This window comes from Nostoc sp., assembly GCF_036916735.1.
GTDB lineage: Bacteria > Cyanobacteriota > Cyanobacteriia > Cyanobacteriales > Nostocaceae > Nostoc.
The window spans coordinates 1-40,723 of the sequence record NZ_JBALFV010000046.1 but is presented as its reverse complement, the minus strand read 5'-3'; the positions used below and the strand labels follow the sequence as shown (position 1 = coordinate 40,723).

Sequence of the window (40,723 nt, the reverse complement as noted above, 5' to 3'; positions counted from 1 at the left end):
GTTTTTGCCTGTAAAACTACTTTACAATGATTTACAAATTTTAATCAAGTTTAATTACTTCAGCAAACCTGATATACATTATTAGTTTTTCTTATAAGTTTATGCTGGTGTCAGTGCCCAAAAGATAGAATAGAAAGGAAGATTGTTTTTATCGACTCTGAATAGAGAGTTGATATCAACTATTACCAAAATTAGGAGGGGAGGTGTGACATGACAATTACTCTAAATCACACCATAGTGCCTGCATACGACAAGAAAGCATCGGCGAGGTTTTTTGCAAAAATTTTTGGTTTAGAAGTTGAGGTTCCTGTTGGTCACTTCGCTGCTGTTCATATAAATGATTCATTGACACTCGACTTCGCCGACGCTGAAGCGTTCGAGCAACATCATTATGCATTCCATGTCAGTGATAAAGAATTTGATGCAATTTTTGCCCGTGTGAAAGAGGCAGGTATAGAGTACAGTAGCGACCCCATGCATAAAAATAAAGGAGAAATTAATCACTGGAACCAGGGTCGTGGGTTCTATTTCTATGACTCTAATGGTCACAACTTAGAATTGTTGACCCGTAGATAGATTTTTGTACGTAAGAATTCAGGAGTCAGAATATTTAAGGAATCAGAAGAATATTTTATACATAGATTTACCGATCGTACTGCATTCCTATTAAATTCTGACTTCTGACTCCTAAGTGCTAAATTCTTACTTTTTCACATCAAGTCAATGCATTACTTCTTTACTAAAAAATATGCTGTGGCATACTCCGGCAATTGCGTGATATGCTGCCCAAATTCTTTTTTATTCTTAAATATACCTGCCAAAAAATCGAGTTGATAAAGATTGGGTAAAAATGCTCCGCCTGTATCGGCGATTACTCCCATTTGCAGATGTTTGCGACCACCTTTAGTATGCTCAATCACAACCACTTTACCCAAACCGATATTTAAAACATCCCCAGCAAAAGTAACTCCGGGTTTAATAGAAATTTTTGCATCTATCTTGTAGCCATAGCCTTTAATAGCATCAACTTCTCTAAAATACCAATAACGCTTTTGTGCTGTTGCTTTCAATCCTCGAATATAAGCCATTCCATTATTTCTATCTACATTAAAAAATGCTTTATAACCATCTGTAAAATTAATTAGTATCGTTCCTTCCATAATTGCTTCTTCTAAGCCATTTCTGGTTAGATAAGCGAGACTTGTAACTTTTCCAAATTCTCTACCACCTGGTTCATAAATACCTGATAAAACATCCTGTTTTGTATATTTAGTGTAAAATTTATCTTTATTATAGGTTTCTTTTAAACTATAAATGGGTGTGTTAAAAGTAGAAGTTTTTTTGCGAGAACCAGGGTGAGTAAACACAGCATATTTGGTAATTCGTAATTGCTTTTGTTGTTTATTATTTGGATTATAAGCAGCCCATTTGATAACTCGGAAATTGGAATTGATAAACTTGGAGTCTTGTAAACGAGTAGCTCGATTATTAGCAATATCCTCCTTTAAGACAGCAATCATGAAATTCAAAGTATTGAGAACATCTGGAACAGTAACGCCTTGAGTAGCAAGCATTCCTGTACGCAAAATATCTGGATCTTCTAAACTATAATTTTGAAAATATTTTCTAGTATTAACGAGAACGGTTAATAAATCTTCTTGATTGAAGTTGACCTTACTACTTGGTAGTTTGACTGGAGTAACGACTTGGCTGCCATTAATGCTAAATTTATATTTTTTGAACTCATCGACAACTGGATAGGGTGCAAATGCGGCTAACAAATTACGTTGAGATGAAAAAGCATTTTGCTTGTCTATAATTTCATCAGATATTTGTTTACTCATTAAAGGATTTTTAAGCTTAAAATCAAGTTTATGAACAACTTGATTTGATCTGAGAGAAATCTGGGATTTAAGTGGGGTAAAATTTTCTTGCTGAGTAAAAAACTGATCCTGTTTGGCTAGCTGTTTAGTTTTTAACTGAGTATATAAATGGCTACTGGCTAAACTGACAAGCAAAAAGACAGCACAACCTACTGTGATACGGAATTTTTGGTTAAATAAGATATTCATAACTTAGAGAATAAATTCCTATTATCTTTTAGTATCTTCCATTTTTAATTTTGAATTTTTTAAGTTTCTATCACTTCATGGACTAACTGCGCTAACTTATCGGCACTATCGGGAACTGCGATCGCATGAGCTTTTTGCCCCATCTTTGCTAGCTCATCTGGTGATTGCAACAAATTCAACACATGACTTTGCAATGTTTGTGCCGTTAACTCTGACTGCTTTAGTGTTAACGCCGCACCAGATGAAGAAAATACGTCTGCATTGTAAGATTGATGGTCTTCTGCGGCAAAGGGGTAAGGAATCAAAACTGCTGGTGTTCCACATACTGCCAATTCTGTCAAGCTACCAGCACCAGAACGACTAATAGCTAGAGTAGCTCGTTGCAACAACGCTGCCATATTGTTGTAAAAAGGTAAGGCTATGTACTGTGGATGTTTGAGGCTATCTGCTTCCTCGTCGCGATCGCCAGTTAAATGCACTACATAAGCACCAGCATCAAACCAAGCTTTTGCAGATTCGCGCACCAACTTATTAACCGCAACTGCACCTTGGCTACCACCAAATACGACAATTAAAGGAACACGATCAGGAATGGCTAAATCCAGGGGTGGATAAATTGCGCCATCAAGGAATTGCGCCCTTACAGGAGTACCAACATAGACATTTTTTGCACGGGGCAAATACTTAGCAGCTACTTCAAATCCCAAGGCTACCGCGCTACACCAAGGACCAAAAAAGCGAGTTACTTTACCAGGTATTGCATTAGATTCGTGAAAAACCACGGGTAAACCGAGGGAACGCGCCGCAATGACTGCTGGTCCAGCAATGTAACCCCCTGTGGTAAACACTCCTTGAAAATTTCCCTGCTTCAAAATTTGCCTGACTTCTATAATTGAAAGGGCAAGTTTACTTAAAATCCGAATCGAGGAGAGTCCAAACCCTTGCTGAAACCCCTCAACTGCAATAGTATTCAAGGGATACTCTTTAGGGACAAGTTGAGTTTCTAGCCGATTGGTTACTCCCAACCATTCGATTTGATAATCTGGCAGCTTTTGAGCCAGTGCGATCGCTGGAAACAAATGTCCACCAGTGCCACTGGCAGCTATTAATAATCGTATCGGTGCGTTTGCCATCAAACCTCTACCGTTTAGCATCTAGCTTAACTAAGATAAAACAATTTCCTTACTTTCTCTGATCAAATCAGTAAACTCTTACCAATGACAAACATTATTACCACTTTAGTGAAACGACAACTCAGATTTCCAACTAGTCTGTGGCTGGTTTCATTCCTGCTAACCCTTGGTTTAACAAGTGGTTGGCAACGCACTCAAGCGGCGACACCACAGCAATTAGTCCAAGCTGGTACAGCCCAAAATGTCCCAGCCAATGTGAAAAACCTGTTGACACAAGTTGATGCTGCGGCCAGTCGGGGCGATGTTAAAGGGGTTTTGCAATTCTACAGCCCCAACTTTACTCATGGCGATGGATTAAACCTGCAAACCCTAGAAAAGTCTTTGACTTCACTTTGGCAACGATATCCAAAATTGCAATACAGTACAAAACTGCTATCTTCAAAACCTGAAGGTAATGGGATTATTGCCGAAACAGAAACGAAGATAACTAGCTTACCCTCCGCTAGCAGTAATAATTCGGCTCTCAATGCCACAATCAAATCGCGTCAGCGCATTGTAGGCGGAAAAATAGTCCGTCAAGACATTTTGTCAGAACGCACCCAACTTACCTCTGGCAACAAGCCACCTCAACTTGATATTAAATTACCAGAGCAGGTGCTGGTTGGTCAAAAGTATAGTTTTGATGCGATCGTTCAAGAGCCACTTGGTGATGATTTTCTACTAGGAACGGCACTAGAGGAACCCATCCAAGCAGATAAGTTTCTCAATCCCACATCCGTGGATTTGGAATTACTGACATCTGGCGGACTGTTTAAAACCGCACAAGCACCATCTATCCCTGGTAGCCAATGGGTTTCTGCTGTCATCCTGAGGGGCAATGGAATGACGATGGTAACTCAGCGCCTGCAAGTGGTGAAGAAGTAGAGACGCGATTAATCGCGTCTGTACAGGAGTTAAAAGTAATTCTGTCAAGGTGAGATGTAGCTTTAGTTTCATATTTGTTCAACTCTAAACTTCATTTGTTCTTTGAGAATTCTGAAAATTCCAAGTTCAGAAGCTGAAGTGCCGAGTTTAGAAGCTGAAGTAGCAAGTTTTGAGCTAGTTAGGACTTACGCAAAATATCTCTCAAACTCTGATTTCTCCGTGTCGCGCCAGTTGCTAGCCTTCTCCTGACAAAGACGCTGCGCGTAGCTTGCTTCCCCGTAGGGGTACGGGAACGCTAAGAGCGAACAAGTCTTTTAACCGCAAGGGCGCACTGGCTTCTCTGCGCCTCTGCGGTTTATTATTCTGTAACTCGTGCGTAAGTCCTACTAGTAATGAATAGAAATTGTAGTCTCATCCAAACTCACTTTGACAGCACTAGAGTTAGGAGTTAGTGCGTTCTGCTACCACTAGCATACTAAAAAGCTCGATGGTGCGTTACCTTTAACGATTCAATGATCCAATCACAAGGGTTTGGCATCGCTGATTGGTGTCAACTTAAGAATAAATCTGCTTTGAGAGGACGTATTGCCCTTATCCCCTAACCCCTTCTGCCAACTTGGGAGAAGAAGAACTAAAAATTTGCTCGCCTCTCCCAATTTTGGGCTATCTATTACCCGGATCTTTCTCAACATTTGCGAGAGTATTCACTTATGTTCTTTATAACCTTCATTAGTTCGTGATTAATTCTTAATAAAAACCTACTTTTGGCGAGAAGATTAAGAGGTAACTTGTCTAGTATGCCTCACACCGAGCGTGTTTAAGATGCCTACAAAACAAGCGTTTCAAGATTGTGCGGCTCCGGCTTTGCGCTGTATTTCTTGCGCTGTGCTACTCGAAATACATTTTTCATTTTTCCATAAATAAATTTACTTGCTCTGTACCTTTTTCTTTCTGGTCAAAAATCTCCAGATTGCTGCAAAACTACAGAATACTTGGCCACGAGAGAGTCAGCAGCATGATTAAATTACTTGACCAAAACAAAAGCAGCAGCCATAAGACACTACTAATTATCCTAAAGTTAGCTCGAGAGAAATCAATGCTTTTGATGAATTGCTGTTCATGCCAAAGTTGCCAAACTCGAAATGCAGTGTAAAGTGTACCAATAAGCACCACTAAACTTGGAAACAAAACTCTACTGACTATGTGTTCAGTGACAATTTGGATAACAAGAACTAGCAAATAGAAGCCAAAGATTTTGCGAACTTCAAGATATTTAAACCAAATAACAAATGTAATCGTAGGAATAATAAGTCCAATTGCGATCGCTAACAATATCCAGACTCGAATAAATCTCAGTCCAGCATCGCTATAGTTAATTACTTGACTAATTGGTAATATTCTGATTAAGGTCAGCCAACCTATCAGTACTACTACTAAAGTTGCCAGTACGATAAAGATGAATGTCGTTCTCCAAGTCATTAATTATTTGCTCCACAAACCAATTAAGCCAAATCTTGCTAAACTTTACAGTATATTCTTAACGCGGTCTATCTGAGTTAAACTGTCATTTTCCTAATAGAAACACTCACCAGCTTCTCTTCTAGCCCAATTAAACAAGAACCAGAGAGCTTCCCCAACGATTTCAAAAACTTCTGCACTGATTCTTCCAACGAACTGAAATACACTTGTGTAATCTGTAGACGCTTTGACTTTTGACTAACAATGACTTCTCTAGAAAATCAAATCATTTTAATAACTGGTGCAAGTAGTGGTATTGGTACTGCTTGTGCGAGAATCTTCGCTGGTGCAGGTGCAAAACTGATCTTAGCAGCACGACGGTTAGAACGTTTGCAGCAGCTAGCAGATACTCTTAGTAAAGAATTTGGTATCGAAATTCATTTATTACAGCTAGATGTGCGCGACCGCAGCGCTGTAGAAGAAGCTATTTCTACTCTACCTTCTGCCTGGTCTGACATCGACATTCTTATCAACAATGCTGGTCTAAGTCGTGGTTTAGACAAGTTGCATGAAGGCAGCTTTCAAGATTGGGAAGACATGATTGATACTAACGTTAAGGGTTTACTTTACGTGTCCCGCTATGTCGTTCCAGGAATGGTGAGCCGCGATCGCGGTCATGTGGTAAATTTAGGTTCCATTGCTGGACATCAGACCTATCCTGGTGGTAATGTCTACTGTGCTACCAAAGCTGCTGTGACGGCGATTTCTGAAGGTTTAAAACAAGACCTATTAGGAACGCGGGTACGTGTAACTTCTGTTGACCCTGGTATGGTAGAAACCGAATTTAGCAATGTGCGCTTTCACGGAGATGCTGAACGTGCCAACAAAGTTTACCAGGGAGTTACACCCCTGACAGCAGATGATGTGGCTGATGTAATATTTTTCTGTGTGACGCGATCACCCCACGTCAATATTAATGAAGTTGTGCTGATGCCTGTTGACCAAGCTAGCGCTACCTTAGTTAATCGGCGAACATGAGAAATAATTAAGCGGTCTTAAAAAATCGAATAATTTCGCGGACATGATCGAGAAATTGCCCGTCGGTGGAAAGTTGTGCGATCGCATTTCTTGCTTCTCTTGCCAAACGCTCATGTTCAGCTTGATTTGTCGCCCGTAATTCTTCTAAATTAGCAGCAATTCGGGCTAAATCTCTGCGAGTTTCTTCGGCAAAGCGTTGTTGAGTTGCGGGTAATGAATAGGGTTGTTCTGGGTTAAGTTGCTCCTCGAATGACTGGATTTTTTGTTCCAATATAGAGAAGCGATCGCGCAGTTCAACAATATCTTCGCGGGGATACTTCCATTCTTGACGAATCATCGTTAACCGCGCATATAAATACTCATAAGCTCGAATCGCTGGACGGAGAATTGTTAATAACAAAGCTGCACCAGAACTTATATATCCAACTGTACTAATACCAGTGGCAGCAAGAGTATAAAGACCAACGGCTGAGAATAAATGTAAAGCAATGGCAACCCAGAGCGATCGCTTTGCCAATACTGTGACATAGTTTACTTGTTTTTCATCAACTGGAATTCCTTTCTCTTTGGATTGTGCTGCTTCTGCTAAGACTTCTTTGGCTTGGAAATGCACATTCCACGGTACAGTAACAATTACCAATAGCCACCAAAAACTTGCACCACCAATCACCCAATCAAGAAAGTTACCAGCAGGGATGTGTAACCATTGCAGTAAGCCAAAAGCTGTTAGCACCACAATCACAATTCCAGCAATGGAACTGATAAAAAAGTTAATATACATTTTGCCCTGTCTCCGGTGAAACTATCATTTCGATCATGACTATTCCCCAGCAGTTATACGGAAATGATTGTGATGGTTTTTCTAGTTGCACACACCAGCTTTTCGATGATATGTGGTTGAGTATCTTTGCTACCGTTTTCTGAAAAGTAGCAAAAGACATGATTGTGATGGTTTTTCTAGTTGCACATATATAATAATTAAAATGAACCGCTACTTATACCAAGTTGAAAAAATGCGACAGATGGATAGGGGCAGAACAATGTTGTGCCCTTACGAATAATTAATTTATGTGTTGCAAACATTATTTTAATTGGTATTAGAAACAAAGAAGGGAGAAATAATGAAATACTGCTTTGTAGAGTTTAAAGTAGATGATTCAACAAGATTCAATAACCTTTGTAAAGTTTTCAAAGAAATTAAAAAAGATAAAGACAAAAATTCTTGGCGTAATGAAGAAGATTGGCTAACTTTTTTTGATTGCAAAGCACTATCACATTTTTGGTGGTTTACTAAAGAGGAAAAGACTGATACCAATTCTGTATGAAGATGCGCTTATGGGGCAAGAAATAAAAAATGAACCGCCAAGAGCGCCAAGTACGTCAATAAATAATAAATTAAGAGATTTAGCGCAGCTTCACAAAGAAACGGTATGAACATTTCTGTCGCTGGTTTGCAACACCTGTAAAAGAGAGATGCACAGCTCCTAGCCTCAAAACTCCTTGGGACTTTGAGTCTATGTTTGATGCTTTTCAAAATGCTGAATATCAATTAATTGCTTGTAGTATGGTTTCTGCCGACAGAGCTAGACTTGAGTTTGAACCCTTTAGCTATCCCTATGGCAAAACTGGTGCAATACAGGCGTTAGTTGAATCTTTCGATTTTGTAATTATTGCAGAAGATGACGGTACAGGATACACAAAATTTAACCCGTAGTTTGGCAAAAGAGTGAAGTAGTTAAAACTTTTCCCCGTCGCTATTGAATGAGATAACTACGCCAAATTGGTTGAGTATTTTTATTACTCTTTTCTGGAATTAGCGATCGCCAGGTTTTGCCTTCTTGCTGAATTTGCAGGTAAACATCAAAAGGTTTTTTTGGTTGCGTCAAACGTCGTTTTGGTAACTTAACAATCAAATCGTAGGTTCCGCGAACCCGAAAAGCTGGTAAATTTTCAATCGTTAGGGGTTGTTCTTGGGTAATTGATAGCCGCTTGATTTCAAATCCTTGAAAATCTAGATCCAACTGCTGGCTAAGTTTTTGTTGAGTTTGCTCTAGCCCAAGTGCGATCGCTTTTTGTACTAACTCGCTAGTCGGTAGCAATCCAATACTGCCACAAGCTGTCACTAGCACCAGCAATATTGCTGTTAAAACTAACCGCATTACGTTATTCACTGCTTGATCTGCTATTTTCATCCTTATCAGTTTAACCGGACAGCCCACTGCTTTTTCTGCGTCGAGTAACTCCTTTGCTTTTCACCAATATCATTTTTTATAGATACTAGTAAAGGCACGGTAGAACCGTACCTTAATTACGCAAAAAATATTATTTTGACAGGTTTTTGCTTTACAGTAAATTTAATACTGGCGTAAAATTGCAGACAATGAACTATCTTTACGAAGATCCATCAAGTCTGCTAAAGATTCTGTGCGCGTATCCAAGTGGTGCTTGTGTTCTGCTGGCAGAACCGTCACCAGTTGTTTTGTTTTAAGTGGCATCTGCATAATTGGCATCAGTTGTTGCTGTGGCACAAAAACTGGTTGGTTCTTGGGAAGGCGTGGTTCCAATCTTTGGTAATTACTCTGTGCCAAACGTGCCTGATGACGGTTAGTCTGCTTTTGGACTTTTTGCGGTTGCTTTGTCCGGTTGAGCATTCGGAAAATTAACAAGCAACCACTACCACAACTGAGGACGATCGCAGCTACCATCCATAAAGGTGTAGGATTACTATTCTCAGAGGACGCATTGATTGGTTCTTCAATTATAACCGGGATTTTTTCTGGTTCTTCTTGTATTAACTGTCCAGCATTACCTAAGCTATACAGGGCAAAGGCACCTCCTCCTAAAAACATGGCTAAACACCCAGTTAATAATAGCCAAGGATGATGTGCAACCAGATATATCAGAACATTCGAGCTTTTTTTTAATCTCGATTTCCTGTTTGTCAGCTCTGGAGTAGCCCTTCTGAGTTGGGTTGGCTCGCGCTGTACACTCTGACTTTTTTCCATGATTACTTTCAGATTTGTACCCCTCTAGTCCATAAATTGTACTGGAGGAGTTAAGCATCAGGTATCCGTAACAAAAGTTCAGATTCAAGTAGCTTTTTTTGTAAAATAGATACTACTAAATCTGGCTAACTTTTGTCAAAATTCTGTATTTATTGTGACTTTTCGCCGTAATAATCTGAAATCAGTTCGGTTATTTTCTCTGTCAGCTAGGAGAATGCCTTTCAATAGCAAGTTGAATTAACCGATCAACTAATTCTGGAAAGGAAACTCCACTATGGTCCCAGAGTCGGGGATACATACTAGTCGCAGTAAAGCCTGGCAACGTATTTATTTCGTTAATCAAAACTTCTTGTGTCGCTTCCACATAGAAAAAATCTACCCTTGCCAACCCCGCAGCATCAACAGCTGCAAAAGCTTGCAAAGCCATGTCCTGAATTTGACGAGTGATCACATCTGGAAGCTGTGTCGGTATCAGTAAATCTGCTAACCCCTCTGTATATTTAGTTTCATAATCATAAAAATCGCTGTCATAAGTAATCTCTCCAACGACAGAGGCTTGGGGTTGATCATTACCTAAAACGGCACACTCAACTTCTCTCGCTACGACACCAGCCTCTACAACTAATCGGCGGTCATAACTAGCAGCATTATCTAAGGCAGCTTCTAATTCTGGGCGCGATCGCACTTTGGCAATACCTACCGATGAACCCAAATTAGCAGGCTTGACAAAAGCAGGATAACCTAATGCTGCCTCAATCTCATCACACAATTTTGGAAACACACAAGGATTAGACCAAACTTGCGTTCTAGTTATCGCTTTGTATTTTACCTGTGGTAGTCCCGCTTGTTCAAAGGCCATTTTCATGGCAATTTTATCCATCCCTATTGCCGAACCTAACACCCCAGAACCCACAAAGGGGACTTGCATCAAAGTTAGTAACCCTTGAATTGTTCCGTCTTCACCGTTAGGACCGTGGAGAATGGGAAACCAAACATCCACTTGAGCAACTTGAGAGGGAGATTGCCATTTGCTGAGGGTTTGGGCTTGAGGGTTGGATGTGAGATTTCCTTCAGAGGTTGATTGTTCAGATTCCAGAAGCGGAGTGCCGGTTGCTAAAACCTTTTCAGGTGCTTCTCCAGCAAGCCAGCGTCCATCTTTTTGGATGTAAAAAGGCAGTATTTCGTACTTATTAGCATTTTGCTCTGCACTTAGGGCTTTAGCGATCGCCCGTGCTGAGTTGATCGAAACTTCATGTTCTCCCGAACGACCGCCAAACAATAACCCCACGCGCAGCTTAGTCATTTTTGGTTCCTCGACACTTCTCAAGCAGATAGCGTATCATAACCTACAAAACTTGCCATCTTTTTCTTTTATTTCTTTTACCGTTAAGACTAGTCCTTTCAAGGTGACTCATCAAACATCTTTTTTTCTCTGATATCTCTATGCCTCTGCGGTTTAAAAGTAATTGATTTAACCACAAAGGCACAGAGAACCAGAGTAAGATTTCGAGCAAATTCCCAGTTATGCTATGAGTGCGATCACAGCCGCAACAGTTTATTCTTAGAAGTTGTAAAAAACTATGAAGTTGTTGGCATTCAAAGAGACGCTCACTTTCTCGGGGATTTAAATCAGTTATCAGTAAAAAATGAACAGTTATCACGCTCCCAGTTGAGTTGCATTTTTTAACTGATAACTGGTTAAAAGTGGGAGACTCTGACTCTTAATTGACCTACATTTTTTAACTGATAACTGATAATTGTTAAGGAGTTAGTCAGCGATCGCCCATCTGACATAAGGACGAGAAGTTACTACACTTTTGTAAGTAATTAGACGACCAGGTGGATTAGATTTCCGTAAATCCACACGGAAATAAGCTTTTTTATTCTTAAATTCTACATTGTAGAAAGTATCATCCTGCCCACGAGTTTGACCTACGCAAGAAGCATAATTACTGCGTAAAGGTGAAACAAATTCCACAAATTGCTTATTTTTAGATGAAACTAACTTAGTTTCATCTGCAAATTCTTTAGTATCTACCACTACCGTATGTTCAGCACCGCCTTCATAAGGTAGAACAAACCACCACAGTCCAATTGTTTGAGGGCATGTACCACTGCTACTTTGTATATTCAGTGTTACATTAGGTGCAGAAATCGGCCCTGGCTTTGGCTGTGACTGTGCTTGCGCTGTAGCAGCTATGGTTCCTGCTACAACTAAGGGGCATAAAATAGTACCAAAACTTGTTAATTGTACTAAATTTTTCATAATTTGAATTTTTTCAAATTTCAGGTATCTAAATATAGCGCTTCTCAAATGGCAGCAATACACTTTGACCTCACTTCCATTCATCTATCCTAAAAGGAGAGAGGCTTGGAATCTTACTCCCCAATGCTACAAGGGTTGGGGGTTAGGTCTGTATTGCACTCAACTCAGAAGTCGCTATAACAACATCGACTTTCATAAATTTGTAAAAGTGCCATCTTATTTAAAATAATCGTGTTGTCAGCTACAGTTATATTCCAGGAAAACGGGCAACAATATTGATAAATAACTAGAAATGCAGCCCTACCTGTAAAAGATGCTGCCTTTTCATGAAACCCCGAATTATTGTTTGTGGCTTAGGACGTACCGGATATAAAATCTTTCGTTTGCTGAGACATCAGGGAGCCTTCGTTGTTGGCATTCATCACCAATCTATCCCTGGCGAAACAGCAGGAGATGTGATTGTTGGCGATTTACAAGCAGCTTCTACCCTAACAGCAGCAGGAATTCAACAGGCACACACTTTAGTAATTGCTACTTCTAAAGATGCTTTGAATTTGTCTATTATGATGCAAGCACGGGTGCTCAATCCCCAGATTCGGATTATCAACCGTTTTTATAATACAAATTTGGCAGAACGCCTAGATCAAAGTTTGCCAGACCACTTGAGTATGAGTGTTGTGGGTTTAGCAGCACCCGTATTTACCTTTGCAGCAATGGGAAACCGAGCGATCGGACAAATCAAATTATTTCAGCAAACTTGGCCAATTCACGAAGAATATATTGATGAAAACCACTTCTGGAAAGGTCTAAAGCTGAGTGAATTATGGGAAGACCGATCGCGGATGCTGATTTATTACTTGCCAGTAGAAGGTGAGATGGATTTGGTGTCAGGTGTAATATCTGGACAAGAGATCAAGGTGGGCGATCGCTTAATTATTGGTACACAACCCCGCATCCGTTCCCCTCGGAGATCATTAATTACAAAACTGCTGAAAGCTCTCACCAATTTTAGGCAGTTTCAGGAACACGGGCGATCGGTATTAATGGGTGGCGTTGTACTATTGGCGGTTATTGCGATCGCTACATTCACCTATATGTCGGCTGAGTTGAGTTTGTCTCCTGTCGATGCTCTGTATTTTTCTGTCGGCATGGTTACCGGAGCCGGTGGTAATGACAAAGTAGTAGAAAATGCTCCTAACAGTATTAAGTTATTTACTGTTGTGATGATGCTAATTGGAGCAGTAGTAATTGGTATTTGGTACGCAATGCTCACCGATTTTGTCTTAGGAAGCCGCTTTAAGCAATTTTGGGATGCAGCCCGAATTCCCCAGCGATCTCACTACATTGTCTGTGGCTTGAGTGGTATTGGAGTGAGAATTGTCCAGCAACTCCACGCCAGTGGACATGAAGTTGTAGTAGTTGAACCTGATTCCAACAGCAAATATATTAACACCGCCCGCGAACTAGGTATTCCCGTCATTCAAGGAGATGCCAGCTTCCGTACAATACTCAAAGCCAGTAATATAAATTCTGCCGCCGCAGTGCTTGCTGTTACTAGTAATGATGCTACAAATCTGGAGATTGCCCTCAAAGCCAAGGGACTCACACCCAGCATTCCGGTGATTGTTCATTATGCCGATCCCGATTTTGCTGGCATAGCACAACAGCTATTTGGCTTTGAGGCCGTACTAAGTCCGGCTGAATTAGCAGCGCCAGCTTTTGCTGCTGCTGCACTAGGGGGACGCATCCTTGGTAATGGCATTACAGCCGATAGTCTTTGGGTAGCTTTTGCAACTGTGATTACACCATCACACGTCTTTTGTGGCCAGTGGGTGAAAGATGTAGCCATGTCTGCTGACTGTGTACCTTTGTACGTAGAAACAAACCACCAAACCCTTCACGGCTGGAATTTATTAGAAACTAACCTTAGTGCTGGTGATGTTTTATATATGACAATGCCAGCGACGCGGTTGTATCAACTGTGGCGGGGTGAGCAAGTTTGTGAAGTACACGTTTAAATAATTTGTAATTTGTAATTCGTAATTTGTAATTAATACACTACTCCCCACTCTCATTTATTTGTTAACTACTCGTTTTTGGTATTCCTGTTCAGTAATCATATCGAGAGTGTTTTCTAAACGATCTACAAATACGATACCGTCGAGATGATCGTACTCATGTTGAAAAATCCGAGCGATAAAATCAGTTAATTCTTGCTTTTGTAAGTTGCCTTGAGAGTCAGTGTATTGCACTTCAATAGCTTTATACCGAGGAACTAACCCCCTAATTCCTGGAACACTTAAACAGCCTTCCCAATCTTTGACAACTTCAGTTGAATGAGAAATAATTTTGGGATTAATCATGGCAGTAGGTTCCATTTCTGGGGCGTTGGGATACCTGGCATTAGGCCGGGAAGCCACAATAAATAAACGATATGATTGTGCTACTTGAGGCGCAGCAATCCCCACGCCGTTAGCTTTGGCGACAGTGGCGATTAAGTCTTTAATTAACTTTTGGATATGCTCATCTTGAATATTTTTAACCCAAGCAGCTTTTTGGCGCAATGTTGGATTGCCTAATTGAATTATTGGGGCTAATTCACTCATGATTAAACTCCTTTTGGTAATGGGGCATTGGGCATGGCGCACTTGTACTGAGTTCAGCCCGAGCAAAGCCGAGGGGCGGCGTCGAAGTATGGGGCATTGGGTATTGGAACTGGAGAAATTTTTATAACTCCTGTACAGACGCCATTAATCGCGTCTCTCCTAACTCCTGTACAGACGCCATTAATCGCGTCTCTACTCCTCAAATTATCCTTCGCGTGTCACAACTAAAGGAGCAGGTTGGACTCCTACTCGGATAATTTGCCCATTGCGTTCTACTTCTATTGGTAAATTAGTACCAATTTTGCTATTTTCTACTAGCTTTTGTACTTCTTCAATTTTAGTAACAGGCTGGTTATTAATGCTTTTAATCACATCACCGACTCGGAGTCCAGCCGTAGATGCAGGCGATCGCGGGACAATATCAACTAGCAAAACGCCGTCATCAGCTGTCAGATTTAAGCGATCGCCTGCTTTATTTTTTATTCTTTCTTTAATTTCTGGTGTCAGTGTCACCATCTGAACACCTAAATAAGGGTGGTCTACTTTCCCATTAGCAATTAATTCCTGGGCAATTCTTTGCACAGTATTAATGGGTATAGCAAATCCCAAACCTTGAGCGCCTCGGATAATAGCTGTGTTCATTGCAATTACCTGGCCACGAGCATTTAGCAATGGCCCACCAGAATTACCAGGGTTAATCGCAGCATCCGTTTGGATGTAATCAACCCGCTTGTCGCTACTAGCACCGATGTCGCTACTAGAACGACCTGTAGCACTAATAATCCCAGAAGTAACAGTATTATTCAAGCCTAAAGGGTTACCAATGGCGATTACTGCTTGTCCTGGTTGCAGGGCATCGGAGTTACCTACAGATAGAGTTGGCAGATTATTAGCATCAATTTTGATTATAGCCACATCCGTAACCGGATCTTCACCCAACACTTTCCCGTTAAAAGTCCGGCCATCTTTGAGTGTGACAGTTACTCTATCAGCACCATCTACCACATGAGAATTGGTCACAATTTGACCTGAAGAGTTAATGATAAATCCAGAGCCGCTACCCCGCTCTATCTGTTGTCTAGGCTGTGGCGCACTATCTCCAAAAAATCGTCGGAAAAATGGATCGTTAAATTCGTCTGGTACGCGAGAAGTGATTGTTCGGGAAGAATCGATCCGAACTACCGCAGGTCCCACCTGTTGCACTACTTTTACCACAAAATTAGGATCTCCAGACGAAGAGATCAGTGGCGGGGGGACAATTACCGGATTGGGTTCTATTGTGTTTTGGGCTTGAGTCTCGCTTTGTCGAGTCTCAAAGGTCTTAGCAGGTAGAACAGAGCAGCTCCCCAAGAACACTACTGCTACCCCATACGAGAGCATCCATAACCTCTGAGGTAAACCCCTGGTATCAACCTTTTTGGGCGCTAAATCATGGTTTGTTGTCTTCATGTGTTATTGCTTCTCCATATCAATCGCTGGTGTTAGGATCTTGCCTACCGGGTATGTCCCAAAATGATTACAACTTAAAAGCTTATTCTAGGTCTAACGTGTTTGGATGCTAAATTAGTGCTTTCTCTTCTATTGTGACGGTTAGCAGCAAAGGTGGTGGATGATGGAAATTCCCATAGAAAGTCTGTGGAGTCAGGTACTAGAACGCTTACAGCTTGAACTATCCCCGCCCACCTTTGAAACTTGGATTAAAACTTCTAGTGCGGAGCGATTAGAAAATAATTGCTTGGTAATCCGTACTCCTAACCCATTTGCTCGTAATTGGTTACAGAAGTATTACATAAATACCATTGCTCATGTAGTACAAGATATTCTGGGTTATCCTGTAGGAATTTACATTACTGTTGCTCAAGGTGATGAAGTTTCTCATTTGAGCGAAGTTTCTTTGGAATCACCAGATCCCAGCACTATTCCCGAAGCTATTCCTAATCACAATCATAAAACTACTGAATTAAACTCTAAATATGTCTTTTCACGGTTTGTAGTTGGTGCTAACAATCGGATGGCTCACGCTGCTTCTTTAGCTGTTGCGGAATCTCCAGGTAAAGAGTTTAATCCTTTATTTTTATGCGGTGGCGTAGGTTTGGGTAAAACTCATCTTATGCAGGCGATTGGTCATTATCGCTGGGAGATTTCACCTAATTGCAAAATATTTTATGTTTCGACTGAGCAGTTTACTAATGATTTAATTACAGCGATTCGTAAAGATAGTATGCAAAGTTTTCGAGAGCATTATCGAGCGGCTGATGTTTTATTAGTTGATGATATTCAGTTTCTTGAAGGAAAGGAATACACCCAAGAAGAATTCTTTTATACTTTTAATACTTTACATGAAGCTGGTAAACAAGTTGTCATTGCTTCTGACCGTCCTCCTAATCAGATTCCTAGTTTGCAAGAACGGCTTTGTTCTCGGTTTTCTATGGGGTTAATCGCAGATATCCAAAAGCCGGATTTAGAAACTAGAATGGCAATTTTACAGAAAAAAGCTGAGGATGAAAATATTCGCCTTCCCCGCGATGTAATTGAGTATATTGCTTCTAACTATACTTCTAATATTCGAGAATTAGAAGGAGCTTTAATTCGGGCGGTGGCTTATATTTCTATTTGGGGCTTACCGATGACGGTAGAAAATATCACACCAGTCTTAGAACCGCCTAACGAAAAAATGGCAGCAACCCCAGAAGCAATTTTAAAGGTAGTGGCGGATAATTTCGATGTTTCAATAGACGATCTCAAAAGTAACTCACGACGAAGAGAGATTAGCTGGGCGCGTCAAATAGGAATGTATCTCATGCGCCAACACACATCTCTGAGTTTGCCAAGAATTGGCGAGGAGTTTGGTGGTAAAGACCATACAACGGTAATCTATAGTTGCGATAAAATTACCCAACTCCACCAGAGCGATCGCACTTTAGCACAAACAATCCGCCTACTTAGCGATCGCATCAATATGACTAGTACATCACAGCATAAATAAACATACTATTCAACATGGTACAAGAGCTTGGAATACAATTATGCGTGAATGCGTGACTTCCCTGAACGCGAGTGCGTCCTGTAAGGAAGGAGTTGACTTGCACCTTGCGGTACTAGCCGTTCTCAAAAAGTATCCTGAAGATGTATTTGAAGTTTTCCACAACCACCACTTTTATAATTAGCATTGACGGCTGAATAAATAGTTAGAAATATTAAGTAATGTATAAAAATTAATTAACTTTAACTTAAATTGTGGAAAAATCTTACTTTTTGTGGATAAATCTGTGGAAAACTTGAGATTTCACTATTAAAACTTAATTAAGTATAATTACCTTGTGGAAAAGTAGCTGAGTTTTTCCACAAGTTTTCCACAAGGTAAACTTGCCTAACTATGATTTCAAAAATTTCAACGAAATTATAAAATTTCCTAGTGGTCTGTCAAGTTTGCTGAGTTGATAGTGAGCACTTTAACACTCAAATCAAAGACAAAAGTCCTTACTACAAACTTATTTACCTATCATAATAACAAATGGCATAAGTTGGATAACTGTTCGACCTCGCAGCCTACCAAGCTATCCAACCCGGTTTGACATTCGGAGATTGTTAGCAATCTCACTGGAATACGAATGGACTCCTTTTTGGTACATTCCAATTATTATTTGTAGTAAAGTTTTGAAATGATTTTGTGCTAAAAATTTGGTATCGTTTCATAGACATTATTGAAAAACCTGCCAATCTTTTGAAAAGACTAGCAGGCATGGCTTATCATTAATCGGAGCGGCGGGATTCGAACCCACGACCTCCACTACCCCAAAGTGGCGCGCTACCAAGCTGCGCTACGCCCCGGTCAGAATTACCATCATATAGCAAAACTATAGGATAAGCAAGAGGCTAATTTAAAAAACCTTAAGCATCCCAATCGCTTGCAGCAAATCGGGAACAGCAGGAGCATCCCATTTACCTTCTACACATCGCCCTGTATTCAAGATGAAGCGCAGACTGTAGGTATGAGGATAGCCTTCTACCTCCATCCATAATAAATCGCTTTCAGCTTCACAAGCAATTTTTTCCTCTTCCATTAATTCTGTTACGAGTTGTTTCATAGTGTCTGTTAGCTGTGCTAGTAGACGACAAAAATCATTCAACTCGGCTTCAGTTAACTCAATTGCCCAATCATTTGTACCGACTAAACCTTTAAATTCATGTGCATCAGGGTTCCAGCCAATACGCCAGCCAAATCCGGTTTTTACAAGGCGTTCCATAATTAGTTAGGAGTAGGACGCGATTAATCGCGTCTATACAAAAGTTAGGAGTAGAGAGGCGATTAATCGCGTCTATACAGGAATTATTGATTTACAACTCATAACTCTCTCGTTACCTCAGTAGTTCAGCCCCTCCTCGCTGGGGTGGCTGTGGGGTAGTTGATGTATTAGGACTGGGTGTGGTGTTGGGGGTGGGAGATTGGGTATTTTGGGAACTCGGGTTAAATATATTGACTAAGACTTGCACTAAAGCATTTCGTTGGTTGCGGGTGAGACGAGTGATGGCTTTGCGATCGCCTTCCATCGGATTTTGCCGTAGTGTTTCATTGCCTGGATAGGTAGTATCATACATAATTTCGTTTGCACCCAGGTAATCAGCTAAAGTCAGCTTCCAATCCAAGCGATAATTTGGGGACCGCTCTTTAGTATAAATGTGATATTTAATCAGGCGACTTACTAAAGTGTTGTTTTCGGCAACTTTCCCATTTTCTTTGCTGATATAGTTATTTTCTCGTGGTAAATCTGGCAATTGCTGATATACTGACTGCCAAACATCGCTAGGTGTGATTCTCTGAGCATCAGCAGGTTGGATACTAAATAAATTTCTATGTATTGATTTGTTTGCCCCTGAACCCAAAGCAATTACACCCACTAGCATTAAAGCAGTGAGTGTCTGCCAAGGTTTGAGTCGGGGTTGAATGAACGATAGATTTTTGCTCATCCTACCTTCTCTAAAGCCTTTTTTATAGTTCGCCAATAATTTCTGGCTGAGTCAATTCATCGGACATTTCGATAATTGCCCTTAGTACTGGCTTCATCATCGCATCTTCGTTATTTTCAAAGTCTTCATAACGCCGACGTTTAGCACGATTTGCCACCTGAACTGTAATGCGGTAACGATTTGAGGCTGCACTAATCAGCTCCTCAGAACGGTGCATAATCTGAGATTGAGTTGTCTCGAACTTAGAACGCCTTAGCATAATTAGTGGTACTTGGGGTCATTCCCCAGTGTAGCAGTACTGATAAAAAACTCCACGCCACTTGCTTTGTGGAGTTTTTGGGCATAGGGGATAGGGCATGGGGCATGGGGAAGAAACTACCTGTTTGCCTAATGCCCTGCTTGGCCCAAGCGACGGGGGAACAACCTTGTTCACCCACGGAGTGCGTAGCAAGACGAAGTCCGGGGATGGAGTTTCCTGTCGCTTTCAATAAATCTGCTGCTGTGTATTTAATCGCTAGCAACCTCTCTCTTGATAGAGGTTGAGAGTGTTTCAGTCAATATAAGTTACTTATAATATTACCTAACTAAAATCACACACCCTTATGGCTGATCTTGTGGAAACTGCTATCAACGCGGGAAACTTCAATACCCTGGTGAAGGCTGCTGAAGCTGCAAATCTTATAGAAACTCTGAAAAGTCCTGGTTCTTTTACCCTATTTGCACCAACTGACGAAGCCTTTGCCAATCTGCCAGAGGGAACTTTAGAATCGCTATTAGAAGATATCCCTAAGCTCCAGAAAATTGTCGCATATCATGTCGCTAGTGGGGATGTTCGATCTGATGATTTGATACAAATTAATGAGGCACAGACGCTTGAAGGATCAATTGTCGCTATTGAATCTACCGACGGCAAATTTAAGGTAAATAACGCCAATGTCATCAAAACAGACATTTTGACAGACAATGGCGTGATCCATATTATTGATGCGGTATTGATGCCTGCAATGGTGGCAGGGAGATAAGGGCATTGGGCATTGGGCACTTGTACTGAGCGTATCGCTAAAGTGAAAGCTCCGCTAACGTGTAGCGTTTCCAAGAGTTGCCGAAGTATTGGGCATGGGGCATTGGTTATTCTCCTTCTCCCCTAGTCCCCGGTGATACAATGAGCGCAGTCGTTGTTTCCCCAGTCCCCAATCCCTAATCCCCAGTCCCCAAAATGCATCCACTACGTGCGGGAACAGTCAATGATAAATGCTGAGTCTCTCCTTCACTATTCCACTCAAATTCAGCAGTACCATATAACAGCTTGTTGGGTTGAGTATGCAAACTGACGATATCTGCATTGGTTGTTGCCGAACTGGTGCCAGCGTTGATGGCAATTATCAATTCCTCTGTTCCTAAAGTTCGCGCAAAGATATAAATTTGTCCTTGAGCATGGAGGACTTGGTAATCACCTGTACGCAAGGCTGGGTATGTGTGCCGCAGGGCAATTAATTGACGATGAGTATTGAAAATTTCTCGATTCCAGTTACTCTCTAAAGGAAAGCCACGACGTGAGTCTGGATCTATTGCACCAGGTAAACCAACTTCATCACCATAGTAGATGCTGGGCGCACCGGGAAAGGTGAGGAGCAGTAGAGTTGACAATTCGATACTACCTATATCACCGCCTGCAATGGTCATCAATCGGGCTGTATCGTGACTTGCTAACAAATTGAGTTGAGTTAACTGAATTTCCCAAGGGTAAAGTTGCAGTACTTCTTGGATTTTGGTAGCGTACTCGGCGGCAAATAAGGGTGGATAGGGTTGATAGTCGCGGCTTTGGACTTGTTCTAAGACTACGCGATCGCCTGCCGCAAAGGCAATTGTCGGCCCAGCAAATAAATAATTCATCACGCCGTCAAATTGTGTTCCATCCAACCACTCGCGGGAATCTCCCCAGACTTCCCCAACAATGTAAGCTTCGGGATTGACTGCCTTGACGCGATCGCGGAATTCCTGCCAAAATCCAGGAGTTTTTATTTCAAATGGTACGTCTAATCGCCAACCATCGATACCGAATTTAATCCAATATTCGGCAATTTCCATAATATATTCGCGTACTTCTGGATTATCGTGGTTAAATTCTGGTAAGGCACGATTTCCTGCCCAACCTACGTAGTTTGCAGGAAATTCCCCATTATAAGGTGAAAGGGGCCAACCTTCAATTTTGAACCAATTTACCCAAGGTGAATGAGGGCCATTCTCTAAAACGTCATGGAAGAAGAAAAAACCACGGCTGGAATGGTTAAACACGCCATCCAAAACAACTTTTATATTCCGTTGATGGGCTGCATCTAGCAATTCTTTAAAAGCCTCGTTGCCCCCTAACATCGGGTCAACTTCATAATAATCGTGGGTATGATAACGATGATTGCTAGCGGATTGAAAAATGGGTGTAAAATAAATAGCGTTAATCCCCAAATCCTGGATGTAGTCTAAACCCTCCATGATGCCCCATAAGTCGCCGCCTTTATAACCCTGGAGTGTTGGCATAGAGTCCCAATCTTCCCAACGGGCTTCCTGCAATAGTCGTTTGCGCGGCTGTTTGCTTCTGGCAAAGCGATCTGGGAAGATTTGGTAGAAAACTGCATGTTTTACCCAGTCTGGTGTTTGAATTTGCATGAATAACTTTTTGTACCTTCAGAAGCGATCGTTGCAAATATTAGCTTCTTTATGGCTCTTACTTATGATAGAAAATCTGTCATTTGCCAGCAGTCATCAGCGATTTAGTCTGTATCCTGCTACTTTATACGTAATATAACTTACGCACACTCTACCTGTGGACTTGTAAGTTTGTGACTTAATTGCTCATATTTTTATCTGTTAACACTTGAGTTTGTCTGGGAAAAAAATCTTATTATTGCTATTTTCCTTTGCTAACTGATAATTTAGCTCGACTTATTCTCTCAAAGCTTTATTGTTACGTCAATTATGTGTTTACGAACGCACTTTTGTTATAATCGCTTAAAACATTGTATAGTAAGCATTTCACATTTGCGGATAAGTTTATTAATCGGGGGACACACTTTAATTATCCGGGTATTCATCCCACACTGCCCTTCAGGTCAAATGTGGGAATTCTTCCTGATTAAGCTAATTTCTCCTACCCACAGCAGATGAATACGGAGTATCCCAAACTACAATCCCACATAATTCGCGATAAATATGACTTTGTTGGCGAATTATGTGGGATTATTCCCGCTCTTTTTGTCAAATTGGGATGCTTCTTAGCAACTTGGGTTAATAACAGAACATCAACTTTTGTCTGCAATTAAGATAGAAATTGCTTCTACCCTTTTACTTTGTCCCCTCGTACCACAAAACTCGCCGTTTTTGTACCAAGGTGTCTGTCCTGTATCCTGAAGAAGTGCAGAATAGTAAACATCATAATTGAATATGGAGGATCCCGTAAGTGCTATTGCAAATCCCTCTAATCGAAGGCCCTGACCTTTAGTACCACAATACTGACCCAAAGATACCCAGCTTGTGTCTCCAATGTTTTGTATGTGCGCGAAGTATTGCAAACTCACTTGCTCAGAACCAGATGCAAGGCTAATTAAGAATCCTTCCAACCTTCTACTTTGCCCACTTGTTCCACATAAAAGAGGTTGCTTGACAAAGCTGGTGTCGCCCAAATCCTGTAGATGAGCCTGATACTGAATAACAGCTTTTTGACTAGGCCCAGCTACAGGATAGTTCCCTGTTGTTTGAGCGTAAGCTTTCTGAACAACATTAGGTAATGCTAACGCAGTAAGGGCTAAACCACCTTTTACAAAAAAATCTCTACGAGGAATTTTTATACTCATAGTTATCCAATTTTCTGTTTTGTAATTCTTGACAGTGAGGAAAGCTATAGGAATCCTACTTGAATCTTGCCCAGTATACTGAGAAGGAAAGCTTTGTATGTCAAGCTTATAGGCAGCTTACTTACTCAAAAATCAAATGGAGTCCAATATGTATAGCTTTTAAACCTCTAACTAGGTATTTAATATACTGTTATTTAACTGATGTTAAGTATTTTTTACAAATCTTAATCACCTGTGAATTTATCGTCAAGAGAGCGCTTTTAGATACCCTTGGAAAAGTCACTACGAGCGCGGTTACTCTTAAGAGTGCCAGTTAAAAGACCGCCCACTTTCAAACCGGGATATATACCAAGTGCTTTAGTCAAAAACCTTAAACTGCGTAGGTTGGGTTGAGGAACGAAACCCAACATTTTCGGTGGTTTGTTGGGTAACACTAAAGTTCAACCCAACTTAGGATTATCTACGATTATCCTTAACCCAACCGTATTGGGGTTTGGGCTTCATTACCAAGATGTGTGTACACCGTAGTACCAAGGGAAGGGGTTGGGGGTGGGGTAGAATCTAGGCGGTTTTAGCATTTTCATCTGATATTTGCGCTGCACTCGCTTTCAAGCGGCTCGACCTGATTTTGCGAATACGTTCGCTATTGCGAACACCACCCCCCATCTCATATTCGCGGCTGTCTTTGCCGTATTTGATTGCAACCGCCATTAGCATCTTCTCTGAAAGACTGCTTAAGTTTTTTTCCATTTCTTCAATCTCACTTTGAGAAGAGTCAATCACAGATAGAGCAGTATTATAAGCATCAATTTTTGTACGTAACTGCTCAATTGATGCAATGAGTTTTTCTATATTATTATCATCATCAAATTTGATGCTTGGAACAATCGATTTCAGTCCAGAGGATCTTAACTCGGCTTTTTCTAGAATGCGGGAGGTACGTTTTCTCCGAGACATAGATTTACTCCTTTAAGATGGTTCTAGAGCTAGCTTGCCTCAATTAAACTGCATTCTGGTTCAGCAAAACTCGCAATTTTTTTAATAAAATTTTCAAGCTATAGCAGTAATTTTTCGGAATTTAATTACTAGATATTTGGTATTTATAGAAATAATATGTTTAATCTTGATAAAAGCTTGAAGGTAGACTGCTCCCGCCTGAACGTAGACCGCTCCCACTTGAACGTAGACCACTCCCACTTGAACTTAGACCACTTCGGCTTGAACGTAGACCGCTCCCGTTTGAAGGTAAACTGCTCCCGCTTGAAGGTAGACTGCTCCCACTTGAAGGTAGACTGCTCCCGCTTAAAAGTAGACCGCTCCCGCTTGAAGGTAGACTGTTCCTGCTTAAAAGTAGACCGCTCCTGCTTGAAGGTAGACCGTTCCTGCTTTTTGGAGAGTGCGTAGACGTAAAGCAATTTGTTGGTAGATATTGCTGCGTAGGCAAAACTTAACAGGCGATCGCACTTTGGCCAAAATTATTATACTGTATCAAATAGCACTAAAAAGCTCTAGTTTATACGGAATAAGGGCTACAGCTTTGAAAGTTATTGAACAGTGAAGGAGGAGTCAGGCGGTCGTCCTTGATACACTGTCATGGAAGCGATCACTTCCACTGTAGTTTGGGATCGCACCTTTTTTGTCCGATCTCACCAAATCGCGTTGCTCCCCTTTCGTCCTCACGTGACAGTGAGCATTGTGTTCTTTTTTTACTCAACATTGAACGAATGCGTCCAATTGCACTTAGTCATGGAATTAACATTCGCTCTTTCCAGGTGCAAGACGTGATCTGAGCGACGCAACCCTTGCACACAAACACATTTATAACTTATGATGGCTCTGCATAGTTCAGTGCCACACCGTGGACGTGTATGGTGACGCTGGAGGGCGCGGGTGCCGATACCGAAATGTCTGAACCGTCATGCCATGTAGTGTTGTTCATAATGGAGGACTTATGAAAGTCGGCTTCAAAGATGAGTCGTTCGCCTTCGAGTTCGTTCGCAATCTTGGCTTCATGTACTATGGTGGCGCTGATCTCGGCGAGATGGTCGCCACGGCCGGCCAGATCGCGGAAGGTGACTTCGAGAGCTGGTACACGGAGTGGGATAAGCGCGCTCGTCGGGTTTTGTCGCGTGCGGACGCCGCCCTCGGCGCAAGGCATCTGGTGAGTGCGCGAGAGGCATACTTGAGAGCGTCCACCTACTTCCGGATGGCCGACTTCTACCTTCACGGAAACCCGGAAGACCCGCGCATCCTATCGGCGTCGAAGGCCTCGGAGGAGGCGTATGCCAAAGCCGCAAAGCTTACTGGTTCCACATGGGAACCCGTGCAGATCCCCTATGAAGGGACCACACTGCCGGGATACTTCTACAAGGTAGACGACTCAGGCAAGCCCCGTCCCACAATCGTCTTCCATGGTGGGTTCGACTCGAGCCGCGAGGAGCTGTTCTACTTCGGAGGCGCTCCCGCCACGCGGCGTGGCTACAATTGCCTGACCTTTGATGGACCAGGGCAGGGTATGCCGATCCGAGAGGGAAAGCTCCCGTTCCGTTACGACTGGGAGAAGGTAGTGACCCCCGCGGTTGACTACGCCTTGACTCGGCCGGAGGTGGACAAAGACAAGCTCGTCCTTTTGGGCATGAGCCTCGGCGGCTACTTGGCTGCTCGCGCCGCCGCCTTTGAGCACAGGTTCAAAGCAGCGATCTTTTACGATGGTGTCTACGATTTTGGCGAAAGTACGCGCGCCTCACTGCCAAAGGACGCCATCAGTGCTCTCGACGCGGGCGACAAAAATCGGTTCGAAAAAATCATCAACGAAGCGATGAAGAACAATACCGCCCTACGCTGGAGTGTAACGCAGGGTAATTGGTCTTTCGGCGTTTCGAGCTTTGCTGACTTCGTGGCGTCGACGGCGAAATACACGATGAACGGCCTCGCCGATCAAATCCAGTGTCCTTGCCTCGTTATGGAGGCGGAGGCAGACATGTTCTTCCGTGGTCAACCACAGCGAATCTACGATGCCTTGCAGGTTCCGAAGCAACTTGCACGTTTTACAAGCGAAGATGGAGCAGAGAATCACTGCCAATCTGGCGCTCTGGCTTACAAAGACCAGGTTGTATTCGATTGGTTAGACGAAACACTCAAGCTCTGAGTAAGTAGTCACTTTATCGTCTATGAGCGAATGGAACTAAGAAAAGCCGAAACCCTTGTAGTTTAAGCAGCTTGCTCTCATATTTCGTAATTCATGCCGGGGTTTGGTCATCAAAGGGTAAATTTTGGGACGCCGTTTACGGACTCGTGGTTCGCTGCGACCTGGGCGTTGAGGAACAGCCTTGTGAGCAATAACTTTAAGTAAAGTAGAATAAATTTGAAGACGTTGCTTTGAAGTTGCGGCTAACAATTCAGGAATAAAGTTATTTAAATGATGGCGAGTACCGATGTATTGACAAACGCAATAACTTTCAAAGCTGTAGCCCTTATTCCGTATAGCTTAGAGCTTTTCTTAGTGCCATTCAATACTGTATCCTTGCGTCTTCCTATGCCCATGTCTTGAATAGTACGGGCAAATTTCGTATCCCCTCAATATTTTAGGTAGGCAATTATAATAACCTGACTGAATTTATTCCTATTGGTCGTTTTGCCTTGTGAAATTGTGACACTACTCTTACTAAAGGATTTGTAATAGTAAATACAAATTATAATTCAGGATTTTTATTCTCCCGTCATGTTTGCATTAAAGACAGGTCTAATGAAAACAACAAGTTAGAAGGTTTTTACTACTCTGTTTACCGCTACGTTTATTGTCGTGTTGCTGATATCCGGGACACTAATTGACCAAGCATTTCCTCAAGCTACTGTCAATTACAACGAACTAGTTCCAATACCCCCTCTGAGCGAAATCAACTAAGGGCTAACATCTCCGGATGATGAATACATGACAAGTTGGTTGCTGACGCCAACTGCCTTCTCCCCCCTCAAGTATGTATGAAAAATCTATACACCTCAGTTTGTTGAGTGTTAAAATCACTGTTTTGCTTTCAGCAAATAAATTCAATTTGAGGTAAAAATGAGGCACGAAAAACTTTCTCCTGGACTACTTTTGGCATATCAAGACTATCAAAAAGAAGGAGAGCAAGCTTTAGTTACACACAAGCGATCGCTTGGCATCATTGCCCACAAAAGCCCAGTCAAGCCCACTAAGAGCGTCGTTTTTATCTACTGCGACCATGATGCAGACTTAAGTTATCTATCACAATATAATATTGAAGTCAATCAAAACTCTGGAAGTGTGCGGACGGCTTTTTTACCAATAGAGAGTTTAAAAGTTTTATCCGAAGAAGATATTATCCAGCGCATTAAGCCATCACGCAAACTTCATTTGAGGATGGACACTGCAATGGCAACAATCAAATTACCTGAGTTCCAAAACAAAACGGGATTGACTGGTAAAGGAGTAATTATCGGCATTATAGACAGTGGCATTGATCCGAAACACCCCGCCTTTGCCGGACGAATTTTACACATTTGGGATCAAACACTGCCAGGCCCAGGAGTTACAGAAGGCGGCTATGGGGCTGAATTGACGGGAGCGCAACTGACAATTTCTCAGGATACTGGTGGTCATGGTACTCACGTTGCGGGAATTGCGGCTGGTGCTGATGCTAGCTATGGCGGTATAGCAACAGAAGCGGAATTAGTTGTCGTCAGGTCAGATTTACAGGATGCTCACATTGCTGATGCTGTACGTTACATTTTCCGAGTTGCTAAAGAGTTGGGACGCCCAGTAGTGCTGAATCTCAGCTTAGGTGGACACGCTGATGCCCATGATGGTAGTGATTCCTTATCTAAAGTTATTGATGCCGAAACTGGCCCTGGAAGAATTGTTTGCTGTGCTGCGGGTAACGAAGGGAATGATAACATTCATGGTCAAGCGACGATACCCAGTGGACGTACTTGCGGTATGCGCTTTAATGTTCCTTTGAATCAAATAAGCATAGTTTGGTTAAACGGTTGGTATTCCAAAGACAGCGAATTGGAAGTGTCGCTACGAAGTCCTAACGGTTTTGTCACGCCTTTCCAAAAAATAATTACTCAGGGTAATGCCGCACAAGATTATCAATTACCAGATGCACGGGTGCAATTAGCGACACCAGCACCAGACCAAGCCAACGGCGACCATAATTTCTTTGTGCAAATACGCGGTATTGACCCCTCACCAGTCATGGGAGGTATCTGGCAGCTGCGAGTCCGCAACAGTTCTTCGGCTGACACATGTTTAAATGTGTGGACACTAGATGACACTTCATCAGTATTTTTTACAGGTAAAAGTGTCAAGGATGCGGTAAAAATTGGTTCGCCAGGAGCCGCTAGTAGTGCAATTACAGTTGCTGCCTATACTACTAGAACCAAGTACACAGATATTGATAATAAAGAGCAAGAAATGGGGTTAGAATTGCATACTATTTCGGAATTCAGTAGTGAAGGGCCACTACGGAATAATGGACACAAGCCGGATGTAGCAGCACCAGGAGCGATGATTATTTCCACCCTTTCCGCCGATGCAAGTTTTGACCGCTCGTCGATGATTAATTCCAAGTTTGTGGTACGGGCTGGTACGAGTATGGCGACACCGTTTGTTAGTGGGTTAGTGGCACTGCTGTTGCAGCGCGATCCTAACCTTGATCCGGCTGCGGTGAAAGACTTGCTACGTAAAAATAGTACAATTCCTGGAAAACCCCCAGGCACATTTGATGAAAAATGGGGTTATGGAGTGATTAACGCAGCTAATCTGTAATTAGAACAAGAGACGCGATATATTAAATACGATAAACATATCGCGTTTCTATAGGGTTCTGGTGAGCGATCGCTTGATATACCCTGTAAGTTAATATACGTAACAAAATAATAAAATTATTCTTAACTATTAAGATACATTTTAATTTTGTTTGTATATTTTTTACTTGAATAGTAAATTTTATCTAAAATTTTCATAATTTTATTAATATCAATGGTTAAACTTCGCATTCGAGAAATAGCAGAAGAAAAGGTTTACCATCTACTTAGTCTGACTTCGGAAGTTCCTGAAGAAGCGATTCGGACTTATGCAACACAGACTACTGATGATTTTAAAAAAATTGCGATCGCCCTAAATTGGTCTGTCACAGAGGCTGGTGTTGCTCAAGTATTTCAAATGTTAGATCCTGTCAAAGCCAAAGAGATGGGTATTGATTTACTGAGTAAAGCTTCTGGTATTTCTCCAGATGATATTCAGAAATATGCTAATGAAAATGAAGATTTTAATGTCACAGAAAAAATAGAGGATTTGAGAAAAATTGCCAAAGCGTTAGATGTAGAGATGGTAGAGCTAGTAAAGCCTAAAGAAACAAGGGAAGCTGTAAAACTCAAGATCGCTGAACTAGCTCAAAATAAAAATCTATCCCTTCAGGAGTTGGCAAATCAGTCAAAAATTGACTTTCCTATTATTTTGTTTTATAGTTTACAGCCTATTGAAAATAAAAAATTAACACAAGAGCCATTTCAGACTAATCTTAACAAAATTAGTAGAGCTTTAAATTGTAGCTTTAAAGATTTGCAAAGCACAGATAAAGTAGAATTACCTCTAAATACGCTGCAAGTTAAAGAATTTTTGGATGCGGCAGACTTAAATATAAATGATTTAAGCTTGCTAACTGGAGTAAATAGGGAGTTTATAGATTTAATTGCCACGAATCCTATAGATTTAAAAAATATACAAATTTTTAAAAAAGACAAAATCATATGTAAATTAGTTTGTTATTTTTTCGGTTGTAATTGTGAGTAATTTACAGCTATTTATGACGTGAAATATTATCAAAAAAACATTTGCAATAATGAATATAGAGAGAATATTTTAACCAATAGCAATTTCCAAAATGCACTTGCTGGGCAAAATATTATTCAAAAAATACTAATAGGTATTTTTAGTATTGTCGTAGCAGCTTTCCTTAGTATAATAACTCTTCTCGCAGGTGGAGTATTAGAGACTATAACCAATGTTTTGAAAGTTAATTATTTTGATTTTCTAGAAATTACTGCGATTGCTTTATATACCACAGCATTAGTAATATTTGTAGTTTGGGGTTTTGAAATAGTATCAACTACTTGTGTTGTTGCGTTGATAGTTCTCGGAATTGTCATTTATGTTTGTTTCGAGGTAAATAACAAGATTCCTGGAATAGGATTTTGGCTATCATGTTTAGGTTTAAGCATAGCTTTCGCGTGGGTTAGTACAACTATTACAGCATTATTTATAGCTATTAGCTCTATATACTGTGGAGTTATAGGTGAATTTTTAGCTGTTATGGGATATGGGCTGATTGCTGAAGTTCTAATAATAGGCGTATCAAAGATACAACACGAAAAAGATGGTGATGGTTTTATAACTATAATTGCAGCAATTCCGGTTATAATCTCGTCCGCATTTATTGCAAAAAAAGCAATCAGAGGCTCACCTAAATTTAGATGGATTAGGGAAGTAGCTGTATTCTGGACATCAATAGGTGGAACATCTTTTTATGGAGCAGATTTAACCGATGCTAGCTTTGATGGCGCAGATTTAAGACATACAGATTTTAGGAAAGCAAATCTCACACGCACTAGCTTTAAAGGTGTTACTGGTTTAGAATTAGCTCGACTTCAAGGAACTATATTGGAAAAGCCTAAAGTTAGAAAACTGTTAACTACTAATAATGGTCGTGGTGAAGATTTTACTGAAGCAAATTTACAAGGTGCAAATTTACAAGGTGCAGACTTAAGAGAAGCGATTCTAATTAAAGCTCAAGTATTAGATACAGATTTTTCTGGTGCATTACTTACAGATGCCTGTATCCAAGACTGGAATATCAATAAAAACACTCGTTTTCAAGACGTTGATTGTAAACGTGTTTATTTAAAGTGTAGCTTGCATGGAAACTTTTTAGAACCAAAACCAGATAGTGGAGAATTTCAACCAGGCGAATTTGAAAAATGGATTACCGATGTCAGGGATACCATTGACTTAATTTTTCAAAATGGACTGAACTGGAGGGCTTTTGCATTTTCTTTGACTCAAACTGCTATTAATAATGAAGGATTGGGCTTATCTGTTCGCAGCATAGAAAATAAAGGTGATGGCGTAGTTGTTGCTAAAGTAGGTGTTTCTTTAGAAACAAACAAAACTGCAATTCATGGAGAAATGACCAATCATTATAATCAAGCAGTTGACTCAATTGAGGCTAAGTATGAACTTGTGCTTCAAGCTAAAGAAGGGGAAATACAAAGATTACAAAATTTCTATGATTCGCAGCAAAAATTTATCCAAGGATTAATTACTGGAATTGCTGAGACAAAACGAGAAGTTACTATCAAGGGCGAAGGAAATCGCGTATATATGATGAATCAAGCAGGTGACATTATGGAAAGCAATAATCAAAACATCCGCGCAGGTGGAAATGTTGACATGTCTAGCGGTAATAAGATTACCGTAGGCGGCGATGTGACAAACTCTAACTTGACACTGGCAGATGCAAACAGTCAAGTTAGTAATTCGATTCAGCAACTTAGAGATATTAGTACTGATACTAGTGACGAGCTAGCAAAGATTTTAACGACTTTGCAAAAATCCATCAATGATGAGCCAGCCCTTTCTGAAAATCAAAAGAAAGAGGCGCTAGAAGCTGTAGAAACTATAGCAGAAGAAGGAAAAAAACCATCAGGAGAACGAGTAAATAAACTTTGCTCAATGGCTCTCAATGCCCTTAAAGGTATAGCATCTGCTGTTACGGATGCTAGTAAACTGGCTGAAGTTTTTAAAACTTATCTGCCGACTCTTACAAGTATACTGGGCATTTAGGCAATAAACACCAAAAACCAAAGACAACAGCAGTTAATCTCTAATTAGATGTAGAAATTAGCGCATTAAATCTGTACCAAAGATAGGCAATGAAAAATCATGAATTTGATAAATTGGTTGTAGTATCAACTAAAAATTGCCCATACTTTTTACTAAGGAATTACTGATGAATTATCAAAAGCTAGATGCTAGCCTTGCTACAGCACTAAATGATATTGAAAACTTAGAATAAACCAGCTTTGCGGTTTTTATCTATACTGAACCAATTTTAAGCCCTGCTGCAACTGCTATTTTAGAAAATTTGGGTGTCAGTGATGTTACCAGTGGCAAAGATATTTTCACGGCAACACTGTCACCAAATGCCATTTTTCAGTTGTCAGAGCAACCTTGGGTAAAGTATTTGAAGCGATCGCAGCAATTGAGTTTGATAAATCAGAGTAAAAGTTTAGGTAGCTTCAGTGTTTGATATGGTTCTTCAAAAATAATTCTTTGTTTATTTGCTGGGTATAGCGATCGCCAAAGAAGTTGGCGCAGGGATCGCGCCCCATTATTCAGACAAATTAATACAATTGTTCTAGTTTTTCTCCCTATCAGCCTAACTATCCATCACCACACGATTCTGTAAAATTCATCCTAAAGAATCAGATGATCCCCCTTACCTGTGGTGGCAGACAGTCCTAAACTGAGAGTTGAGAGTTGAAAGGCAGTCGGGAGAAATTTTGTGAAGAAAGTATTATCAATCATTCTTGGTGGTGGCGCGGGTACTCGGCTTTACCCGCTAACCAAACTACGCGCTAAACCAGCAGTACCAGTAGCGGGTAAGTACCGCTTAATCGATATCCCTGTTAGTAACTGCATAAACTCCGAAATATTCAAAATCTATGTCCTGACACAATTCAACTCAGCTTCCCTAAATCGTCACATCGCTCGTACCTATAACTTTACTGGCTTCAATGAAGGGTTTGTAGAAGTGCTAGCGGCACAACAAACACCAGAAAACCCCAACTGGTTCCAAGGTACAGCAGACGCTGTACGTCAGTACCTGTGGTTAATGGAAGAATGGGATGTAGAAGAATATCTAATTCTCTCAGGCGATCACCTCTATCGCATGGATTATCGCCAGTTTATCCACCGCCATAGGGAAACGGGGGCTGATATTACTCTCTCAGTCATCCCCATCGATGAACGCCGCGCCTCAGATTTTGGCTTGATGAAAATTGACGGTTCTGGTAGGGTAATCGATTTTAGCGAAAAACCGAAAGGTGAAGCTTTAACCAAAATGCGCGTTGATACAAGCGTACTGGGATTATCAAATGAACTTGCCCAGCAACAGCCTTACATCGCCTCAATGGGGATTTATGTCTTTAAAAAAGAGGTTTTGTTCAAGTTGTTGAGAGAAGGTACAGAAAGGACTGATTTTGGTAAAGAAATTATTCCTGATGCTTCTAAAGATTACAATGTTCAAGCTTACCTTTTTGATGATTACTGGGAAGATATTGGAACAATCGAAGCATTTTATCATGCCAATTTAGCCTTAACTCAACAACCCCAGCCACCTTTTAGTTTCTACGATGAAAAGGCACCAATTTATACCCGCGCTCGTTACTTGCCTCCAAGTAAACTTTTAGATTGCCAGATTACAGAATCAATTATCGGCGAAGGTTGCATTTTAAAGAATTGCCGCATTCAACATTCAGTTTTGGGAGTGCGATCGCGGATTGAATCTGGCTGCCTTATCGAAGAATCTTTGCTTATGGGTGCAGATTTTTACCAAGCTTCTGTAGAACGCCAATCCAATGTAGAACAAGGTGACATTCCTGTAGGTATTGGTGCTGACTCGATTATTCGCGGTGCCATCATCGATAAAAACGCCAGTATCGGTCATGATGTCAAAATTATCAATAAAGATAATGTGCAAGAAGCTGACCGTGAAAGTCAAGGTTTCTACATCCGCAGTGGCATTGTCGTTGTGCTGAAAAATGCTGTAATTCCTGATGGAACTATCATTTAATAGTTAGGACTAGAGACGCGATTAATCGCGTCTGTACAGGAGTTAGGAGTTAATGAATAAAAACTATGATTACACCTCACTTCTCACTTTTAATTCTTCACTCCTAACTTCTCATTCCTCACTTTTTTTGTTAATTGGTCTTCCAGGTAGCGGTAAGTCAACTTTAGCTGAACAATTACTGACAGAATGCCCCCAGATGCTACTGATTTCTACAGATGGCATCCGGGGGCAACTGTTTGGTTCCCAAGCTATTCAGGGGCCGTGGCTGCTGATTTGGCAAGAAGTAGAACGGCAATTTCAGCAAGCTATTTCTACAAAGAATACAGCTATTTTCGATGCCACCAATGCCCAGCGCCGCCATCGTCGTGAAGTCATTGCTTTAGGCCGTAACTTGGGCTTTACCCACATTACGGGCATTTGGGTGGATACGCCTGTTTGGTTATGTTTAGCACGGAATAGAAGGCGATCGCGCCAGGTTCCTGAAGAAATCATCTTGCGGATGCACCGTCAACTCCGAGATGCTCCCCCAAGCCTGGAAGAGGGACTAGACAGGCTGATCCGCTTATCAGAAAAATCGGAGTACGGAAATTGCGATCGCTTGTTGAGCGAGAACCACACTTGAATTTGTATATTCTTTGTTAATTTAAAGTCAGATTCTCTTGCTTGGCAACTATACCAGGCAAACTAACATCTTTTATCTTAAAAAAACATAACAGGAATTTCTATAGGAGGCTGGTAGATAGATGGCTGCAACCGACTTCAAAGACTATTACGCAATTTTGGGAGTTAGTAAGAATGCCACTCAAGACGAGATTAAGCAAGCCTTTCGTAAACTAGCCCGCAAATATCACCCTGATGTCAACCCAAATAACAAACAGGCGGAAGCACGCTTTAAAGAAGTTAGCGAAGCCTACGAAGTTGTGTCAGACCCAGATAAACGCAAAAAATACGACCAATTCGGTCAATATTGGAAACAGGCTGGTGAAGGTTTCTCATCTGGCGGCGCTGGTGTTGATATGGGTGGTTTTGACTTCAGTCAATACGGAAATTTTGATGAGTTCATTAATGAGTTGCTAGGACGCTTTGGTGGTGCTACTCCTCGTGGTGGGCGACAAAGTTACTCACAACAAACTAATTACTCAAATTACTCCCAAAATTACTCTTACCGCAGTCCTACAGGTGGGACGAGTGGTTTTAGCAGCAGCTTTAACGATTATGGGTTTGGTGATGTCGGTGCGGGTAGTTCCCAAGATAGTGAAGCTGCAATCACTTTGACTTTTGCTGAAGCATTTAATGGTGTGCAAAAGCGCTTTAGTTTAGGTAACGAAACAATTGATGTTCGTATCCCATCTGGCGCTAAACCTGGTACTCGTCTGCGCGTGCGGGGCAAAGGTCAAATCAACCCGATGACTCAACAACGAGGGGATTTATACTTAAAAGTCGAATTTCAGCCGCACTCTTTCTTCCAAATGGAAGGCGATAACTTGGTGTGCGAAGTGCCAATCACACCAGATGAAGCTACCTTGGGAGCGTCTATTGATGTACCTACTCCTGACGGTTTAGTTAATGTCAAGTTACCAGCAGGAGTGCGTTCTGGTCAGTCACTGCGTTTACGTGGCAAAGGTTGGCCATTGGCCAAAGGTGGACGTGGCGATCAGCTGGTGAAGGTGGCGATCGCACCACCAAAAGACCTCAGCCAGCAAGAGCGGGAATATTATGAAAAAATCCGGGCTATACGTACTTATAATCCCCGCAGTCATTTACAGCAAGTCAAGCTGTGAAATTTCGGATTGTAAAGACGCGAAACTTCGCGTCTCTAAATTAATCAGGTGATGAATTTACTGCGCCATTCTCCTCAGCAGGATGGACTTAAACGCTTCCATTGTTTATGGTGTAGCCTCAGTAGCTTGCCACGTTGTCCGTGTTACTAAGCGATCGCGCCAAGCATTTAATTTTGGATATTGACTCAGAGATATGCCTACAATGGGGATCAAAGGTACTACAGTCCCAGCCACAACCTCAGCAAGAGTGAGGTTTTCACTACCAAAGTAAGGGCGATCGTCAAGTAAATTTTCCAAAAACTTCAGCGCCGTTGAAATTTTCTGCTTTGCCTGCTCGATTTTTTCTGGATCTCCTCCAGGCAAGCCGAGATACTGAGGTAAAAAGGTAGTAGTTGCTGGCAAAAGCTCATTCACAGTGACCAGTTGTACCATACGTGCGATCGCTAAATCTTTGGCATCTTTAGGCAACATCGCAGGTGTGGGATATTTTGTCTCTAAATAGTCCAAAATTGCCAAAGATTCCACTACCTTAAAGCCATCATCCACCAAAGCCGGAATGTGATGGAAGGGGCTAATTGCCAAAAACTCTGGTTTAAACTGCTCCCCATCCATTTTTATCTCTACTAATTCAAACTCAAGTTCTTTTTCCAGTAGAGTAATCCAGACGCGGCGGGAGTTAGGAGAAATCGATGAATGATAAAGGGTCAGCACCATAAAACCTCACAATTTTATGAGTAGAGTGGGCATTGCCATTTACACATTAAAGTTAATTGAATTGTTTTAACAAAGTCTTAACACTAGCATTGTGATCCAAAAAAGAAAATAAATGCCAGTATTGGAGTTTTCCTTCTTTATCTAATACGAATTGTGCTGGCAAAGGCGCTCCTAGCGCTTGTCCTACTTGATAGGTAAGAAAAATCCGACAACTAGGATCGCTCAATAACGGCATTTGTAAGTTTAAATCCCTCACAACAATTTGACTCTGCCGTTCATCGGTACTAGTAATCATTAAAACTTCTATACCGCGATTTTTAAACTGTTCGTAGTTTTCATTTAAAGCTTTAATATGAGGAAAACAAAAGGGGCAATATTGTTTTTCAGTAAAGATGCGAGTAAAGGCAAGTAACACTGGTTGTTTGTCTTTATAATCAGACAATTTTACTAAAGTTCCGTTGGTAATATCAGGCAGTTGAAAATCTGGCGTTCCTACTCCCAACCTGAGTTTATTTGTCGCTGGAACTGGTAATAAATTACGGAAGAATCGCTCATTTAATAAGCCACTAAAATCAGTTGAAGTCAGCATATTTTTATCCCTGATTAGTTTAACCTAGCTTGGGGGTTGAAGTTACATAGCTTCTATCAAGCAGCGCAAATGGAAGCCTAAATCTAAATCCCCGTCAAAAAACTTAATTGCTCCTTCTCTACGAGACGCTAAAAGCGAACGTAGCGGGGCGTAGCAAGAGGGCACGCTGCGCGAACAAGCGTAATTACGAATTGGTTTAAATACTATTTAAAAGATTAAAATCCTTTATGAAAAAACCACAGATAGATACCGAGGTTGACACTGTTTAATGTGTATCTCTGTTTATCTGTAGTTTTCATTGATTTCAACTCCAATAGGATGGATTAAATCCTAGCCAGCGAAATTTAGACAGCAGAGAAGTAAACTTTAGACTTCACTGGATCAGGATTCATTGTCTTGTCACCAGGTTGCCAACCAGCTGGGCAAACTTCGTCGGGGTGAGACTGAACATACTGAATTGCTTGCAGTGTCCGCAAGGTTTCATCAACGCTGCGACCAAAAGCGAGATTGTTAATGGTGGCGTGCTGTATGATACCATCTTTATCTATGATAAATAGACCACGTAAAGCAATGCCTGCTGCTGGATCAAGAACGTTGTAAGCGGCACTAATTTCTTTTTTGATGTCGGAGACTAGAGGATAATTCAGGTCGCCGACGCCACCAGACTTACGATCTGTTTGAATCCAAGCGAGGTGGGAGAATTCACTATCAACAGAAGCCCCAAGGACTTCAGTATTGATTTTCTTGAATTCTTCGTAGCGATCGCTAAATGCTGTGATTTCAGTGGGACAAACAAAGGTAAAGTCTAGTGGATAGAAAAACAGGACGACATACTTACCGCGATAATCGGAAAGTTTGATTGTCTTAAATTCCTGGTCTACTACAGCTGTTGCTGTGAAATCGGGAGCTTGTTGACCAACGCGGAGGCTTCCTTCGGTTGCGTAAGTAAGGGACATTAACCTAATTCTCCTTTATCGGTTTAGTAGCATTGGAATTTGGGTCAAGTAAAACTGACCCATCCACGCTCTCATAGTTTAATTACGATCTGTTACAACTATATCATACTCATAACGATTTTGAGTAGCAAATGCTTGATTTAGATACAAGAGAATGGTTGCTTACCAATGGCTTAGGAAGTTTTGCCAGTGGTACAGTTTCGGATGTCCGCACGCGCACTTATCACGGTTGGCTGTTTGCCGCTACAAACCCTCCTTGTGATCGTACTCTGCTGTTTTCGCACCTAGAAGCTAGCTTAGAAGTATTAGGGAGTGTTGTGGCACTAGGGACAAATTTTTGGGGTAACGGTCAGATTGAGCCGACAAGCTACGAATTGCTGCGCTGTTTTGATATTAACCCAGTTCCAAAATGGATTTGGGGTCAAGATAACTGGCAGTTAACCAGACAATTGGTGATGCCTTATGGTTTGGTGAGGGCTGGGGATTGGAAACAAAGGACACAAAAGGAAATAAGCAATGCCCCCTGCCTACTTGCCCTGAGCGAAGCCGAAGGGATGCCCAATGCCCCTGTGCAATTTTGCCATCGCATTTTGATCCAATATCGTTACGAGGGAAGTGACACAGCGATTTTACGGTTGCGATTGCTGATAGCAGAACGTAACTTTCACTACCAGCAAACTGCTAATCCAGAATTACAGTTCTCACAATTGCTTGGGCAGCAGCAAGTCTGTATGCAAGCAAAAAATTCTGGGAATTTCGGTATACCTTGGCACTTGCGCTGGACACAAGGAAAATATCAAACAGATGCAGTTTGGTATTGGAATTATAGATTGCCTGAGGAAACAAAACGGGGATTAGGCGACAAGGAAGACCTCTACAGTCCTGGTTACTTGATAGTCACACTGCAACCAGGAGATACGGTGACTCTAGAAGCACGAGTAGGTTTTCCCGACTCGATGGCAGGTGTTCTTACCTCCGAAACCTTTGCAGAGGCAGTAGAGGCAGAGCAAAAACGGCTCTCCCAGATTTTTGGATGGAGAGGGGGAGGCAGAGGAGCAGGGAGCAGGGAGCAGGGGGAAATTCCTCTCCTGTGCACTCTTCCCCCTGCCTCTGTGCCTCTTCCCCATGCCCAATGCCCAATCCCCAATGCCCAATCTACAATTTGGCAACAACTACTTAAGGCAAGCGATCAGTTTATTGCCTATCGAGCCTCAATTCCAGGCCCTACGGTAATTGCTGGTTATCAGTGGTTCAATGATTGGGGACGCAACACATTAATTGCCTTGCCAGGTTTGGCACTAATTCCACAGCGCTTTGACTTAGCAAAAGGAGTATTGCGGACTTTTGGATATTATTGCCGCCACGGTTTGATTCCTAATGTATTTCCTGATGTCAATGGAGAACCAATTTATAACAGTATTGATGCGGCGTTGTGGTGGATTGAAACTTTAGGACTTTATTTAGAAGCTACCCAAGACTGGGAATTTTTGGCAGAGCAATTCCCCTTAGTACAGCAAATCTACAAAGCATTTGTTGGTGGTACACATTTCAATATCCAAATCGATGCCACCGATGGGCTACTTAGTTGGGATGCTCCTGGTGTAGCCCTTACCTGGATGGATGTGGTAATTGGGGCACACCCCGTGACTCCTCGTTATGGTAAACCAGTGGAAATCAATGCACTCTGGTATTCTGCTTTATGTTGGCTGAGTCAGTGGGCAGAACGATTGAGCCAGCTTGAGTATGGTGAACCAGTACGTCTCACTAAGCAAGCACACCGTTATGCTCAACAAGCACAACGCGTGAAAACCTCGCTGCAAAAGTTTTGGAATCCTCATCTGGGGTATCTATACGATACTATTGAGCCGGATGATCGCCGGAATTTTCAAATTCGTCCCAATGCGGTTTTGGCGCTGTCGTTGCACCATTGCGCCTTTTCTGAACAGCAAGGGTGTCAAATATTAGATTTGGCAACTGTCAGCTTACTCACCCCTTATGGTCTTCGCAGTCTCGATCCTGGAGATCCCGAATACAAAGGCAGATATGAGGGTAACCAAGAGCAACGCGATCGCGCTTATCACCAAGGCACTGTTTGGGCTTGGCTAATTGGGCCATATATTCGGGCTTGGCAACGTTTTTATCCACAAAAATCGCTGCCTTTTGATTGGCAACCTTTGCTAGATCACTTCCTATTTGACGCTGGTCTTGGTTCTATTTCTGAGATTTTTGATGGCGATCCACCTCACAAGCCCAGAGGAGCGATCGCTCAAGCTTGGTCAGTTGCCGAGGTAATTCGCCACATTAAGTAATGCTAAAAGTAATGCTAAAAGGATTAAAAGCAGAATTTTGGTAGAAGTTTAAACAATTGGAGCAGGAGCCTACCATGATTTACATTAACGTGAGTTCGACAGAACTAAAAAATAGCAGGAGGCAGTGCAGGTAAATCTTTTGGGTAGATGTCAATAGATGGTTTTTTAGGCAAATAGGT

37 protein-coding genes and 1 tRNA gene are annotated in these 40,723 nt (G+C 41.5%); 17 read left to right on the top strand and 21 right to left on the bottom strand.

Annotated elements, in window-relative coordinates:
• Positions 1-210: 210 nt before the first annotated feature.
• Entirely contained in the window at positions 211-576 is a 366-nt protein-coding gene (locus V7L20_RS11350; RefSeq protein WP_334744173.1) for a VOC family protein, read from the top strand.
• Between the two features lie 152 nt (positions 577-728).
• Here the strand turns inward: V7L20_RS11350 and V7L20_RS11345 are convergent, their stop codons facing one another.
• The gene (locus V7L20_RS11345; RefSeq protein ID WP_334744172.1) at positions 729-2,072 is read right to left on the bottom strand and encodes a hypothetical protein; all 1,344 of its coding nucleotides are present in this window, start codon (positions 2,070-2,072) and stop codon (positions 729-731) included.
• A 59-nt stretch (positions 2,073-2,131) separates the two neighbouring features.
• Positions 2,132-3,205 (bottom strand): undecaprenyldiphospho-muramoylpentapeptide beta-N-acetylglucosaminyltransferase, encoded by a 1,074-nt coding sequence (gene murG / locus V7L20_RS11340; protein WP_334744176.1) that lies wholly within the window; start codon positions 3,203-3,205, stop codon positions 2,132-2,134.
• Between the two features lie 84 nt (positions 3,206-3,289).
• Here murG and V7L20_RS11335 point away from each other — a divergent pair, with 84 nt between their 5' ends.
• A complete protein-coding gene (locus tag V7L20_RS11335; RefSeq protein ID WP_334744171.1) occupies positions 3,290-4,129 on the top strand; it encodes a nuclear transport factor 2 family protein in 840 nt (279 codons plus the stop codon).
• 981 nt (positions 4,130-5,110) lie between these two features.
• On the opposite strand, the gene V7L20_RS11330 is transcribed toward V7L20_RS11335, so the two are convergent.
• The gene (locus tag V7L20_RS11330; protein ID WP_334744170.1) at positions 5,111-5,608 is read right to left on the bottom strand and encodes a hypothetical protein; all 498 of its coding nucleotides are present in this window, start codon (positions 5,606-5,608) and stop codon (positions 5,111-5,113) included.
• Positions 5,609-5,851: 243 nt separating this feature from the next.
• Here V7L20_RS11330 and V7L20_RS11325 point away from each other — a divergent pair, with 243 nt between their 5' ends.
• Positions 5,852-6,625, top strand: a complete 774-nt coding sequence (locus tag V7L20_RS11325) for an SDR family oxidoreductase (RefSeq protein WP_334744169.1) — start codon at positions 5,852-5,854, stop codon at positions 6,623-6,625.
• A 7-nt stretch (positions 6,626-6,632) separates the two neighbouring features.
• On the opposite strand, the gene V7L20_RS11320 is transcribed toward V7L20_RS11325, so the two are convergent.
• Positions 6,633-7,406 carry a hypothetical protein gene (locus V7L20_RS11320; protein WP_334744168.1) on the bottom strand — a complete coding sequence of 258 codons (774 nt, stop codon included), beginning with the start codon at positions 7,404-7,406 and terminating at the stop codon, positions 6,633-6,635.
• A 340-nt stretch (positions 7,407-7,746) separates the two neighbouring features.
• Here V7L20_RS11320 and V7L20_RS11315 point away from each other — a divergent pair, with 340 nt between their 5' ends.
• Both V7L20_RS11315 and V7L20_RS11310 read left to right on the top strand, forming a co-directional pair.
• A complete protein-coding gene (locus V7L20_RS11315; protein ID WP_334744167.1) occupies positions 7,747-7,950 on the top strand; it encodes a hypothetical protein in 204 nt (67 codons plus the stop codon).
• Between the two features lie 191 nt (positions 7,951-8,141).
• Positions 8,142-8,339 carry a hypothetical protein gene (locus tag V7L20_RS11310; RefSeq protein ID WP_334744166.1) on the top strand — a complete coding sequence of 66 codons (198 nt, stop codon included), beginning with the start codon at positions 8,142-8,144 and terminating at the stop codon, positions 8,337-8,339.
• Between the two features lie 40 nt (positions 8,340-8,379).
• Here V7L20_RS11310 and V7L20_RS11305 read toward each other — a convergent pair whose 3' ends face one another.
• From V7L20_RS11305 to V7L20_RS11290, 4 genes are all read right to left on the bottom strand, one after another.
• Positions 8,380-8,784, bottom strand: coding sequence for a hypothetical protein (locus V7L20_RS11305; protein WP_442943528.1), 405 nt, complete (start codon positions 8,782-8,784; stop codon positions 8,380-8,382).
• 195 nt (positions 8,785-8,979) lie between these two features.
• On the bottom strand, positions 8,980-9,630 hold the full coding sequence (locus V7L20_RS11300; protein ID WP_334744164.1) for a hypothetical protein: 651 nt from the start codon (positions 9,628-9,630) through the stop codon (positions 8,980-8,982).
• Between the two features lie 202 nt (positions 9,631-9,832).
• A complete protein-coding gene (locus V7L20_RS11295) occupies positions 9,833-10,933 on the bottom strand; it encodes a D-alanine--D-alanine ligase family protein (protein ID WP_334744163.1) in 1,101 nt (366 codons plus the stop codon).
• A 465-nt stretch (positions 10,934-11,398) separates the two neighbouring features.
• Positions 11,399-11,896, bottom strand: coding sequence for a hypothetical protein (locus V7L20_RS11290; RefSeq protein ID WP_334744162.1), 498 nt, complete (start codon positions 11,894-11,896; stop codon positions 11,399-11,401).
• A gap of 326 nt (positions 11,897-12,222) precedes the next feature.
• Here V7L20_RS11290 and V7L20_RS11285 point away from each other — a divergent pair, with 326 nt between their 5' ends.
• Positions 12,223-13,914, top strand: coding sequence for a potassium channel family protein (locus V7L20_RS11285; protein ID WP_334744161.1), 1,692 nt, complete (start codon positions 12,223-12,225; stop codon positions 13,912-13,914).
• Between the two features lie 57 nt (positions 13,915-13,971).
• Here the strand turns inward: V7L20_RS11285 and def are convergent, their stop codons facing one another.
• Positions 13,972-14,502 (bottom strand): peptide deformylase, encoded by a 531-nt coding sequence (gene def, locus V7L20_RS11280; RefSeq protein ID WP_334744160.1) that lies wholly within the window; start codon positions 14,500-14,502, stop codon positions 13,972-13,974.
• 204 nt (positions 14,503-14,706) lie between these two features.
• Positions 14,707-15,951, bottom strand: coding sequence for an HhoA/HhoB/HtrA family serine endopeptidase (locus V7L20_RS11275; RefSeq protein ID WP_334744159.1), 1,245 nt, complete (start codon positions 15,949-15,951; stop codon positions 14,707-14,709).
• 163 nt (positions 15,952-16,114) lie between these two features.
• On the opposite strand from V7L20_RS11275, the gene dnaA reads away from it, so the two are divergent.
• The gene (dnaA, locus tag V7L20_RS11270) at positions 16,115-17,488 is read left to right on the top strand and encodes a chromosomal replication initiator protein DnaA (RefSeq protein WP_334744175.1); all 1,374 of its coding nucleotides are present in this window, start codon (positions 16,115-16,117) and stop codon (positions 17,486-17,488) included.
• 771 nt (positions 17,489-18,259) lie between these two features.
• On the opposite strand, the gene V7L20_RS11265 is transcribed toward dnaA, so the two are convergent.
• The 5 genes from V7L20_RS11265 to V7L20_RS11245 all read right to left on the bottom strand — a co-directional run bounded on the left by V7L20_RS11265 (position 18,260) and on the right by V7L20_RS11245 (position 19,991).
• Positions 18,260-18,333 (bottom strand) — tRNA-Pro (locus tag V7L20_RS11265).
• A 50-nt stretch (positions 18,334-18,383) separates the two neighbouring features.
• Entirely contained in the window at positions 18,384-18,749 is a 366-nt protein-coding gene (locus V7L20_RS11260) for a DUF1818 family protein (protein WP_334744158.1), read from the bottom strand.
• 112 nt (positions 18,750-18,861) lie between these two features.
• The gene (locus V7L20_RS11255; RefSeq protein ID WP_334744157.1) at positions 18,862-19,470 is read right to left on the bottom strand and encodes a hypothetical protein; all 609 of its coding nucleotides are present in this window, start codon (positions 19,468-19,470) and stop codon (positions 18,862-18,864) included.
• Between the two features lie 22 nt (positions 19,471-19,492).
• Positions 19,493-19,729, bottom strand: a complete 237-nt coding sequence (locus V7L20_RS11250; RefSeq protein ID WP_334744156.1) for a DNA-directed RNA polymerase subunit omega — start codon at positions 19,727-19,729, stop codon at positions 19,493-19,495.
• Positions 19,713-19,991, bottom strand: coding sequence for a hypothetical protein (locus tag V7L20_RS11245; protein WP_334744155.1), 279 nt, complete (start codon positions 19,989-19,991; stop codon positions 19,713-19,715). The genes V7L20_RS11250 and V7L20_RS11245 overlap by 17 nt, the downstream gene beginning before the upstream one ends.
• An 81-nt stretch (positions 19,992-20,072) precedes the next feature.
• Here V7L20_RS11245 and V7L20_RS11240 point away from each other — a divergent pair, with 81 nt between their 5' ends.
• Positions 20,073-20,492 carry a fasciclin domain-containing protein gene (locus V7L20_RS11240; RefSeq protein WP_334744154.1) on the top strand — a complete coding sequence of 140 codons (420 nt, stop codon included), beginning with the start codon at positions 20,073-20,075 and terminating at the stop codon, positions 20,490-20,492.
• Between the two features lie 175 nt (positions 20,493-20,667).
• On the opposite strand, the gene V7L20_RS11235 is transcribed toward V7L20_RS11240, so the two are convergent.
• The 3 genes from V7L20_RS11235 to V7L20_RS11225 form a co-directional block, all read right to left on the bottom strand.
• The gene (locus V7L20_RS11235) at positions 20,668-22,134 is read right to left on the bottom strand and encodes a glycoside hydrolase family 13 protein (RefSeq protein ID WP_334744153.1); all 1,467 of its coding nucleotides are present in this window, start codon (positions 22,132-22,134) and stop codon (positions 20,668-20,670) included.
• Between the two features lie 632 nt (positions 22,135-22,766).
• Positions 22,767-23,318 (bottom strand): hypothetical protein, encoded by a 552-nt coding sequence (locus V7L20_RS11230; RefSeq protein WP_334744152.1) that lies wholly within the window; start codon positions 23,316-23,318, stop codon positions 22,767-22,769.
• A 561-nt stretch (positions 23,319-23,879) separates the two neighbouring features.
• Positions 23,880-24,275, bottom strand: coding sequence for a hypothetical protein (locus V7L20_RS11225; RefSeq protein ID WP_334744151.1), 396 nt, complete (start codon positions 24,273-24,275; stop codon positions 23,880-23,882).
• A gap of 994 nt (positions 24,276-25,269) precedes the next feature.
• Between V7L20_RS11225 and V7L20_RS11220 the strand changes: the two genes are divergently transcribed.
• The 8 genes from V7L20_RS11220 (at position 25,270) to V7L20_RS11185 (ending at position 35,976) form a co-directional block, all read left to right on the top strand.
• Entirely contained in the window at positions 25,270-26,466 is a 1,197-nt protein-coding gene (locus tag V7L20_RS11220) for an alpha/beta hydrolase family protein (protein ID WP_334744150.1), read from the top strand.
• 915 nt (positions 26,467-27,381) lie between these two features.
• Entirely contained in the window at positions 27,382-29,109 is a 1,728-nt protein-coding gene (locus V7L20_RS11215) for a S8 family serine peptidase (RefSeq protein ID WP_334744149.1), read from the top strand.
• 213 nt (positions 29,110-29,322) lie between these two features.
• Positions 29,323-30,135, top strand: a complete 813-nt coding sequence (locus tag V7L20_RS11210) for a hypothetical protein (RefSeq protein ID WP_334744148.1) — start codon at positions 29,323-29,325, stop codon at positions 30,133-30,135.
• A gap of 18 nt (positions 30,136-30,153) precedes the next feature.
• Positions 30,154-32,184 (top strand): pentapeptide repeat-containing protein, encoded by a 2,031-nt coding sequence (locus V7L20_RS11205; RefSeq protein ID WP_334744147.1) that lies wholly within the window; start codon positions 30,154-30,156, stop codon positions 32,182-32,184.
• Positions 32,185-32,485: 301 nt separating this feature from the next.
• Positions 32,486-32,650 (top strand): hypothetical protein, encoded by a 165-nt coding sequence (locus V7L20_RS11200; protein ID WP_334744146.1) that lies wholly within the window; start codon positions 32,486-32,488, stop codon positions 32,648-32,650.
• Positions 32,651-32,905: 255 nt separating this feature from the next.
• On the top strand, positions 32,906-34,195 hold the full coding sequence (locus tag V7L20_RS11195; protein ID WP_334744145.1) for a glucose-1-phosphate adenylyltransferase: 1,290 nt from the start codon (positions 32,906-32,908) through the stop codon (positions 34,193-34,195).
• Positions 34,196-34,247: 52 nt separating this feature from the next.
• Positions 34,248-34,817 carry an AAA family ATPase gene (locus tag V7L20_RS11190; RefSeq protein ID WP_334744144.1) on the top strand — a complete coding sequence of 190 codons (570 nt, stop codon included), beginning with the start codon at positions 34,248-34,250 and terminating at the stop codon, positions 34,815-34,817.
• Positions 34,818-34,938: 121 nt separating this feature from the next.
• Entirely contained in the window at positions 34,939-35,976 is a 1,038-nt protein-coding gene (locus V7L20_RS11185; protein WP_334744143.1) for a J domain-containing protein, read from the top strand.
• A gap of 105 nt (positions 35,977-36,081) precedes the next feature.
• On the opposite strand, the gene V7L20_RS11180 is transcribed toward V7L20_RS11185, so the two are convergent.
• The 3 genes from V7L20_RS11180 to V7L20_RS11170 form a co-directional block, all read right to left on the bottom strand.
• Positions 36,082-36,687 (bottom strand): glutathione S-transferase family protein, encoded by a 606-nt coding sequence (locus V7L20_RS11180; protein ID WP_334744174.1) that lies wholly within the window; start codon positions 36,685-36,687, stop codon positions 36,082-36,084.
• A 55-nt stretch (positions 36,688-36,742) separates the two neighbouring features.
• Positions 36,743-37,279 (bottom strand): peroxiredoxin family protein, encoded by a 537-nt coding sequence (locus V7L20_RS11175; RefSeq protein ID WP_334744142.1) that lies wholly within the window; start codon positions 37,277-37,279, stop codon positions 36,743-36,745.
• Between the two features lie 344 nt (positions 37,280-37,623).
• Positions 37,624-38,235, bottom strand: a complete 612-nt coding sequence (locus V7L20_RS11170) for a peroxiredoxin (RefSeq protein ID WP_334744141.1) — start codon at positions 38,233-38,235, stop codon at positions 37,624-37,626.
• Positions 38,236-38,366: 131 nt separating this feature from the next.
• Here V7L20_RS11170 and V7L20_RS11165 point away from each other — a divergent pair, with 131 nt between their 5' ends.
• Positions 38,367-40,544: an amylo-alpha-1,6-glucosidase gene (locus tag V7L20_RS11165; protein ID WP_334744140.1), complete on the top strand. Its 2,178-nt coding sequence runs from the start codon at positions 38,367-38,369 to the stop codon at positions 40,542-40,544.
• The last annotated feature ends 179 nt before the right edge of the window (positions 40,545-40,723 follow it).

Bases quoted from the DNA above. Each gene is read 5' to 3' on its own strand.
- V7L20_RS11350 (WP_334744173.1), top strand. From the start codon at position 211: ATGACAATTACTCTAAATCACACCATAGTGCCTGCATACGACAAGAAA.
- V7L20_RS11345 (WP_334744172.1), bottom strand. From the start codon at position 2,072: ATGAATATCTTATTTAACCAAAAATTCCGTATCACAGTAGGTTGTGCT.
- murG (WP_334744176.1), bottom strand. From the start codon at position 3,205: ATGGCAAACGCACCGATACGATTATTAATAGCTGCCAGTGGCACTGGT.
- V7L20_RS11335 (WP_334744171.1), top strand. From the start codon at position 3,290: ATGACAAACATTATTACCACTTTAGTGAAACGACAACTCAGATTTCCA.
- V7L20_RS11330 (WP_334744170.1), bottom strand. From the start codon at position 5,608: ATGACTTGGAGAACGACATTCATCTTTATCGTACTGGCAACTTTAGTA.
- V7L20_RS11325 (WP_334744169.1), top strand. From the start codon at position 5,852: ATGACTTCTCTAGAAAATCAAATCATTTTAATAACTGGTGCAAGTAGT.
- V7L20_RS11320 (WP_334744168.1), bottom strand. From the start codon at position 7,406: ATGTATATTAACTTTTTTATCAGTTCCATTGCTGGAATTGTGATTGTG.
- V7L20_RS11315 (WP_334744167.1), top strand. From the start codon at position 7,747: ATGAAATACTGCTTTGTAGAGTTTAAAGTAGATGATTCAACAAGATTC.
- V7L20_RS11310 (WP_334744166.1), top strand. From the start codon at position 8,142: ATGTTTGATGCTTTTCAAAATGCTGAATATCAATTAATTGCTTGTAGT.
- V7L20_RS11305 (WP_442943528.1), bottom strand. From the start codon at position 8,784: ATGCGGTTAGTTTTAACAGCAATATTGCTGGTGCTAGTGACAGCTTGT.
- V7L20_RS11300 (WP_334744164.1), bottom strand. From the start codon at position 9,630: ATGGAAAAAAGTCAGAGTGTACAGCGCGAGCCAACCCAACTCAGAAGG.
- V7L20_RS11295 (WP_334744163.1), bottom strand. From the start codon at position 10,933: ATGACTAAGCTGCGCGTGGGGTTATTGTTTGGCGGTCGTTCGGGAGAA.
- V7L20_RS11290 (WP_334744162.1), bottom strand. From the start codon at position 11,896: ATGAAAAATTTAGTACAATTAACAAGTTTTGGTACTATTTTATGCCCC.
- V7L20_RS11285 (WP_334744161.1), top strand. From the start codon at position 12,223: ATGAAACCCCGAATTATTGTTTGTGGCTTAGGACGTACCGGATATAAA.
- def (WP_334744160.1), bottom strand. From the start codon at position 14,502: ATGAGTGAATTAGCCCCAATAATTCAATTAGGCAATCCAACATTGCGC.
- V7L20_RS11275 (WP_334744159.1), bottom strand. From the start codon at position 15,951: ATGAAGACAACAAACCATGATTTAGCGCCCAAAAAGGTTGATACCAGG.
- dnaA (WP_334744175.1), top strand. From the start codon at position 16,115: ATGGAAATTCCCATAGAAAGTCTGTGGAGTCAGGTACTAGAACGCTTA.
- V7L20_RS11260 (WP_334744158.1), bottom strand. From the start codon at position 18,749: ATGGAACGCCTTGTAAAAACCGGATTTGGCTGGCGTATTGGCTGGAAC.
- V7L20_RS11255 (WP_334744157.1), bottom strand. From the start codon at position 19,470: ATGAGCAAAAATCTATCGTTCATTCAACCCCGACTCAAACCTTGGCAG.
- V7L20_RS11250 (WP_334744156.1), bottom strand. From the start codon at position 19,729: ATGCTAAGGCGTTCTAAGTTCGAGACAACTCAATCTCAGATTATGCAC.
- V7L20_RS11240 (WP_334744154.1), top strand. From the start codon at position 20,073: ATGGCTGATCTTGTGGAAACTGCTATCAACGCGGGAAACTTCAATACC.
- V7L20_RS11235 (WP_334744153.1), bottom strand. From the start codon at position 22,134: ATGCAAATTCAAACACCAGACTGGGTAAAACATGCAGTTTTCTACCAA.
- V7L20_RS11230 (WP_334744152.1), bottom strand. From the start codon at position 23,318: ATGAGTATAAAAATTCCTCGTAGAGATTTTTTTGTAAAAGGTGGTTTA.
- V7L20_RS11225 (WP_334744151.1), bottom strand. From the start codon at position 24,275: ATGTCTCGGAGAAAACGTACCTCCCGCATTCTAGAAAAAGCCGAGTTA.
- V7L20_RS11220 (WP_334744150.1), top strand. From the start codon at position 25,270: ATGAAAGTCGGCTTCAAAGATGAGTCGTTCGCCTTCGAGTTCGTTCGC.
- V7L20_RS11215 (WP_334744149.1), top strand. From the start codon at position 27,382: ATGAGGCACGAAAAACTTTCTCCTGGACTACTTTTGGCATATCAAGAC.
- V7L20_RS11210 (WP_334744148.1), top strand. From the start codon at position 29,323: ATGGTTAAACTTCGCATTCGAGAAATAGCAGAAGAAAAGGTTTACCAT.
- V7L20_RS11190 (WP_334744144.1), top strand. From the start codon at position 34,248: ATGAATAAAAACTATGATTACACCTCACTTCTCACTTTTAATTCTTCA.
- V7L20_RS11185 (WP_334744143.1), top strand. From the start codon at position 34,939: ATGGCTGCAACCGACTTCAAAGACTATTACGCAATTTTGGGAGTTAGT.
- V7L20_RS11175 (WP_334744142.1), bottom strand. From the start codon at position 37,279: ATGCTGACTTCAACTGATTTTAGTGGCTTATTAAATGAGCGATTCTTC.
- V7L20_RS11170 (WP_334744141.1), bottom strand. From the start codon at position 38,235: ATGTCCCTTACTTACGCAACCGAAGGAAGCCTCCGCGTTGGTCAACAA.
- V7L20_RS11165 (WP_334744140.1), top strand. From the start codon at position 38,367: ATGCTTGATTTAGATACAAGAGAATGGTTGCTTACCAATGGCTTAGGA.